This is a genomic window from Rhodanobacter aciditrophus, from assembly GCF_042679525.1.
In the GTDB taxonomy this organism is placed as follows: Bacteria; Pseudomonadota; Gammaproteobacteria; order Pseudomonadales; family Marinomonadaceae; genus Marinomonas; species Marinomonas aciditrophus.
This window is the reverse complement of record NZ_JBHTMN010000014.1, coordinates 338,195-395,865: the sequence shown is the minus strand read 5'-3', so window position 1 is coordinate 395,865 and position 57,671 is coordinate 338,195. Positions and strand designations below refer to the sequence as shown.

The following is a 57,671-nucleotide window of genomic DNA, read 5'->3' as shown; positions in this document are numbered from 1 at the left end:
GAACTCAGCGATTGAGATCGACATCGACTGTATCTCTGACGGCAAGCAAGTCGTGATCGGTGGCATTATGCAGCACATCGAACAAGCGGGTGTTCACTCTGGTGACTCTGCGTGTTCTTTGCCGCCATACTCATTGCCAGCTGATGTGCAAGATGACATCCGTGAAATGATCAAGCGTATGGCCCTAGAGTTAGGTGTTATCGGCTTGATGAACACTCAGCTTGCGGTACAAGACGGTGAAATCTACGTGATCGAGGTAAACCCTCGTGCGTCGCGTACGGTGCCATTCGTTTCTAAGTGCATCGGTCGTTCCTTGGCGCAAGTGGCTGCCTTGGTTATGGCAGGTAAATCCCTAGAAGAACTTGGCTTCACAGAAGAAATCATTCCTGAGTACTTCAGTGTGAAAGAAGCGGTATTCCCGTTCAACAAGTTCCAAGGTGTTGACCCGATTCTTGGGCCTGAAATGAAGTCTACCGGTGAAGTCATGGGTGTCGGTGATACCTTTGCTGAAGCCTTTGGTAAAGCTGTTCTAGGTGGCGGTACTGTATTGCCAACCTCTGGCAGTGCCTTCATCTCTGTCCGTGATCAAGATAAAGCGGGTGCTGTGGATGTTGCGAAACGCCTTGCTGGCCTTGGCTTCAAACTTGTTGCAACCGGTGGTACGGCTAAGTACCTAGCGGACCAAGGCGTTGAGGTTCAGAAAGTGAATAAAGTAAACGAAGGTCGCCCTCATATCGTAGATATGTTAAAAAATGGTGACATCGACTACATCATTAACACAACATCTGGCACTCAAGCCATTGCAGACTCCTCTGTGATCCGTCGCACAGCGCTTCAAGGTAAAGTGTGTTACACCACGACTTTGACTGGTGCGGAAGCAACCAGCCTTGCGATCAGCCGTCTTGGCGAAGAGATCAAGGTAAGAAGACTGCAAGATTTGCATTCGGGGAAATAATGAAAAAAGTACCTATGACAGTGGAAGGGGAAGCGCGTCTACGCGAAGAACTTAACCACCTGAAATCCGTTGTTCGTCCACGAGTGATTGCTGACATCGCAGAAGCTCGTGAGCACGGCGACTTGAAAGAAAACGCAGAATACCACGCTGCTCGTGAAGAGCAGGGGTTTTGTGAAGGTCGTATCTCTGAGATCGAAGGTAAACTATCGGATTCACAAGTCATTGACGTGAAATCCATTGCCCACACGGGTAAAGTGATCTTCGGCACCACGGTGACTTTATACAACGTGGACACAGAAGAAACTGTGACCTACAAAATCGTAGGCGATGACGAATCGGATGTGAAAGCGAAGAAAATCTCTTACGCTTCACCGATCGCCAAAGCAATCATCGGCAAAATGGAAGGGGACGAAGTGCCTATTAAAATTCCAGCCGGTGAAGTGGTTTACGAAATTGAGAAAGTAGAGCACCTGTAAACTCAGGTATCTAATCACTCAAAGGACAAAAACGCCAAGGAGAAAACTTCTTGGCGTTTTTTTTGTCTGTGTTTTAGGTCAAGATTTTGTCAGCTTGGCCGAAAAACTGACTATCCTTAATTTCTAATAGAATGCTTATTATCATCATGAACCGACTGATCCTTTCATTACTGTGCGTAGTCTTTTTGGCCAGCTGTGGCGTGCCAGAGGATCCATTGGAGGGGCAAACAAGTGGATCAACTGATGGAAGCTCGGGGGAAGATTCTGGGAGTGGCTCGGATACGGGAGGCGATTCTGACAGTGATACAGATTCAGAGACAGTGGATACAACCTTGCATCCGGTTGTTTCACTGGTTGCTATTGCTGGCAGTAATGCAGTAAGACTGAACTGGAATACAGTGCTAAACGCTGAGTCTTATGATGTTTATTATTCAACGTCTGAAATTACAGATAGCACGGACTTAGGAACAATTAACAAAGCTACAGTATCGCCAACTACCGATACTACTTACACTGTAACTGGCTTAAGCAATGATGTTTTGTACTATTTTGCAGTAGTTGCAAATAGCGGCTCTGCATCGGCCTTGGCAGGAGCAGATCCGTTAACTACGGATGTTGGGCCTGTTAAAGCTGTCACCCCGAATTCTAATGGGTTGGATCTTACTCAGTTCACAAGTACTCGTGAGTTAAATGACACCGGAGCGACTTACTCTCTCACAACGACTAGCCACGACGACACATGCGCTTCTCCTGGAAGTTTAAATGCAGATTACCAGGACTGTAGTTATGGCCGAGATAACGATGATCAAGCTAATGCTGATACAGATGGTATTGCAGGTTTTAGCTTTACTAAAATTGACTCCACGGGTCGCAAGTTGAAATCTTCTGTTGAGGATTGGGACTGTGTATTAGACAACGTTACTGGGTTGATGTGGGAAACGAAAAAAAATGGTAACGGTACCTTGGGAGAAAGTCTTCATGACGCTGATGATGGCTTTACTTGGTACTTTGATAACAGTCACTCAAACTATCAAACCCTAGTAAATAGTGGTGCAATACCTGAAATTGGTAGTGGAGTATCTTCTGGTTCACCGGAAGGTACTACGCCGAATTCTTGTTACGGCTACACGGTAAGTACGACTTCAACTAACTGTAATGCTCACTACTTTATGAATCGTGTTAATGAAGTGGGTTTATGCGGTTACAATGACTGGCGTTTACCATCCACCAATGAGCTAATGAGTATTGTTTATTATCGCTCGATCGTTCCAACTCTGACTATAGATGCTTTGGAAGAAAGCTTTTTTCCAAAGGATGACTCCGTTGTTCGTTCTAAATTTTGGACTCGGTCTCCCTACAATGACCCTGACTCAGATGATAGGGCTTGGTCGGTTGTGTTTAGAGATACCAGTAGCACAACAAGAGGGAAGGAGACAGGGATGGTTGAGCCACAAACTAAATCAACAGTGTATGGCATAATTTTAGTGAGGGATGCTGGCTGATATGATTCGTCTTAAGGTATTTCTTGGTAGCTCATTCTTGTTGTTTACTAGCATTTCCGTGTTTGCTGAGTGTTCAAGTAAGCGTGCGATCATTGCTGAGACTGCCCCAACCTCCAATTACATAGTGGATACTTCACGTGAGGTGGTAACTGATACCACAACAGGGCTTATGTGGAAAATGTGTCTTGAAGGATTGTCTGGTACTGATTGTACCTCTGGCTCCGTTGCTAGTGTGACATTCACTGGGGCAACTACCCTGGTTGATGATGCAAATACAGCTATGTTTGCGGGTTATGACAATTGGCGATTGCCAAATATTAAAGAGCTCCGTACTACGGTGGAGGAGCAATGTCGTCAACCTGCATTTAATGAAGAGGTATTTCCAAATGTTCCTGGAAGTGGCTATGTTTTCTCCAATACGCCACGTTCTTACCGCGAAACTGGTGAGATTTGGTTGTGGTTAATAACAACGGCTCAAGGGGCCCTGTATCCATACGGAGTGAACTCTAGTGGCTCTGGTGCGACATCTAGTTCACACGTCCGCCTTGTCCGTAATGCTCAGTGAGTAATTTTACGGCTTTATTGGCCGCTGAATCCTTCCAGCGACAAGGCCAGCAGTCTTTATAGCAATGAGAAATCTAAGCTGATTCCCAGCCTCCCGTCGCGGATGTAATCCGCTCCCACAATGTGTGGCTTGGCGCATAAAAACATGACTTCTTGCCAAAAAAGTACAATGTTTGTTGTGGTTTAAGGTGGATAATGGTGTCTATTCCATCTAACAACAAAGATAAAGAGGGCGTTATGGCAGGACAGATTCAAGGTAAATTTGCCGCGGTAACCGGTGCCGCTTCAGGGATAGGTTGGGCGAGCGCTAAGGCGATGCTCGACGAAGGCGCGACGGTTGTATTGGTTGATCGTGACGCTGCAGCCCTAGATAAGGTCTGCCAAGGCTATCCTGACAGGGCTAAACCTCTTGTGATTGATTTGTTGGACACTCAGGCTTGTAAGGCGTTAGTGGGTGAGATTTTAGCTCTCACAGGGGGCACATTAGATATCTTCCATGCCAATGCTGGTTTGTATGTGGGTGGGGATTTGGTAGACGCGGATCCGGATGCCATCGACCGTATGTTGCAGTTAAATGTAAACGTGGTGATGAAAAACGTTCGTGACGTAATCAAGCATATGAGTCCCCGCAAGACCGGAGATATTGTGGTAACCAGCTCTCTAGCAGCCCATTATCCGACCCCTTGGGAGCCTGTGTATGCGTCGTCTAAGTGGGCGATTGACTGCTTTGTGCAAACGACCCGCCGTCAGGTTTTCAAAGATGGCCTGCGTGTGGGTTCTGTGTCCCCTGGGCCTGTGATCACGGCTTTGTTATCGGATTGGCCTGAAGATAAGTTGGCGGAAGCCAAAGTCTCTGGCAGTTTAATTGATCCGGTTGAGATCGGAGAAATCATTATCTTTATGCTGACCCGCCCTCGGGGTATGACCATCCGTGATGTGGTGGTGATGCCAACGAATTTTGATTTGTAAGGGAGCTTTGTAGCGCTGAATATTTTCAGCCCGACAATAGGGTGCGTGCTCCGTGCCACAAGCGGATCTGGCATCTGATTCCCAGCCGCCCGTCGCGGATGTAATCCGATCCCACAAAGGGGCTAATCGGCAATGAGGTGGTTCACCTAATTTCTCTGAAGACATAAAAAACACCAGCCTAGGCTGGTGTTTTTATTGGGCTGAGAGCGCTGTTAGCAATTAGGCTTGAGCGTCTTTGAATGCTGCAATCAGGGCTTGAGTCGAAGCATCTAATGCGCTGTTGTCAGAGTCGCTGACTAGGCGGTTGTAGATGTCTGTACCCAGTACTTTGCCTAGCTCTACGCCCCATTGGTCGAAGGAGTTGATGCCCCAGATGGTGCCTTGGACGAAGGTACGGTGCTCGTACAGTGCGATCAAGGAGCCAGTGGTGAATGGGGTCAATTGCTCGGTCAATAGGGTGTTGCTTGGACGGTTACCTGGAATCACCTTGTGTGGTGCAATGGCAGCCACGTCCGCTTCGCTAGCGCCTGCTTGACGCAATTCTTGCTCTGCTTGTTCTAAGGTTTTGCCGACCATTAAGGCTTGAGATTGGCTCAAGCAGTTAGCGAAAAGTTGTGCATGGTGATCCGCCACTGGGTTGTGGGTTTTCAGCGGTGCAATAAAGTCCACTGGTACAAGGCGTGTGCCTTGATGTAGCAGCTGGTGGTAGGCGTGCTGGCCGTTTGTGCCTGCGCCACCCCAGATGATTGGGCCGGTATCCGTTTCAACGCCAGCGCCGTTCAGCAAATTCGCTTTACCGTTACTTTCCATATCCAGCTGTTGAATGTGAGCTGGCATAGCACGTAGGTAATGATCATAAGGGATTAGGGCGTGGGTTTGAGCATTATGGAAGTTGCTGTACCACACACCTAAGGCGCCCATAATCACGGGTAGGTTCTGCTCAAATGGGGTGTTTTTGAAGTGCTCATCCATGGCGTGTGCGCCATCAAGTAGCTCATAGAAGTTGTCCATGCCTACGGCAACGGCAACGGGTAAGCCAATAGCTGACCACAAGGAATAGCGACCACCCACCCAGTCCCACATTGGGAAGATGTTTTCTTCAGCCATGCCGAAATCTACGGCTTTTTTGACGTTGGAGCTGACGGCGGCAAAGTGCTTTTTGATGTCCGCATCAGGGACGCCTTGTTCAATACACCAAGCTCGGGCCGCGTTAGCGTTGTACAGGGTTTCTAGGGTGCCAAAAGACTTAGACGAAACGATGAAAACAGTGGTTTCCGCGTCCAGTAGCTTAAGCTTTTCGGTGATGTCAGAGCCATCTATGTTGGCAATGAAGTGCACCTTGATGCCGTCTTTTTTGTAGGGTGTCAGGGCTTCTGCCACCACTTTAGGGCCTAGGTAAGAGCCACCGATACCAATGGACACCACGTCGGTGATTTGTTTGTCCGTGTAACCACGCCACTCGCCACTGTGCAGTTGAGCAACAAAGGATTCCATCTGGCTTAGGGTGCTGCGTACTTCGTCGAGCACGTTTACGCCATCGACCATTAGGGTGTCTTGAGCTTTGCTGGCACGCAGAGCAATGTGAAGAACGGAGCGATTTTCAGTGTTATTGATGTGATCGCCGTTGAACATGCCTTGGATGGCATTTGACATGCCTGCTTGCTCTACAAGTTCGAGCAATAGCTTCATGGTGTCATCAGATGCTCGGTTTTTTGAGTAATCTAATGACCAGCCTGCAGCGGTGGCTTTGAAAGACTCGGCACGTGAGGCATCCGCTTGAAATAGGTCAGCGATTTTGGTCTCTGACATGTCTTTCTGATGCTGTGCAAGTGCTTGCCAAGCGGGCAGTTGCGTGGGTGAGCTCATGACAATCTCCCTAGGTTGAGTATAAGAGTTATGGTAGCTCGACGGTAATATTATCGATTAGTCGAGCTTTGCCTAAGTAGGCGGCAACCAGTATGACTAGCTGCTTCTCTTCCTCTGACGGTGTTAGTAAGTTATGTTGCGCGCGAATTTCAAAGTAGTCACGTTTGAACCCTACCGCTTCAAGCTTCTGTTGAGCTTGTTCGCGGATATCTGCGTGGCTAGCGCGACCTTCTAGGAGCTGTTCTTTCGCCCATAAAAGGGTTTGGTAAATCGTGGGTGCGATGCTTCGTTCGTCATCGCTTAGGTAGCCGTTGCGTGAGCTGAGGGCAAGCCCTGACTCAGCACGGGCAATGTCGACACCAATGATCTCAACATTGGAGCTAAGATCGCGGGTCATGTCTTCAATGACTTTTAATTGTTGATAATCTTTGTTACCAAAAATCGCACAGTCAGGCATTACCACATTAAATAGTTTTGTGACCACAGTCGCAACACCCACAAAGTGTCCCGGGCGTGATGCACCGCATAAAATATCTGATAGGCCAGTGACTTCGATTTGGGTTTGGCTACGTTTGCCGTCTGGGTACATTTCTGATGCAGATGGGGCAAATAGGTAGTCACAGGTGTTGTGTTCCAGCAGTGCTTGGTCTTCTTTAAGAGTGCGTGGGTAACGCTCCAAGTCTTCGTTAGCAGAGAACTGCATAGGGTTAACAAAGATGGAGGCTACGACAACGTCGCCTTCTTTGCGTGCCCGACGAATCAATTCCATATGACCATCGTGAAGATTGCCCATGGTGGGGACAAAAGCAATGCGCTTATCTTGTAGGCGTTCAATTTTTAGAGCTGTACGCAGCTCGGCAATGGAGTGGAATGTTTTCATGCGTTAAACGTGTGCTCTGCTGCTGGGAATGTACCGTTTTTCACTTCGCTGACGTAGGCCGCGAAGGCTTCTTCAATGGAACGGCCATCGGTTAAAAAGTTTTTAACGAATTTGGCTGGGCGGCCCATGTTGATGCCCAGCATGTCATGCATCACTAAGACTTGGGCGTCTGTGTCTGCCCCCGCGCCAATACCGATTACAGGCACTGGAACCGCTTCTGTGAGGGATTTGCCCAGTTCGCTAGGGATGCATTCGTAAAGCAGAATGTCCGCTCCCGCTGCCACCAATTCTAACGACTCCGCTAGGATCAGGTCTGCTGCTTCTTTGTCTTTTCCTTGTACTTTATAGCCACCTAGCTTATGGACTGCTTGAGGGGTTAAGCCAAGGTGAGCACACACTGGGATGCCGCGCTCAGATAATAAGCGCACCGTATCCGCTAGCCAGCTTCCGCCTTCGAGTTTCACCATGTTGGCGCCTGCTTGCATGAGCTTGGCAGCGTTCTCTAGGGCTTGTGTTGGGGTGCTGTAGCTCATAAAGGGCATGTCAGTCAGGATAAAGGCATGGCTGTTACCACGCTTGACTGCGGCGGTGTGATAGCACATTTCGTCGATGGTGACTGGGAGTGTGCTGTCTTGACCTTGCACAACCATCCCTAAGGAGTCGCCTACCAAGATGGTTTCGATGCCAGCATTGTTCATGGCATGGGTAAAGGTGGCGTCGTAGCAGGTTAAACAGGTGAACTTCTCGCCGTTCTGCTTCATTTGTTGCAGCTTGGAAAGGGTAATAGGGCGAGTCGGTTTTTGGGCTGTCGTATCTGAGTACATGGCTTACTCTTCTTCGATTAATACCAAGTCACTGGTATCAAGTTGACGTACATGCTCTGCAACGGTTTTGCCGTTATGTAGGAGCAGCGTTGGGGCTAGATCAAGCAGGGGACGGATCACGAACCCGCGTTCTAGCATAAATGGGTGTGGCACAGTGAGTCGCGGTAGGTCGATCGGTGCATCGTTAAATAACAGGATGTCCAAGTCTAGGGTGCGTGGCCCCCAATGACGCTCGCGAATCCGGCGATGGGCTTGTTCAATACTTTGTAGTAGGTCAAGTGTCTCAATGCCATCCAGAGGGGTATAAAAGTAGGCGACAGCATTGACGTAATCAGGTTGGTCCTGGGGGCCTACTGGTTTGCTGCCATACAGGCTAGACACCTTTAAATGATGAATTTCAGCGTGCCCACTCAGGTGCTCTATGGCGCTTTTAAGTTGTGCAAGCGGATTCTCAAGGTTGCTGCCTAAACCAATGTATACCTGATTCATAGATAGCCCTTAGTTGGTCATTATTCTTCTGTGCGTTTAGCGTTGTTTTTACGACGACGTGGACGGCGCTTTTTCGGTTTTGGGCCATCGGTCGATTGACTGCGTGGATCGGCTTTATGGATCAAGTCGCGCTGCTGATTCTCAGGAGCTTGTTGGAAGTCTGTCCACCATTGGCCTAGTCCATCTAGCTCAGTGCCACTTTGTTCGCGGATTAATAAAAAGTCGAAAGCAGCCCTAAAACGTGGATGTTGCAATAGGGTAAAGGCACGTTTGCCGTAACGCTTAGGTAAACGGAATTGTAAATCCCAGATCTCGCGCATAGGTGTAGAAAAGCGGCGTGGGATGGCTGTGGAGGCCACTTGGTTGTCTAGCACCATAGAGGCGGCCTGGTGGAGCGCTGGCATCAGCGGTAGGCCTTGCTTTTCGAACTCTTCGTGGCGCAATGCCACGCTTGGCCAAAGTAAAATAGCGTATAAAAAGTAAGGCGCAGTGCTCTTGCCATCTTGAATGCGCGCATCAGTGTTGATTAAACCTTGAGTAATAAAGGCTTCAGGTTGAATGTCTTTACGTTGCCAGCCACTTTGCAATAGGGCATCCGTGTCTGGGAAAAGGTATTTAAACAGACCGTACTCACGCAGCAATTTGAAGGTGGTGACGCCGTTGCCGCTGCCAAGTAACTTGAGAACTTCTTCGAATAAACGTGCTGGAGGAATATGGTCCAGTAGGTGAGCCATGTCTTTAATCGGTGCCGCGGTGGTTTCTTCGATGGTGAAGTCTAGCTTTGCTGCAAAGCGAATGGCGCGCAACATGCGTACCGGGTCTTCTTGGTAACGCTGGCGAGGATCTCCAATGATGCGGATCTGGCGTTTTTCAATGTCTGCCAAGCCACCGCAATAGTCATGGATCGAGAAGTCTTTGATGTTGTAATACAGAGCGTTGAAGGTGAAATCTCGGCGCTCAGCATCTTCATCGATGGAGCCGTAAACGTTATCACGCAGTATGATGCCGTGGGTAGAGCGAGCGGTGTCTTTGCCTTTTAGGGATTTGCGACCGTCTTGTTCTACGGGCTTTTCTTGGCTAGCCGTGTTGGCGCGGAAGGTGGACACTTCGATGATCTCTCGACCAAAAGTAACGTGTACAAGCTTAAAGCGACGGCCAATCAAGCGAGAGTTTGAAAATAAGTCGTGAACTTCTTCTGGTGTGGCATTGGTGACCACATCAAAGTCTTTTGGGGTTAGCCCAATTAGGTTGTCGCGGATACAGCCACCCACTAGAAAGGCGTCGAAGCCAGCATCACTGAGTCGATAGAGGACTTTGAGTGCGCTAGGGCTTACGCTTTTTCTCGAGAACGAGTGATTGTCTCGTGCTATCTCAAGTGGGTATTGTGGAGACTCTTCTGAGCCAAATAGAGACGTCGCTTTACGAACCAAAGACTTAAAACCTGCAAGCATTCTGTGACTAAATTTTAGTAGTTAATGAGTTACGCTATTCTACACGGGCTGAGTAGAAGTTACACGATAAAGAGTTAAGATGGTGTAAAGATGTTACTGAGATAGGGGGATAAGGGTACTACGAGGAGCGAAATAAAATAATCGCTTTGGATACATGAAGATACTAGTTCCGAAAACAAAGTTGGTGCTGCTTCTGCAGTTCTACTCAAGTTTTATTTTTATTATTGCAATGTCTTCATCGCCTTACGGCTGGCATATCTAAAAAAATCAATTATCCAAAGCGATTTTTCCATCCACAGCCTCAAATTTTTATTTTTATTTGAAGAGGCTGCGGTGTTCCTTGGTGTTATTTTTATTTTCAGGAACGTCTTACAATGATTAACTTATTTTTATTATGGTCAATCTTGTTATCGTTGTGCCATATATAAGGCATTTGTTGTGCCATATTTTTCAAAATGCTGAAAAGTAAGGATTTTTCATAAAAGCTGTGCACTTTTTTTACAATTTGCATCTCTTTTGGTGTGCATTTTGGTATCACTTGTTACTTTTATTCTGTTACTTTTCTGGGCACGCCAAGTTTCTGCCTTCTTTCCCATAAACTTTTACGGGATATGCCCAGAGACTGTGCGAGCTGGGTTTCGGTCATCTTATGTTGGTGCGTCTTGACGAAATGTTTGAAGTAATCGTCTAGGGTGGTGCCTTCAATATTGAATTCTGGAACGCTATTTGAGCTCTTGGTAGGCGCTGTGATTGTGCCGGTTTGTGTCTCAGGCAAGCTTTCTTTGGTTTTAAGTTTGAGGTTGTGTGCTTCAAGCTTGCCGTCTGGACTGAGGATTACCGCCCGTTCAATCGCATTCTCCAGTTCCCGCACATTACCCGGCCAAGGGTGACTTAGGATCGCCTTCTCAAAGGTCTTGGTGTATTGGGGGAGAGGCTTGTCGTGCTTGGTGCAGGCCTTTTCTAGCAGTATCTTAGCAATGGCGGATATGTCATCTCCGCGCGCTCTTAGGGGCGGCACGGATAGCTCCATGACATAGAGTCGGTAGTATAAGTCTTCCCGGAACATGCCGTTTTTGACCATCTGCAGCAGGTTTCTGTGGGTAGCGGTGACCAGTCGAATATTGACCTTGGTGGATGTTACTGCGCCCACACGGCGAATCTCCCCTTCCTGTAATACCCTTAGTAGCCGCGCTTGGGCTTCTAGGGGCAGCTCACCGATCTCATCGAGAAAGAGTGTGCCATGGTCTGCGGCGACAATGAGACCGTCCCGTGCTGACACTGCGCCAGTAAAGGCACCTTTTTCATGACCAAACAACTCTGATTCGATTAGGTTTTCGGGGATAGCGGCACAGTTTACGCTAATTAAAGCTTCTGCTTTACGTTTGGATAGGCCATGTATGGACTTAGCAACCAGCTCCTTACCGGTACCGGATTCACCGTGAATGAGGACGGTTGCATCGGTTCTGGCGACTTTCTTTAGCTCGTCAAACAGTATGTGCATGGCCGGACTATCGCCGATAATGCCGCTTTCTGGCGAACCTAAAGCCGGATGGTTATCCAGTTTTTCGGGTTGTGAAAAGAGGCTGATATTAGCGGTTGTGGACTCGATTTCTGGGGCGCTGGTAACGTCTGATGAGCGAGTTTGTTGTTTCTCCAGTACCTCAATAACTTGCGCCAGTACAGTGTCTGGATCCGTGGGCAAGGGGATAAAGTAATTGGCCCCTTTCGCCATGTATTCGATGGCGGCATTTAAGCTTGGCCGTTGATCAAAGATGATGTAAGGCAGGTCATGGATCTTACTTAAGGCTTCATCGTTTGCTTGCTCTGCATCGATTAATAGAATCTCGAAGTCGGTCAGCTCGTAGTGCTTGTTTGCTTGCTCTAGGCTCAGGCTAACGTTGACGTGAAAGCCATTTCGACTTAACCATCGATCTACTTCTTTTAAGGGCGAATTGTCAGCGCAGATCAGCATGACATGGTACATGATGTCACCTCTTGTAACTGGGTGTAACGATTATACACAGATCAGGCGTGCAGTGTGCAAGGGACTTTATTGGATGAAGTGTTGGTCTTCTGGGGCGAGAGGGAGGTTGCCTGCCTTAGGTAAGGTGCGTGACCAATGTGTGACGGCCCACTTTAATAAAGTCTCGATGGTTACTAATGCAGAAGGAATGTTTGGATAACCGAGATAGCTTAGAGCGGCTTTTAAGGTGGCGAGGTCGCCGTTGGCAATCGCTTTCGCGTGATTTTGTTTGCTTATCTTGTCACCTACGCTGTTCACAATAAGAGGCAGGTGGCAAAGGGACGGTGCTTGCCAGCCGAACTGATCATAGAGCCACAGTTGCTGACCAGTGGTGTCCAGTAAGTCAGCCCCTCGCACAATATCTGTGATGTTTTGCAGATGGTCATCTACCACCACGGCCAGTTGGTAGGAAAAATAGTCGTCCTTGCGCTTTAACACTGGATGATTACGGTCCAAAGCTAAGTCAAAGGTTTGCGTGCCTTGAATGGGGTCTAGGTATTGGTATTGCCCTTGATCACATTGGGCGCGCCAAGAGTGAGGTTTATCAGTGCTACTGTCGCAGCGTTTAGAGTGAAGGCCGCCAAACGCCTTTAGATCTGCGCGGGTACAGTTACAGGGGTAGACCTGTTGTTGTGCTCGTAATTGATCAAGGTAGTGTTCGTAAAGGTCAGTGCGGTCAGATTGAATGAGGATTTCCTCATCGGAAATGAGGTGATAGCTTTCGAGAGTGTGGATTATCGAGGCGTGATTTTCTGGGGCGCAGCGGGTGCCGTCCACATCTTCTAGGCGAACAAGCCAAGTGCCAGCATTCGCTCTGGCATCCAAGTAGCTGGCTAGAGCACTTAATAATGAGCCAAAATGTAACGGGCCAGTTGGCGAAGGTGCAAACCGGCCCCGATACGATTGAGCCATAATATTAGTTGCGAACTTGCTTTTCTTTGATTTCCGCAAGTGTCTTACAATCGATACACATAGTCGCTGTTGGACGAGCCTCTAGACGACGGATGCCGATTTCGATGCCACATTCGTCACAGTAGCCGTAGTCGTCATCGTTAATGCGTTCGATGGTTTGATTAATCTTTTTAACCAGTTTACGTTCACGGTCACGTGCACGCAGCTCTAAGCTAAATTCTTCTTCTTGGCTCGCACGATCATTAGGATCTGCGTAGTTTACAGCTTCTTCTTGAAGGTGATGAACCGTGCGGTCAACCTCTTCCATTAAGTTCTGTTTCCAGTTGAGAAGGATGCTTTTGAAATGCGCCAACTGTTGTTCGTTCATGTACTCTTCCCCTTCCGCCGCAACGTAAGGAGTAAAGTCTTTCATTAATGATTCAGGATTCTGATTTGGCATAGCGTTGCCTCACTTCCCAGGTGTTCCTTGTGGTAACCTGTTTACATTAAGTTAACGTGGTTTAAATTTTCGGGCGGAAAGTTATCAGATAATGTACGCCAGAACCACTTTTTTTTAACTAAAAGTGCATTCTTTCTCAACCAGATCTCAGGACTTCACGATATATCATGCAGAAATTAGCAAACCGAGTGGCCGATATTGCACCCTTCCAAGTTATGGCGGTGATGGAGCGAGCAAAGCGTTATCAAGGGCTAGGGGAAGATGTGATTCACCTAGAAGTCGGGGAGCCGGATTTCGTTGCCCCAGAGGCGGTTAACCGAGCGGGTGAAGCCGCCATTGCCGCAGGGAAGACGGGCTACACCTCTGCCGCAGGTTTGCCTGAACTGCGTCAAGCTATTAGTCGTTTTTATCAACAACGTTATGGCGTAGAGGTGGCTGCGGAGCGCATTCTGGTCACTCCGGGGGCATCCGGTGCGTTGTTGTTATTGAGTTCTTTAATGGTGAACTCTGGGCAAGAGGTATTAATGCCAGACCCATGTTACCCCTGTAACCGCAACTTTTTAGCTCAAGTTGGGGCGAAGGCGCGCATGGTGCCTTGCCGCACAGAAGATAACTTCGAGATTCCACTGGCTAATTTGAATGACCATTGGGACGATAATACGGCTGGTATGTGGCTGGCATCCCCTGCAAATCCCACTGGCTCCGTATTAAGCCAGGCTTATGTGGCACAAGCTTGGGAGGCGGTAAGTCAGCGCGGTGGGCATTTATTAGTAGACGAGATTTACCAAGGGCTGGTGTTTGACGGGGAAGACTTCACCGCTCTGAGTGCCAGCGATGATATCTTTGTGATTAACAGCTTCTCAAAATACTTTGCTATGACCGGCTGGCGTCTAGGTTGGATTGTCGTTCCGGAATGGGCCATCGAAGGGGCCACTAAACTGGCGCAGAACTTGTTTATCTCAGCACCGGCTGTGTCTCAATATGCTGCGATTCGAGCGTTTGAAGACGATGTCTTGGCGGAATGTGAAGGGCGTCGAGCCACCTTGGCTAAGCGCAGAGAGACTCTGATTGCTGGGCTGAATAAGTTAGGTTTGCCTATTGCCTCTGAGCCCCAAGGGGCGTTCTATGTCTATGTGGATGTGTCTGGGGTGACAGACAATGCCATGGCTTGGTGTTTAGGCTTATTAGATGAATATTATGTGGCGTTGACGCCGGGAGCGGATTTCGGTGCCCGAGATGCCCATAAGTATGTGCGTTTTGCTTACACCTGTGACTGTGAGCGATTAGAAGTGGCTCTGGATCGTATTGCGCAATTCATCGCTCGCCCTTAGTCGTTTCTAAGGCTGAATCTTCAAACTATAGCCGCTTCTATTTATAGAAGCGGCTAACTTCTTTCAAAACATCCAAAGTGATGTTGGCGGGCATGGTTTTATCCGTTGGATTGAGATTTGTGTCGGTGACTTCAAACTGCCCCGTTGGAAAAGTCGTAATGATGCGATCTTTCATAACGACGCCGTAATTAAAGTAACTATGAATCAAAAGCCACTCCCGCTCGGTGCTATCAAATAGGGAGAGACCGCTGCTGTAATCATGCATAGGTGTTTGTACGCCTAAAGCTTCGGTGAGCAAAGTTGGGACTAGGTCATAGTGACTGGTGCGATAGTCTATCTGCTGTTGCTGTTTGCCCGGCCACAGAATCAGTAGCGGCACATGGGTTTGGTTCTGGGTGAAGTTGCCTCCGTGTCCCCAGTAGTTTTTACCTGTTTCATTGAATTCTTCCCCATGGTCAGAGGTGAAAATCACAATGGTATTGTCTAGCTTGCCCGTGCGCTCTAGGGTTTGGTAAATGGTTTTTATTTGATCGTCCACAAATCGTAACGCGGTGCGGTAACGGTTTTTGTAGGGCAGTGGATCAAAATCTGGTCCAAGGGCAACATGATCCACTCGCTCCCAATAAGGCTGGAAAATAGGCTCAAAATCTGGCGGCACTACATAGCCATGGGCCGCGTCGAAAAAGACAAAGCTGACAAAAGGTTCTTTGTTGTCCTGCTCAAGGAAATTCACGAGATTGCTGACCATCTTCTCATCCCGTAAATAAGCTGTTTCCCCTTCCGTTTGGGTTTTCAGATTAGGAATGCTGCTGAACACATTGCGGTGAAAACTTGGATTAATAAGAGGGCTTGAGCCAAAAATACCTGGGGTATAACCCGCTTCAAATAAGGTGTCGAAAAATACAGGTGGGCGTTGAGCCGCCGTGAAGGCATCCCAGTAGGTCGGAGGCAGAGCATAGAAGAGGCTAAAAATACCGCCCTTGGTGACGTTGCCGCCGCTTTGATGGTCCGTGAAGTACAAGGCATCAGGCTGGTTTATCAAAGAGTAGGTAAACGGCGTTGTGACAGGGTCAAAGTTGTCCCCACGCCAAGCATCCACTGTTACAAACAAAATATTAGGTTTGCTGTCGCTTGTTAAGGGAAGTCCTTGAGTGGGGTAGTTTAGTTCACTGCCTGCCACATTATGAAGACTAGGGCGTTCCGTCACCGTGTGCGGATCGATCCAGCCTTGTTCGGCCATAAAGCGCACCGCAGTTGCTGGCTGATAAAGAGGGATGTGACGCGTCATGGCACGGATTTCTGAATTACCGTGGGCGTCATACCAGATGTGCATCAGGTTTGCGCCCAACAAACTGCCAATAACCGTTAGACAAAACAGCCAGCGACTGCCTTTTAACCGTTTTGCTAAGGTTATGCGAACGCTTGCCCATAGGGCGATGGCACTGGCGAGAGCCATCAAGGCAATCATAAAGGCGCTAAAGGCGATGGTGTACCAAGACACTTCCACTACCTGGCTGGCCCCTTCACCAAACACCAGACTCCAAACAAAGCCTCCTAAATGAAAACGGTAAAGTTCGTAGACGCGGGTGTCTGTATAAAGCAGCACTAAGGTGGCGCTGCCAACGAGCCACAATAATAGGTAATTTAAGTGTCGTTGCTTGATCAAAAAGCTCAAAAGGGCACTGAGCAAGGCTCCTAGCAAACAGAGAAAGCCTATTTGGCCCACAAAGGCGAGGGTTAAATAGCCTTTGCCAAGCCAGCTGGATGTATGGATGAAATCAAGGTATTGGCTGCTAATGAGGTAGGCAATCAAGCTATAGAACAAACCAAACAGCAAGCTGATTTTTGCCCATTGCCATCGAGTAATTGGTCTTGTTTTCATCGTTACGGGGTATCCACGAATGGTCGTTATCAAATATCTGGTGAGGCGTGATTATACTGCACTTTCAAGGCAAAAGTTTAGAACGGTTTTGCGTGGGGAGGTTGTTTAAAGGCGGGGGTATTCAAGAGGTGTTCTCAAAATCACGGCTAAGAGATTTAAGTTTACGATAAATTTCCTGAATAGGGTCAAGTTTTCCCCTCCTGATTTGCTCTAGAATGTAGGCTTCTTATTAATAGGGAAGTCGTTACTAACGAGCTTTCCCTTGTTTTCTATGACAGACTTTGTTTTTGTAACATGTTTGTCATAATTTATTTATAGCTTACGACTCGTAAATTAAGGAGCTGGTATATGACCTTTCCGATCACACGTATGCGCCGCATGCGAAAAGACGATTTCTCTCGCCGTTTAATGCGTGAGCATCGCTTGAGCGCTGACGATCTTATTTACCCAATGTTTGTGATCGAGGGGACGAATACCCGTGAGCCTGTGCCGTCCATGCCAGGTGTTGAACGTGTTTCCATCGATTTGCTATTAAAAGAAGCCCAAGAGCTGATGGATTTGGGGATTCCTATGGTGGCTTTGTTTCCAGTGGTGGGAACAGAGAAAAAATCCTTACTGGCAGAAGAAGCCTACAATCCAGATGGTTTGGCACAGCGCGCCGTACGAGCGTTACGTGAACACTTCCCTGAATTAGGTGTCATGACAGATGTGGCCCTGGATCCATTCACGACCCACGGGCAAGACGGCATCATTGATGAAGACGGCTACGTTCTAAATGATGTGACCGTTGAAGTGCTGGTGAAGCAAGCCTTATCCCACGCCGCTGCTGGCGCTCAGGTGATTGCACCATCCGACATGATGGATGGCCGCATTGGCGCGATCCGTGATGAGTTGGAAATGGAAGGCCATATTAACACTCGTATCATGGCTTACTCGGCAAAATATGCTTCGGCTTACTATGGACCCTTCCGTGATGCCGTGGGCTCAGCGGGCAACCTAGGTAAGGGCAATAAATTTAATTACCAGATGGACCCAGCGAATACGGATGAGGCCATTCGTGAGGTTCTTTTGGATCTGGATGAAGGTGCTGACATGGTCATGGTGAAACCAGGCATGCCGTACCTAGATGTGGTGCGCCGCGTTAAAAGCGAACTGGGCGTACCGACCTATGCTTACCAAGTCAGTGGTGAATACGCGATGCAAATGGCCGCGTTTCAAAACGGCTGGTTAGACAAGGATTCCGTCATGATGGAGTCCCTATTGGCTTTTAAACGCGCCGGTGCCGATGGGATTTTGACGTATTTTGCAAAAGACGCAGCCCGACTGTTAAAAGGTTAGGCTAGGTTTGGTTCGGATTGGTGTTTAGATACTGAAAATACACCAAAGAGCCCGTGACCTATTGGCTGCGTTCGTGTAATTTTTTAAGCAGGCTTTGTTTGGCAAAGCCTGCATTTATCAACACAATGGCGCCGAATGGAGCTGGCTAACATTATGTCCGACAAGCCTTTACAAGATACCCAATCCACACGTGCTTCGAGTGAGTCTGAAGTCAGCGCTGCCGAGGTTAAAAAACAGATCGCAGAAGCGGCAGAAGAACTGGTATTAGAGCCCATTCCTGAGCAGCCTATTGATCCAAGTCGTTTGGCCATAGAAGAGCGTTTGCCAGAAGACATCGACATCAATGATCCTGAGCTGTATTTCAACCGGGAGCTTAGCCATCTTCAGTTTAACGCCCGGGTGTTAGAACAAGCCATGGATGAAAACCATCCTGTGCTTAACCGACTAATGTTCTTATGTATTTTTAGTTCAAACATGGATGAGTTCTTTGAGATCCGTGTGGCGGGGCTAAAAAGCCAAATCGAATACAGCCGTGAGAAAAACGGCCCAGATGGCATGCACCCGAAGAAGGTGCTCAGTCTGATCAGCGAGCACGCCCATAAGCTGGTTCGCCGTCAGTACCGCATATTAAACGACATTATTTTCCCTAAGCTTGCTGAAGAAAATATCCGCTTTATTCGCCGCTCCCTATGGAGTGAGAAGCAAGCCGCTTGGGTGAAACGTTACTTCCGCGATAATGTCTTACCGATTATCAGCCCTATCGGGTTGGACCCGGCGCACCCGTTCCCACGCTTGGCCAACAAAACCTTTAACTTCGTTGTTGAATTGGAAGGCAGAGACGCCTTTGGCCGTGAAAATGGCCTTGCCATCGTGCCAGCCCCCAGCTCCTTGCCGCGTTTGGTAAAACTACCAGACGACGTGTGTGAAGGGGGGGACAACATGGTGTTCTTATCTTCGATCATTCACGCCCATGCGGATCAGTTATTCCCAGGGATGACGGTTAAAGGCTGTTTCCAGTTTCGTTTGACCCGTAACGCAGATTTGGAAGTGGACTCCGACGATATCGGTTTGGATTTGGCGGGTGCCTTACGTACCGAGCTGCAAAGTCGACATTACGGTAGCTCAGTGCGTTTGGAAATCGCCGACAACTGTCCGGTTCATATCGTGGACTCCCTGCTGGCTCAGTTTGATCTTTCGAATGAAGACTTGTACCGCATCGATGGCCCTGTGAACCTAAGCCGATTGCTTGCTGTACTGGAGCTGGTGGATCGTCCAAGTCTTATGTACGCGCCTTTCTCACCGGGCTTACCTAATAAACTGGCGAAATCTGGGGGGATTTTCGAATCCATCCGCCAGCGTGATTACCTGTTGATGCACCCATTCGAAAGCTTTTCGCCGGTCATTGATATGCTCAGCGAAGCAGCGAAAGACCCCAATGTGGTGGCAATTCGTCAAACCCTTTACCGTACGGGAGCGCGCTCACCTATTGCCAATGCTCTAGTAGAAGCCGCTCGAAATGGTAAAGAGGTCACCGTGGTCATCGAGCTTCGTGCCCGCTTTGATGAGGCGGAAAACTTGGCCTTGGCAAGTCGCTTGCAAGATGCGGGTGCGATTGTGGTCTATGGTGTGGTTCGCCACAAAACCCACGCTAAGATGATCTTGATTGTGCGTCGTGAAGCCGCTGAATTGACCCGTTACGTCCACTTAGGCACGGGTAACTACCACGCAGGTAACGCGCGTCTGTACACGGATTACAGCTTCTTAACCTGTGACAAAGAGATTGGTGACGACGTACATCGGGTATTCCAGCAGCTCACTGGCATGAGTAAAGAGCTAAAAGTGAAGAAGCTGCTTCACGCGCCTTTTACCTTGCGTGATCGCCTGTTAGAAATGATCGCCAAAGAAGCGGAAAACGCTGCCAAAGGGGAGCCTGCCCGCATCATCATCAAGGTGAACTCCTTGACGGAACAACGTTTGGTACAAGCCCTATACAAAGCGTCCCAAGCAGGGGTGAAGATCGATCTGATTGTCCGTGGTATTTGTACTCTACGTCCAGGGATCAAAGGGGTATCGTCTAATATTCGAGTGCGCAGTGTGATCGGTCGTTTCTTGGAGCACACCCGAGTCTACTATTTCTACAATAACCGTACGCCACTGGTGTACTTATCCAGTGCGGATGGTATGGATCGTAACTTGAATAACCGAGTGGAAGTGGCCTTCCCAATTCAAGACTTTAAGTTGGCCCGTCGGGTGAAAAAAGAGTTGGAGTATTACCTTAACGACAATACCCAAAGCTGGATTTTACAAAGCGATGGCTCCTATCAATTGGCCAAGCCTCGTAAAGGGGAGTACCGCAGTGCCCAACGTGCCTTGTTGAATGACTTGGCGGATAACGCACGCTAGCGAAAAGCCATAGAACTTGGGTTAGTAAACCAGAAACCGCATGAGGTGCTCATGCGGTTTTTTTGTGTCTGATTTAGTTGGACGGGAGCATTATACCCACGGTGAGGCTAGGCCAAGTCAGGCTGTTCATTAGAGTCGTGAGGTTGTCTAGAGTGAAGCCTTTTTCAAGGTGCTCAGCTTGCTCTAAATAACGGGTGTCGCCAAATTTTTCCAAACTCAGTTTTAGGCGATACAAACGTGTATCAATCAGCTCATCCCGGCGGCCTTGTGCTGTCATGAAGAAGCCGCGCTGCTCTGTGACCCATTGTTGATCTAGCTCTTGATACCAGGTGGTTAATAAGTCTCGGGCTGTCTGGTTCAGCTCTTCAATGCGCTCTGGTGCACTGGTGAATTTGACCGAAGCGACCACCCCTTGCTGACTCATATCGTAACGCAGGTCAGAGTGAATGCTGTAAACCCCTTGTTTTTCCCCCCTGAGTACTTGCTTGAATTTGGCGTTCATTTTATCGGCTAGGTGCGGAATCATCACCGTGTAGTTCGGATTCCATTGTAGGGGAGTAAACGCCTCTAAACGGTAGGTGGCTCTGGGCTCACGGGCAATATTCAAGGTGAACTCGTTATGCTCCATAAGCGGTTTAAGAGTAGGCCCTGCAATATTACTTAGGTGCTGATCTTTCTGGATGACGCCTAAGTATTTATTGAACACAGGCAGTAAGCGCTCTACGTTTTTCGCTGCCACAAAATAGGTAGCAGGGCGTTTATTAAGGGCTTTCGCTTGCTGTGATAAAGTCTGGCGCTTAGCCCCTAGAATCCCATCGAGTTCATTTTTTAGAGTGAAACTTTGACCATATTTGTATTCGGCGAAAGTTTCTCGGAACTGCTCCGATACTCGGACCACCTGGCTGTTATCCATACGCCTTAAGGTGTCCATGTAACCTGTGTAAACGTCTTCGGAAATACCTGAGATGGCTTGCAGTTGTTGATAAGTGGCCAGTTGGGCGGCCAGCTTCTGCTGGTCTATGGTCACGGCAAAGGTTCGCTGGTGCTCGCTTTGGTCCCAGCTTCCTGATACACCAAAGTCTTTTTTCCATTGATCATATTCGTCTGGCGTCCAACCTTTGGGAGGCTGGTTTGACATCATTTGTATGAGTACTTGGGTGTAGGCTCGATCAAATAGGGTATTGTTGAAGCCAATATCCTGCACGGCTTCAAAACGAATCCGATTGCCTGCGCTCGGTGTTTCCACTAGCCAGAGTTGCTCGCCGTTGGCTAATTGCCATTGGCTGACACCAGTGCTTTCTCTCGATAGTGGCTCCGCTGGTTGGTGATTGATCTGGGCGTGTAGGGTCCTGCTCGGGATAGCGGCAAATGCTACCGGTGCGGTCAGTTGTTTGTCCTGCACTTGCTTGAGGGTGTTTATCACCAGCTTGGTGTTTAAGGTCTCTGGATGCTGGTTATCTCCGGCCTTTTGCAAATACGCTACCCGGTCTGGCATAGACAACCAGTCTCGAACCATTTGATTAACGTCTTCCAGATCAATGGTCTCTAACAGTGCGATGGCTAGTTCATTATGCAATTTTGGGTCGGGTAATGGCGTGTTGTTAGTGGCGGCAGTATTGAGCTTAGCCAGCCAGAATACCCCCCGAGATTTTGCGGCTTCAATATTACGGATGGCCGTCTGTCGGGCATCCAAAAGCGCCTTGTCAAAGTCGTCTTGATAAAAACCATAACGACGGACTCGTTCTACTTCTGTGAGCATATTTTCAAGTTGCTTTGCCATATTGCCGGGATTGTATAGGGTGCCAAAAGCAACTAGATCTACGTTAGGAGAGGCTTCGCCTTTGACGGCGTTAAGGCTAATAAAATCTGGATTGGCGTCTGATTGGCGTCGAATCTGCTGGCTCAAGAGTTTTTTACCAAGGTAGGCAATAAGCTGATCCCGTCGAGAAACGAGGTTGTCTCTTGGTATTTTAGGGAATCGGAACAAATAGGCGATTCGATTCAGGCGGCTTTCTGGATCGGTTAGGGTATCAATATGTAGGACGTCTTTTAGCTCTGGGTCCTTAGGCTTGCGCAGGGGTAAGGCTTTGAACGGCACGTCGGAAAAGGTAGTTTCGATTAGGCTCTGAGCCTGTGCTCGATCCATGGCACCTACCATGACTAGGGTCATGTTATTCGGTGCATACCAGTCCCTGTGAAAGTCTTTGATACGGCTAACGGGAGTGTGGGTAATGCTGTCTTGGGTACCGATGACTGGGCGTTCAGGATAAGCAGAACCCACTCGGATAATGGCTTTTTTCTGGTCATTGATGTTTTTTCGGGCACTCAAGCCACCACGCCATTCTTCAAGAATAATCGGCTGCTCAGTACGCCAATCTGTTGCGCTAATCAGTGGCGCAAACATCATCTCTTTTAGGATCGATAAGGTGCTTTGTGCCGTATCCACTTTGCTATCAGGCAGGGTGAACATGTATCGGGTGGCATCGGCATTGGTCATGGCGTTGAAGCTTCGCCCTTGAGTGAGGCCGAGGGCCTCAAGGGCAGCCCGGGCACCATTGGGATAGCGTTGGGTGCTACGAAACGACATGTGCTCCACCATATGAGCGACACCAAGTTGATCTGTGTTCTCGTCGGTGGCGCCCGCTTCAACAATCAGCTGAATCTGTAAACTGGTGGCCTCTGATGTTTCGGTGTCTTGGCGGGAGTCAAAAAACACATAACTCATGCCATTCCCTAAGGTGCCATGAAGGATACGGGGATCCCAGTCAAAGGCTCCTTGACGCACTAATTTTTCGGCTTCTTGCCAAGGGGCTGGGTGTTTGTTTGCCAGCATGTTGGCGGTGGCGTGTAGTCCCCATAAGGCAAGCGTCAGTGTGACGAATCCCTTGAATAGGTGCTTCGATATCAAAAGGTGGAGCATATCGTTCTCTATCTAGATCATGAAAGTCGGGGCGAAGGTCAACGGGGTATGCGTTAGAAACGCATACCCACTTCTAGTGACACGGAACGTCCAACGGTGTAGCTGGTGTTACTGTCGTTAGTGGATACATCAATGACCTTGTCAAAGACGTTGTTGATGCCCACTTGTAGGTAACCGTCTAAGTCCCTGACAATGTTTGGTGTCCAGGTGAAGTTGGTATCAAGGGTGGCGTAGCGATCAAATTTAACGTCTTCATAGACATCGAAGCTGACATCCCCGATATCAATGTTTTCGCCGCTGTCTGTGGCCACCTTGCCTCCTGCGTGGAGGTTGATGCTGTTGCCCCAGATTAGATTCCAAGAAGGTATTTCCGTGGTGGTGCTGAAACGGAAGTTGAATGGGATACTGTAGTCCCAAGACGGCAAGTCATCTGAATAGACTAGCTCTCCCTTGTAGTACACGGTGTCTTCGTTGAAGGTCTCATCGTAGGCGTTATCCGATTGAGAATTCGACTTAGACTCTTGTACTGAAATAGAGGTTTTCAGATGGGTGACCGTACGACCTATTTGGAACCCTTTTAACGTCTCTAGTTCTAACGAAACGCTTTTATATTCGCTGACACCTGTGTTGGTGTAGTAATACTGGTTGTCGTCATTACGTGCCCGTTGTACACCGTCTTTGGAATCTCTGGAAACGCCTTTTAAAGTGGCTTTCATGGGGCCAATTTTTTGTGCGAGAGCAAGGCTTAACTCATCAGAGTAAGGGGTTTTTAGGTCAAAGTCTGACACGGATCGATCCGCGTAAGTGCTAGTACGGGTGAGTTCACCTGAGCTGTTGTAGGTGTACGCTGTACGCCAGCTGCGCAAGGTGTCATTGATGGCGTAGCGTAAGAAGCTGCGACCGTAATAGCGGTTGGCACCAGCGGTCACTACGGTACTTTCATCGCCAAAGGTATCCCAAACCACGCTCGAACGCGGGGCGATGTTAACGTTTTCCAGCAGCGTTTCGTAATCGGCACGCAGGCCTAGGTTAAAGGTCCAGTTACCAGTGGAGATGCTGTCTTCTAAGAACGCCCCATAGGTTTGGTAAGTCTTGTTAAACCGGTTTGCCGACAGAACGGAGCGACTACGCAGGTATTCATCGTTTTCGTCATGGACCCCGTCGTTGTTACTGTCATCACAGCCCGCAGAAGCTGAGCCGCTAAGACAACTGTAAGTCTCACCGATAATGTCCCCTTCTACTTCATAAAAGGCGTCGATCTGAGAGACTTGTAGACCGGTTGTTAAGGTATGGAAAGTATCGCCCCATTGGATAGGGTTTTGCTTCCATTGAGTGGAAAAGTTAGTGGTGTCTTGTTGCTGGTGAACATCCCCATAACCGCCAGAAAACTGATCGTCTCCGGTGTAGTTTTCCGTTGGGTGATAAGCGTAGAGCGCAGACTCTGAGTCCAATTGATCAAACGCACGATCGAAGCTCAATTGTGTGGTTAAGCTGCCGGAAGTGCCATAGTAAACACTCTCCCCAGTTAAACCGTACGCTTGGTGGGTCTTGGTAAAAGGCGCGTCATAGGAGGTGGATGTGATCCCGTTGTGGTTACGATCCGAGTACCGAGCAGACAGTCCTAAATCAAGGCGATCAGATGCTGAGTAGTCCAAGCGTCCCATCACATTGTTGATTTGGTCTGTGTAGTCTATCGGTGTTTTAGTGCCGCGTCCCCCATTGTCATTATAAACTTGTTCAAAGTCAGACTGGGAGCGGGATACCATGATACCGCCACTCAGGTTTTCGCTGATGGAGCCCACACTGGTTAGGGAGACACGTTGTTTGATGTAATCCGGAGTGTAGCTGCCGTCATAGCCGTCCCCATCTTCATAATCCTCTTTCGTCTCTTCATCCACATGCATGCTGTTGAGGTCGCTACCAGAAATCGAATACTTGATAGCCGTGTAATCTTCTCCTTGATAGCGTAGTAGTTGAGTGTCCACTACACCTCCGGTGAAACCACCGTATTGTGCCGGAACGTTTACATCGTAAACCGTTACCTTGCTGATGGCATCTGGATCAACGTAGTAGCTTTGGGAGGAGCTACCGCCGAGCATAGAAAGATTAGTAGGTGTAATGGGGTTGGAGAAAGAGTCTTCGTTGTCTCCAGGGTTGAGATCATTGTTAGTGCCGACCCCATCAATTAAGTAAGCGTTTTGGTAGGAGGCTTGCCCGTGGATGGAGATTTCTTCAGGACGCAAGCTGGCCGCATTCGCTGACAGGTTACTGGAGCGACTGTATTGCACGCTACTATTACCTCGAAGCAATGAGGTCATAGAGCCCGTGGCGCCTGCCATGGTGTTGATTTCGTCTTGGTTGATACTGGTTTGGCCGACGGTGTTTTCCTCAGTCGCTTCTACCAATAGTGGTGACAGTATGAGCCCCTCTTGGGTCTGGCTATCCATAATGACTAGGTCACCCGTTTCGGTTTCGCGAAACGTCAGGTTAGAGCCTTGCAATAGAAACCCTAGGGCTTCGATGCCGCTCACTTCCCCTTGATAACCGGCCGTCGTTTTACCAGCCAGCAATCCGCTCGGGCTGCTTAGGTAAATTCCCGTTTGGCTAGCAAACTGCGTTAGGGCTGAAGCCAAGGATCCGGCTTCTATGTCGTATTGGTGGCGCTCAGTCACTTGGGATGCAAGCAGTACCGTGCAAGATAGGGTGAGTGAGCTTGCCAGAATCCATTGGCGGTGAAGTTTGAGTCCTTTCGCAATTTTGTTAATAGCGAAATTCATGTTATCTCCAGTAATAATCGTTCTTATTACTGTTACCGATTGAGTGATGGAAAAAGGGACAAAAAATTTTTAAAAAAAAATTAAGCTGACTGAATAAGAGTCAAATAGGGGAGTGGCTGAGTGACTTTGATCGGGCCTATTTGAGCTAAAAGCTGAGTAGAGCTATCTAGGTCGTCTAAGGGGAAAGAGCCCATCACCCGTAACGACTTAAGCGTCTCATCCACATGGATATGGCCGATAGTGTAACGGTTTAACTCACCGACTAGGGTGGCGAGAGGTAGATCGAGGGCTTCTAGGCGTCCTTTTGTCCAGCTAATGGCGTGGGGCGCGACAGGCGTCATGGTTGCCTTTGTATGATCTTTGATAATCAGTGATTGCCGTGCAGGAATGTGAATGCGCTGTTGATTCACTAGAGCTATAGCCTGTCCTTCAAATACGGAAATTTGGTAATGGCCTGAGCTAAAACGTCGGGCGGCATAGCGAGCTTGTTTGGAAATGATGTTAGCGTCATCAATTCGCATACGCTGTATTACGGCTTGGTTGCCCATGGAATTCAGCGCCAACTCGCCGTCCAGTAGTTCATAAATCAATTGGTTAGGTCGGTCATTTAAGTTAATGGCGCTGACAGTGTTCAGCCAGAGGTCACCAGCAAAGGTTTTGATTTGACGTCTTTGACCTATGTTGGTGTGGGCATCGGCGGAAAGATTGGCGACCCAATTGCCCACTTGGGTTTGGTTAGTCACCCAGCCTGCCCCCATAGAGAGGCTGCCAAAGGCTGCTAGACGACGTATAAATTCACGGCGTTTGATTTGTCTCTCTGGCGTGTTAGCTAGCACACCTTTTGCTGTTTGAGAGTTCTCTACCGTTTGAAAACGCGCTTGAACCTGCTGGATCTTAAGCCACGCCTGTTGGTGTTGCTGGTGTTGATTAAGCCAGCTTTGCCATTGATAGAGGGTGCCCGAGCTCGGGTTATCTCCTAACTCTACAGCCCATTCTGCTGCTTGTCGTAAGGCATGATCTGGAGATATTTGGTAGCTTGAGTCGGTCATGTTAATCGTCAATAAGTTGCGCGCAATGCACCAGAGCTTGGGCGATATAGCGTTTAATTGTGCGTTCCGAAAGCTGCAATTGGTCAGCGATTTCGGCATAGGTAAAGCCTTGTACCTGGGACGCGATAAAAGCACGGGTCACATCATCGGGGAGCTTTGCAAGCCACTCATCCAGGATGATTAAAGTATCAATGATGGCGCGCTGAGCCACTTCATCAATATGGCGATATTCTTCCGCTAATTTTAGATTCTCTAACCAAGCTTGTTCGATCTGTTTACGACGCCAGTGATCAATACACAGGCCTTTCGCAATGGTCGTGACAAAGGCTTTTGCTTCCTGCAAGTTAGGAAATTTCTTGGGTTTGGTGATGAGTTTTACAAAGGTGTCCTGAGCTAAATCCGCCGCCTGAGCATGACAGCCAAGACGCTTTTGAAGCCAATTAGAGAGCCACGGATGGTGCGCGCGGTAAATATCTTCTAATTTGGGGGAGCCGGACATACAAACCTCATTACTGATGTGGGTTTAATTTATCAGTAATGAGAATTGTTTTCAAATAAGATTTTTCTTTAAAATTGCTTATTTGCTAGGGCGTGGGGCGTAGGCAAACACGTCTGAATGGCAGTTTTTCTCGTTAATGCCTCTGGCTTCCAATTGATCTAAGGTGCCATAGACCATACCAACGGAGCCACTGATGAACGCATGGCTATTCGTTAGCTCTAGGTGATCTTCTAAAATAGCTTCGTACAACCAGCCTGTACGGCCTAGCCAGTTGTTATCGCCTTCGTTTAATACCACGTGAATATGGAAGTTGTCTGGGGCGCTGTGACTGTCGATCCAATCCATGATGAAGGTGTCTGCTGAGGTGCGCAATCCCCAATAGAAGTGTACTTCTCCTTGGTATTGCTTGTGCAGTAAGTCATCGTAGATGCTCTTCATCTGAGCAAAGCCAGTACCGCCCGCGATCAGAAGTAGTGGGGCATCGAACGGCTGATTTGCCGATTCAATATGAGCGTCTCCTCCAGGTATACTGAGTTCAACAGTGTCGCTCTTTTGTAAATGCTCAACCACTTTGAAGGCTAATGAGGATTCATCAGACACTAGGATGTAAAGCGTCAGGTACGGTAATTCGTGGGGCGCACTGCCAATCGAGTAAGGCACTTTCTCGCCAGTGGGTAAGGCGATCATTAAATATTGCCCTGCAATAAAGCTCGTGTCTTCCAGTTGTAACTTCGCTGCGAATACTGTGCTGTTGAGTGATTCAACCTGAACCACTTTTGCGCTGACGTCTTTCACCTAGACTACTCCATCATTCTCTCGTGTGTCGCTCTGGGGCGATCATATGTTGCGGTATTATATCGGCGTCTCGTTGGAAAAAAAAAGCCACTCTCACGAAAACGTGTAAAGTGGCTTTTTTGAAAGACGAATGAATCGCCTTTATTTGTTCTTGCCTTTCATCGACTCGAAGAACTCGTCGTTAGTCTTGGTGACTTTAAGACGGTCGATGAGGAATTCTGTGGCCGCAATGTCTTCCATTGGGTTCAGAAGCTTACGCAGGATCCACATACGCTGCAGTTCGTCTTCTGTCGTCAACAGATCTTCGCGGCGCGTACCGGAGCGACGAATGTTGATTGCAGGGAAGGTGCGTTTTTCAGCGATCTTACGGTCAAGGTGTAACTCGGAGTTACCAGTACCCTTAAATTCTTCGAAGATGACTTCGTCCATCTTAGAGCCAGTGTCAACCAAGGCTGTGGCGATGATCGTCAAACTACCGCCTTCTTCTACGTTACGGGCAGCACCGAAGAAGCGCTTAGGACGTTCTAGGGCATTGGCGTCCACACCACCGGTCAATACTTTACCGGAGGAAGGGATCACTGTGTTGTAAGCACGGGCCAGACGCGTGATGGAATCCAATAGGATCACGACATCTTTTTTGTGTTCAACCAAACGTTTTGCTTTCTCGATGACCATTTCTGCCACTTGAACGTGACGAGCTGGGGGTTCGTCGAAGGTCGAGGCAACCACTTCACCGCGAACGGTACGGGACATCTCTGTTACTTCCTCAGGACGTTCATCGATCAGCAATACGATCATGTGACATTCTGGGTTGTTGCGGGTGATCGCATTTGCGATGTTCTGCAACATAAATGTTTTACCGGCTTTCGGTGGTGATACCACCAAAGCACGTTGACCTTTACCCATCGGCGCCACTAGGTCGATGATTCGAGAGGTAATGTCTTCCGTAGAGCCGTTACCTGTTTCCATTACTAGGCGGTCATCCGCAAATAATGGCGTCAGGTTTTCAAATAGAATCTTGTTACGGACACTGTCAGGCTTGTCGAAGTTGATTTCGTTTACTTTTAACAGTGCGAAGTAGCGTTCGCCATCTTTTGGCGGACGGATCTTCCCGGCAATGGTATCACCTGTTCGTAAGTTAAAACGGCGAATTTGGCTCGGGGAAACGTAGATATCGTCAGGGCCTGCTAAGTATGAGCTGTCTGGAGAGCGTAAGAAGCCAAAGCCGTCTTGCAGAATTTCAAGGATGCCATCGCCGTAGATATCTTCTCCACTTTTAGCGTGGCGCTTAAGAATAGCGAAGATAACATCTTGTTTACGGGAGCGGGCAAGGTTGTCTAACCCCATTTCCGCTGCGATATCTAATAGTTCTGGTACTGATTTCTTTTTTAATTCGGTAAGGTTCATAAACGAGTTTAGTTTTTGGCTCATATGAGGACAAATGACGGGATCATGGTGATGTTGTTACACCGCGTTAAATGATCAGTGTCGGGAAAATTGCATAAAATAAGCTGCCTATCGACACCGAATTCCGGCTAAGGAAAATAACCATGGCTGGGATTCATATTGCTTTCGATGCAAGTCGAAACAGCGTGTAACACCTGATTGGAGTCACCAGAACGCTCTAAATATTTAATTAGCGTATCCAGCAGACTGAGTAACTATAGTTGGACAATTTGCCAAGGTCTATAGTTTTACAACCGATTTATGCGGTTTTTTGCTAATTTTTTGATCGTTTTTGGTAAATGTCATGGTTTGCTCCCTGTATTTCCAGTCCCTTAGAGGGAGAATTTGCCCATGACACACTCGTCTAAACCAGTTAATCTTCGCCAATACATTGAATTCTCGAAAAGGCGTTAATGGATGCAATCACTTTTAGTGCAACAATCGCATGACTTTCCCTTCGAAAAAATCGCTGCCATAGACCTTGGATCAAACAGCTTCCATATGGTGGTTGCGCAAGTCGCCCATGGCCAACTTAGGATCACTGGCCAGTATGGAGAAAAGGTTCAGCTTGCCGCTGGTCTACAAGATGACGGCACCTTAGATGAAGAATCCCAAAAAAGAGGGTTGGACTGTATTGCTCAGTTTGCCCAGGTGATTGATGACTTCCCCCATGGCTCCGTACGTATCGTAGGCACCAATGCCCTGCGCGCCGCCAAGAATCGCTATGACTTTATTTCTAAAGCCATGGACATTATTAGCCACCCGGTTGAGATCATTGCGGGGCGAGAGGAAGCTCGTCTGATTTATGTGGGGGTTGCCCGGACCATGGATCATGGGGATCAGAAGCGTATTGTGGTTGATATAGGTGGTGGTTCCACGGAATTTATCATTGGTCAGCAGCTGGAGCCTATCCTCACGGAAAGTTTGCACATGGGCTGTGTGAGCTATCGAAAACGTTTCTTTGCTGATGGCACTATTACTAAATCCAACTTTCAAAAAGCCGTCACTGCGGCTCGCCTAGAGTTGCTCAGTATTCAAGATGATTATTTAGACGAAAACTGGGACGTGGCCATTGGCTCCTCTGGCACCATTAAAGCGGTGTATAACATTGCAGTTGAGAACGGCTGGAGTAAAAAAGGCATTACGCCTAAGGTGCTAAAGCAGCTACAAAAGTTCTTATTTGACGCGGGACATGCGGATAAGGTCGACATTCTTGGTCTGAAGCCGGAACGCAAATCCACCATCGCCGCTGGCTTGGCGATTTTGACTGCAGTGTTTGAGTGTTTTGGCATCAAGCAAATGGACTTTTCTGTCGGCGCTCTGCGAGAAGGTGTCTTGTTTGACATTATGGGACGTTATGCGGACACGGATATTCGTGAACGTACGGTGAACTACATGTTGAACCAGTACCATATAGACATGGATCAGGCGAAGCTGGTGACCCACACTTCTTTGTCCATGCTGGCTCAGGTGAAAGAAGACTGGCTACTAGATTCCTTGTCTAATGAAGATATCTTGCGCTGGGCGAGCTTGCTACATGAATGCGGCTTGGGCATTTCCCACAGCCGCTATCATAAACATGGGGCTTACATCATCAGTGAATCTGACATGCCGGGGTTCTCCCAACAGGAGCAGCAAGCTTTAGCAAGTCTTGTCCTAAGGCATCGTCGTAAGTTTACCCAGTCTTTGGAGTTCCGTTTTACTAAGAGTGATCAGCAGGATCTTGACCGTTTGGCGATCTTGTTACGCTTATCCATTATGCTGCATATTGATCGCAAAGAAGGGGACATGCCAATGTTCACCTTAAAAGCAGCGGATAAGTCATTGCATGCGGAATTCTTGCCAGGCTGGTTGGATAGCCGTCCTTTGACCCTCGCAAACCTACAGCGGGAAGCCGATTACCTGAGTGCGTCAGGTTACGTCTTCACCTTCAAATAGTCAGCCGTCAGTCATACTTGGCGTGAGCGATGAGGTCGCGCCAAGTGATGATGCCAATTACATAATGCTCATCATCAACCACGGGAACGCAGGAAATCCCTGTTTTTAACATCCAATTGATGGCTTCTTTAATATCTGTATCGGCTTTAACGGTAATGGGTTGGCGTGTCATGGCCTGATGGGCGGCGCGGTTGAGCGTATCAAGGTCACGGGCTTGTTCGTTCACTTTACCAATGAAAGGACTGACAAGACGTAGCAGGTCGCGGTCTGAAATCACCCCAATAAGTTGGCCTTTGTCGACCACAGGCAAATGATGAAACTGATGCTGCTGCATCAGAAGTTTTACATCTGGTAAACGAGTATCCATCTCCACGGTGATAACGTCCTTTGTCATGATGTCGATCGCTTTCATAACAGACCTCGTGAATGTGCTGTGTGCTTATCCTCTAACCACTCTATTAATATCGGCTATTTCTTGGATTTATAAAGCTTTTCTCTGTATTTAATTGTATAGGCTAGCGTCGACCTTGAAATATCTGGGTTTCCCTATGAAAACAAGGCGTTAATCATCGACATTTTTACGTAAAAAAATGCGTGAGAGCGTCACTTTTGAAGGTAAACTAATACCATCGTCTCAAGACATTCATGGTTATAAACCGTATAATCGAGTCTACACCTGCTCAGAAGGCCTGCATGGTTGATCGTTTTTGCCAGAGTGATTACTCATCCACTTTGGAAGGCGTTCTGAGGAGAGTGGTGACGAAGTGCAAATATCTCCACCCAGATAGCATAGGAAAGGTTCGAATGAGTCATTGAACCATGTCTTATCCGTACCTTGCCTTATGGCCAAGAGCCTTCTTTTTACGCCACTCTCACACTACAAACTGGCTATGACACGGCGAAATCATATGACCTCAAACATTGTAGACGTACTATTAGTCGGCGGCGGTGCAATGAGCACCACCTTAGGCATGTTACTAAAAGAGCTTGATCCATCTCTCTCCATTTCTATGGTGGAGCGCTTGGAAAAAGTTGCTCAAGAAAGTACTGACGGTTGGAACAACGCAGGGACTGGACATGCAGCCTACTGCGAATTGAACTATACCTCTCAAAATGCAGACGGCTCTACCAACATCGATAAAGCAGTGAACATCAATGCTGCCTTTGAAGTGAGCCTACAATTCTGGTCTTACCTAGTTGAAAAAGGCTTATTGCCAGAACCTCAGCAATTTATTAACCGCGTACCACATCAAAGTTTTGTATGGGGCGCGCGTAATGTCGAGATGCTGAAATCTCGCCATGCGGCCATGAGTGCCCATCCAGCCTTTAGAGAAATGCAGTTCACTGAAGACCGCGAAAAGATGACTGAGTGGATGCCACTCATCATGAAAAACCGCTCCGGTGACGAACCATTAGCGGCGACTCGTATTGAGCACGGTTCAGATGTGAACTTCGGTGCCATTGCCCGTAGCATGGCGGCACACCTAACGACCCAAGAAGGTTTTAACGTTGAGTTGAGTGCTGACGTAGTGGATCTACAGAAGCAAACAGACGGTACTTGGAAGGTCACCATTAACCAAAATGGTTCCCACCGTGATATTCATGCGAAATTTGTCTTCTTAGGTGCGGGTGGCGGTGCATTGCCTCTATTGCAGAAGTCCGGCATCAAAGAAGGCAAAGGCTACGGCGGCTTCCCTGTCAGTGGACAGTGGCTTGTTTGTGAAAAACCAGAATTGGTCGAGCAGCATTTTGCTAAAGTGTATGGTGCTGCCCCAATTGGCGCGCCACCAATGTCTGTGCCTCACCTAGATACCCGTATCATTGACGGTAAAAAAGCCATTCTATTCGGCCCGTTTGCTGGCTTCACAACGAAGTTCTTGAAACAAGGTTCTGTGTTTGACCTGATGAAGAGTGTTCGAGCTGACAACCTTGGCAACATGCTGAGTGTGGGTAAGAACAACATGGATCTAACCAAGTACTTGATCAGCGAAGTACGTCAGTCTCACAAAGATCGTTGTGATTCATTGCGTAACTTCTTTCCTGATGCACAAGATAAAGACTGGAGCTTGGCATACGCAGGTCAACGGGTTCAGATCATTAAGAAAGATCCGAACGGTGGCGGTAAGCTTGAGTTTGGTACCGAAGCAATCGCCGCAGAAGACGGCTCTATTGCTGCTTTGCTAGGGGCTTCTCCAGGTGCTTCAACGACGGTTAATACCATGATCAATATTCTTGAGCGTTGTTTTGCTGACCGTGTAGCGTCTGATGAATGGCAAACCAAGCTGAAAGAGATGGTGCCTTCTTACGGCCAGTCACTTGTTGAAAATACTGACTTGTTGCTGGAAGTTCGCGCTCGTACTCTTGAGACATTGAAACTTAAGCCGTAACAACTAATAAAGACATCCAAAGCCGACCTCTCGCTGTATCAGGGAGAGGTCGGCTTTCTTATATATAGGATTTTTATGACGACTTACTCAGAACGCGCAGATGATTTGTGCGATAAGCTGCGGGATCTAGAGCATCAAGCAGACGATGGTGATCAGCTGTTTTACTGCGCTTATCTGTTGGGGCTGTTAGGGCTTCACAGTGCTGCAGAGGAAGAGGGCGATGTGGCGTTTGACCAGTACTTTGAAGAGATTCTAAAAGACACTCTGAATGCTGAGAATGTATCAGAGCAGGATCAAGGGAATATCCTTGGCTTGTGGCATCGGGTAATTGCTTAGTGTGAAAGGCGACACCCTAAGTCTGTTTTCTGCTTCATGGCTTATTTGAAAGGCTACATCCTAAGTCCATTTTCCGCTTCACGGACACGTCCTAGAGTGCGCTTCAAATGGACCTTAGGACTTCGCTTAGGCCTAAATGCTTACGTTCCACCTCATCAGAAAATCGAATCTAGCGTCTATTTTCCGCTCCACGGACACGTCCTAGAGTGCGCTCCAAATAGACGCTAGATTCTTTTTGGCTAACTCCAAAATTAATTTTTCCCCTCCTTAAGCTGACCCGAAAGGCTACATCCTAAGTCCATTTTCCGCTCCACGGACACGTCCTAGAGTGCGCTCCAAATGGACTTTAGGATTCCGCTCAGTCCTAGATACTTCTTACATGCCCATGAAGAGTGGGATTAGGATGGGGCCTAGTACGCTCATGATGAAGCCGCTAGCGACGCAGATAGGGACGATGTCTGGTCCGTGTACCTTGCCTAAAAGGGGCAGGGTAAAGTCCATGGCGGTGGCACCTGCATAGCCAACGGACAGATGGCTGCTGATGCGTGCCAGCATGGGGATGAAGATGAGGGCGATGATTTCTCGTCCGAGATCCAGTAAGAAGGCGGTTGTACCTAGGATGGGATCGCCTAAACCGGTAATCAAGATGCCGGATAAACTGTACCAACCAAAGCCTGATACAACGGCTAAGCTATGGTTCCAATCCAGTCCTAAGAAGGTGCCTGCGATCAGTCCTGATACCAAGGTTGCTAGGACGGCGACAGTGCCAATGATGACCCCCTGGGAGTTTAGTAGCAGTTTACGAAGGCGGTAGTTGCCTTGGCGAAGTTGGCAGCCGATTAAGTACAGCAGTAAATACAGTAGCCATTCTACTGGTTTGTCGACATTGGGAATCCATTCTTTGAGCAACCAACCTAAGACGATGCCTACGAATACCACTGCAAGGGTTTGGATGGCATCCACTAGGGCTTGACGCGTAGAACGGCTGTTATCCACATGTTCTACCTTGCTGGCGCTGGCGTGGAAAACACGACCGCTTATCCACAAGCAAAGTAATGGCAGGAGGGTGGTAGCAATGATTAATACCACTGTTTGATAGCCGGCAATGCCGATTTTGGCCATTAGGTTATCGAGGGCGCCGATGCTGTACCCGATCAGTAATAAAATAAGGTAAGTCAGTTGACTCAGGGCCTTGTTTACGAGCTTAGGTGTGAGCAGGTTAACATTGATAAAGTAACCTATGAGCAACGCAGCGAGTAGCGGGCCTAATGTGCTTAAGACGGTCATAATCCATTGATCCTAGTTGGTTTTCTGATCATAGGGTGGGGGCGGATATTAGCACGTATTGCCCTTTTGAAAAGCACATCCTTGGTGCATTTTTCTCATGTGACCGTGCAAAGTTGACCAGTTGGTGATAAATTCGCCCCTCGCTCCTATCTATGCACTGTAACGATTAAATCATCATGTTTCAAAAGCTTACTCAGCGTCATCCTGCTTTAGGTGAAATCCTTCATCTATTGTTCCCTATGATCTTAACCATGTCGTTAGAACTTTCCATCAGTGTTGTGGATACAATGATGCTGGGACACTATGATGCGCTGCATTTGGCTGCTGTGGGTTTGGCCTCTAGTCTATGGGGGCCTGTGGCGTGTTTTATGATTGGTGTGACCTTTGGGTTGACGCCCTTGGTGACCCGACATTTACATGGCCGCCAGCGCCGCTTGGTGAATATTTATATGTCTCAAGCGTTGGGGTTGTCGATCATTTTAGGGGTGGTTGGTGCGCTTATGAGTTTGACTGTGCTGCCATATGCAGCACGTTTGATGGCGACTGAACCAGAAACCCAGCGCGTCGCTTCTTTGTATTTGTATTTATTTTCTCCAGCCTTTATGGCGCTGGCTTTGATGACGTCCTATAAGAATGTTTTTGAGGCGGCAGGTAAGCCAAGAATCCCTCTTTTAGTAGCGTTTTTAAGTCTGGTGTTAAACGTTATCTTCAATTATGTCCTGATTTATGGTCGTTTTGGTTTTCCTGAAATGGGCGCCGCTGGAGCAGCGATTGCTTCGGTTGTAGCGGTGTATTTGTCGTTGTTTGTGTTCATTTTATACGACCTGAAATTTAACAAAGACACTTTGTTTTCTCGCATCAAGTGGCGTTACACACGTCACTTTGGGATTTTGTTCGCGGTGGGGATGCCAGCGGGTTTTGCCTTTTCGTTTGAGATTGGTCTGTTTTCTTCTTTGACTTGGTTGATTTCGTCTTTTGGGGATTTAGCCCTAGGAGCCGGGCAGATTGTGATGTCTTACTGTACGATTTTGTTTACGCCTTTGATGGCCATGAGTGCGGTGACGGCGATTATTGTGGCCAAAGCCATGGCAACCTCTGGCATTGATGAGGTGCAGCGTCGCGTTAAGATTATTCTGTCTCTTGGGGCGGTGTATGTAGGTGTATGTTTCTTAGTCACTCAGGGCTTGCGACATGAGATTCCTTTGCTGTTTTCGAGCAACCCAGAGGTGGTCGCTATGGCGGCTGGGATTCTGTTGATTTCTGCTACGTATCAGATTCCAGATATGGTGCAGACGGTCTTTACTGGTGCTTTGCGGGGCTTTAGGGATACCCGCACAAGTATGATTGCCATGGGGTTGTCTTTGTTTGGTTTGAGTATTCCCCTTGGTTATTGGTTGGCCCATTTGAGTCCGTGGGCGTCTGAATTGAATATTCGCGGTTTCTATTTGGGGCTTGGGGTTGGTTTGTCTGTGTTGGCGGTGGTTTTGTATTGGCGCTATCAGAGGAAGTTGGTGATTTTCCGAGGGCGTCGTTTACCTCATCCTGAGGAAGTTGCTTAGTTTTATTTCCCGTTGATTTTAAGGGCTACATCCTAAGTCCATTTTCCGCTCCACGGACAAGTCCTAGAGTGCGCTTCAAATGGACATTAGGATTCCGCTTAGGCTGGTCTGAAATGCTTCATCCTAAATTTATTTTTCGTATTTTAGAAAGTCGAATCTATGCCTATTTTCCGCTCCACGGACACGTCCTAGAGTGCGCTACAAATAGACAATAGATTCTCTACTGTTGGGTTCCTAGTCTTCGCTCTGTAAGCTGACCCGAGATGCTTCATCCTAAGTCCATTTTCCGCTCCACGGACAAGTCCTAGAGTGCGCTCCAAATGGACATTAGGATTCTGCTTAGGCTGGTCTGAAATTTCTTACCCTAAGTCCATTTTGTGGGAGTTTTCATAGAATTGTCGGCATTGTTCGATGAGGCTGTCTATGTCCATGTGTTGGTCGCAGCTTTTGGCGAGGCGTGCGACTTCTTTTTCTCTAAAGGCTTCGTAGTCGAAGGTTTGTGCGTCGGTGGCGCCAGCCCATTTTAGTATGGCTGCAAGGGCGTCTGCGTCGTCAAATAGGCCATGTAGGTAGGTGCCGATGATTTGGCCATCGGCAGATAGGTAGCCCTCTTGGGTTCCGTCTTCTAGTAGAGCGAATGGGACCGGGGCGGTGTCGAAGTTGGAGATGCCGCTGTGGATTTCGTAGCCTTTGATGTTGGCGTTGCCAAGTTGGGGCAGTTGACCATGGCGGACTTTGAGTTGTTTGCCATCTTTCAGTTCGGTGCGCATGGGGATGTAGCCAAGTCCTGGGCTGGAGCTGGGTTCGCTGTTTTCCAGTGCGAGGGGGTCATCAAGGTATTGGCCTAGCATTTGGAAGCCACCGCAGATGCCAAGTACTTTGCCGCCATAGCGTAGGTGGCGTGCGAGGTAATTTTCCCATCCTTGTTGTTTTAAAAAGTCTAGGTCGCTTTGTACGCTTTTGCTTCCCGGTAAGATGACGAGGTCGGCCGGTGGGATGGGGCTGTTTTTGCCAATTAGGGTCACTTGGACGTTAGGATGATGGCGCAGTGCGTCCCAGTCGGTGTGGTTGCTAGTACGAGGTAGGATAGGGATGACCACGTGTAGCTGTTGTGACTCAGAGGCTTTTAATGGGCTTTGGGCGACGGCGTCTTCGGCTTCAAGGTGAAAGCCAGTAAGGTAAGGTAATACGCCGAGTACAGGCTTACCGGTGCGTTCTTCTAGCCAATCTAAGCCAGATTGTAATAAGGCAATGTCCCCACGAAAGCGGTTGATCACAAAGCCTATTACTCGGTCTTGTTCACTTTCTGAGAGTAGTTCTAGGGTGCCAACCAGGTGGGCAAAGACGCCCCCTTTATCGATGTCGGCGATGATGATGACAGGGCAGTCGATGCTCTCTGCAAAGCCCATGTTGGCGATATCTCGGGCACGTAGGTTGATTTCGGCGGGGCTCCCCGCCCCTTCGATGACAACGCTGTCGTATTTGTCCGCAAGGCGCTGATAGGATTCCAGTGCGGCGGTTTTGGCGATGGTTTTGTATTCGTGGTAGCCCACGGCATTCATGTTGCCAACGGAATGCCCTTGGATGATGACTTGGGCGCCAATATCGGTGTTAGGCTTGAGTAAGATAGGGTTCATGTCCACATCCAGTTCCACCCCTGCGGCATAGGCCTGTACGGCTTGGGCACGGCCGATTTCTTTGCCGTCCGGCGTGACGGCGCTGTTGAGGGCCATGTTTTGCGGTTTGAATGGGGCGACTTGGAGGCCGCGTTCTTTGAACAGGCGACAAAGTGCTGTGACTAGGGTGCTTTTACCCGCATCAGAAGTGGTTCCCTGCACCATAAGATTAAAAAAACGCATGTGGATTGCCCGATAGTTTTATTACAATGGAAGGCAATTCTAGCGTAATTACGCATTTTGTTAATTGAATCATGTCGTGGACAACCTGATGGATTTTCTTTTCGGTCATATTTCGACCACTGCGCTGTCTTTGCTGGTAGCGCTCTTGCTCGACCGCTTGTTTGGTGAGCCTAATGTTCTGCATCCCTTGGTTGGTTTTGGTAAGTGGGTTGACTGGTGTCGCTCTGCGTTGCAGTTACCAGCTCAAGTGAAGCCCTGTCAGCAGCGTTTAAACGGTGTGCTGGCTTGGGGGTTGGCTGTGCTGCCATTTGTGCTGGTGTTGTGGTGGCTGTTAGCCGTCTTACCTGATTGGCTTGAGTTTATTTTAGGAACGATTGTGCTGTATTTCACCGTTGGTTGGCAGAGTTTGCGCCAGCATGGGGTGGCCATTGCTGAGCCTCTGCGTCATGGTTGGTTGGATGACGCCCGCGAAGCGGTAGGACGTATAGTGAGTCGTGACACTTCTTCTCTATCAGAGGGAGAGATTTCAAAAGCAGGCATTGAGTCCGTGCTGGAAAATGGCAGTGATGCGATTTTTGCACCGATTTTTTGGTTTGTGTTGCTCGGTCCTGTGGGAGCGCTGGGCTACCGTTTGTCGAACACTTTAGATGCCATGTGGGGATACAAAACTCCGTCATTGCTGCATTTTGGATGGTGTGCGGCGCGTATTGATGATGTGTTGAATTATCTTCCAGCGCGTTTGGTGGTGCTGACATATGCGGTGTGTGGCAAGCGGGAGCCTGCCATGCGGTGTGCCCGTCAGCAAGGTTGTCGCTGGAAGAGTCCAAACGCAGGGCCAGTCATGGCAGCGGGCGCAGGCGCTTTGACGGTGAAGCTTGGGGGTAAAGCTCAGTATTTTGGCGAAACCCAAGAGCGTCCTTGTTTGGGAGAAGGAAGGGAGCCAACGGTTGAGGATTTGGATAAGTCGATCTGGTTGGTGGATAAGGGCGTTTATTTATGGGCGATAGTACTATGCTTTTTGATTTAGAACCGCCTTCACATGGAGGGGATTTGGAAGCATGGCAGCGCAAAATGTCCCAAGCTGAACATTGGTTGGATTTATCTTCTGCCTGTAATCGAGAGCCTTGGCCTATTCCTGAAATAGATCCAAAACTCTGGTACGAGCTGCCGGATCAGGCGCGTTTGTATCAAGCTGCAGAAGACTTTTTTGGTCAAAGTCCTGTGGCCATTGGCGCGGGTACCCAGCAAATCATTGAAGTGTTACCGCCCCTATTGCAGTCGCAGGGGGCGGGGCAAAAGGTGATGGTTCCACAAACTGGCTATCAGGAGCACGGTTACTGTTGGCAAAAATGGGGCTATTCCCTGCATTATTATGGTTCGCTTGAAGAGCTTTTAGACCAAAAGTGGGATGTGGCTGTGGTGATTCACCCTAATAATCCCACTGCTGAGGAAATGAACCCGTCCACCCGAGTTGAGTTGATGGCAAGGCTAACGTCTGATGCACAACGCTATCTAGTTGTGGACGAGGCGTTTTTAGATGCTGCCCCGGAGCGCAGTTGGTTAGAGGGCGATTTACCTGAACGCTGTTTTGTATTGCGCTCGGCGGGTAAGTTCTTTGGTTTAGCTGGTGCCCGGGTGGGGTTCGCGTTTGCCCATGAGATGTGGCGAGCGCCGTTACGTAGCTTGATAGGCCCTTGGCCGGTGGCAACGCCTGCGTTAGAGGTTCTGGTGCAAGCTTTGGGAGACAGCGAATGGCAAGCCGAGGCGAAGGCGTCTTTGACAGAACGCAATGGGTATTTCCAAGACCAAGTAGTTCCTAAGTTAAATACCTTGTTTGACTCCCAAGAGGTGACCCATACACTGCTTTTTTATACTTGGCGCACGTCACCTGAACAGGCCAAAAAAGCTTTTAATGCCCTGCACTCTGTGGGAATTCATGTACGATTAGGAGATGGTTGGATAAGGGTATCTTTACCCGCGGGTCATGAAATGCAACGTTTAAATCATGCGTTGGTCAAATTATTGCAGGGACATCAGCTAAAGGAGTTAGCATGATTCATTTAGTACTAGGAGGCGTACGCAGTGGCAAAAGTGCTTATGCAGAAACTTGGATTGCCGCGCAAAGCGAACAGGTAGTGTATCTGGCCACGTCTCAGATATGGGATGAGGGCATGGCGGAACGGGTCACTAAACATCAGGCTCAGCGACCAGATCACTGGTGTTTGATCGAAGAGCCCATTCAGCTGGCGAATCAATTAGACACCCTTAACGCTAGGGATATAGTCCCAGCTGTGATTCTTGAATGCTGTTCTCTTTGGATAACGAATTTGCTGTGCCAAGAAGAGCCTCAAGACATAGCAGAGCATACAAAAGCTTTGCTGGCCGCTGTATCGGCATATCAGGGGCCAATCGTATTGGTTTCAGCAGAAGTAGGCTTAGGGATTATGCCGACAAATCAGCTTGCAAGACGCTATGGGGATGAAATTGGCCTGCTGAACCAAAAGATCGCGGCTGTGGCAGATAAGGTCACTTTAGTGGCGGCAGGTTTGCCTCTGAGTCTAAAGGGGTAAGTTTTGTCACCTAATTGAGCGATATTTGCCCAAGAATAGGCGATTTTTATGGAAAAACTTTAACCGATTGGTCTAAAATGCGCGGCTTACTAATCTGACTGGTATGTCCTATCTTAATATCGGGCGACGGATTTCTAGAGAGAAAAGCTTAGGAGCGAAGAATGAACCCCTATTCAAAAGATTTTCCTGTATCTTGGCATGAACTACATCGTGATGCGCGTGCTTTGTCTTGGCGCTTGCTAGAGCAAGGTCCTTGGAAAGGCATTATCGCCATTACTCGTGGTGGCTTGGTTCCTGCGGCGATCCTTTGTCGCGAAATGGACATTCGTCTAATAGATACTATCTGTGTCGTAAGCTACGATTCCAGTGAAGAAGGTGGCACGGCGAACCAGCAAGGGGATTTGCGTATTCTGAAAGGTGTTGAAGGGGATGGCGAAGGCTACATCTTAATAGATGATCTGGTGGATACTGGCAAAACGGCCCGTGAGATCCGCAAGATGCTGCCAAAAGCCCACTTCGCAACGGTTTACGCTAAACCAGCAGGTAAGCCACTGGTTGACACATTTATTACTGAAGTTAGTCAAGATACATGGATTCGCTTCCCATGGGACATGGAGTACACTTTCTCTACACCGCTAGCGGATCGTCACAAAGCTTAGTACTCAGAAAAACCTTTGAGTTTGCCGGATAGGGTTGTTTTAATGATCGGTCTAGCGCTCTAAGTTGCAATTTTCTACATAAAAAAACGTCGCGCGATCTGAGTTTTGAGCTAGCTTTTAGTTACTAGATGCATGCCCTCAGTCACTATGGAATGAGGGTTTCTACTCAAAGGACAATAGGAATATTTATGCGCCTATCTCTGATTCGTTCCTTGCTGGTTGTGGTGGCTTTGTTAGGAATGTCCGTAGCCTCTGCAGCCGGAACCGTTGCGCGAGCCCAATTTGCGTCAGACGTTATCGACCGTGAACCCATTGATAATATTGGTGATGTGATCAAGGTGGAATACGGTGAAATTCAGCGTGTCTACTTCTTCACCGATTTACGTGATATGGCCGGTAGCCAGGTAATACATCGCTGGAAGTTAGATGGCGATGTGCAAGCTGAGATTCCATTTGATATCCGTGGTGAGCGCTGGCGTGTTTGGTCGAGCAAACGCTTGATGCCTGGATTTGATGGTGTTTGGTCAGTGGACATCGTAAAAGACGGGGAAGTGGTGGACAGCTACTCGTTTGATTATGTGGATGAATGGTAAGATTGCCATCTGATTGAATCACAGGTAACAGACCATGCCCCATATCCGTGTCCGCGGTTTGCCGTTGGAAGACTTAGAGTCCGTTTCTGATTTGCTAGTGGAAAACCTAGCTGAATTAACAGAAACGCCGAACTCCCATTTCACACTTGAATATCAAGCCTCCACTTTTTTTGCGGTGGGCGGCGCATCTCCTGCTTATCCATTCATTGAGATTCTTTGGTTTGATCGAGGCCCTGAGGTGAAAGCAAAGGTGGCTCAAGCTGTTGATGACTTGTTTCGTCCCCTCGTGAATGCAGGGCAAGATATCACCACGATATTCCGTGATCTGAAAGGCTCAGATTACTTCGAGAACGGTGAGCACTTTTAAAGGTAAGGGTATTCTAAAACTATTAAAAAGCCTTTTGATCTAATCAGATCAAAAGGCTTTTTTTGTGTTGCTTGTTAAGCTTTTTGGAAGTCGTAGACACTGCCTAACTGAAGGATTTGAGTGAGCTCATCCAATGCCTGTCGGCTTTCTTGAAGTAATTTAGGATCAGCCAGATCCGCTTCCACTAAATGATCTCGGTAGTGCTTATCGACCCAATTGTTCAGGGTGTTGAATAAGCGATCATTCATGAGTGTCGCAGGGTTCACCGCCGCCAGTTCTGTCTGATTTAACGCCACTCGAAGGCGAAGGCAGGCAGGGCCACCACCATTGCTCATGCTCTGTTTAAGGTCAAAAACCTGAATGTTTTTAATTGGCGTGCCTTGGTTTACTAGGTCTTCTAGATACGCCCAAACTCTCGGGTTGTTTTCCACTTCCCCTGGCACAACAAGAGTCATATCACCGTTAGGGTGGGACACAAGTTGGCTGTTGAACAAATAAGACTGCACACAATCGGCCACGCTGACAGCGACCTCAGGGACCTCTACAAAGTAAAAAGGCGTATCCACATCCCCCCATGCTCGAAGAATGTCCGCTTTCATTTGCTCACGTTTTAGAAACGCTTGCTCATGGTAGAAGTGCACGTTGCGGTTGCCCACTGCGATCACGTCGTTGTGGAACACCCCTGCGTCGATCACATCAGGATTTTGCTGTGCATAGACGACCTTGTTACCGTTTAGACCATGGTTACGTGCGACCGCCTGAGACGCTTCTAAAGTGTGGCGGGCAGGGAATTTTTGCGGCCGTGGCACAGCTGTATTGAAAGCTGACATGCCATACACGAAAAATTCCACTCCCTGCTGACCATAGTCGTGACAAAAGCGAGTATGGTTGGCAGCCCCTTCGTCACCAAAGTGTTCCACACTCGGTAATGCAGGATGGTGAGCAAAGTGGTCAGTATCAGGGAAAGTGGCTTTTAGGATCTCTCCCGTTACTTGATGCTCAATAGAGCGATGGAACTTGTTAACCAAGTTCGCTGGCGTGAAATGCACTCGACCATCGCGACTGTCTGCACTGGGTGAAACGGTTGCCGCATTGGCCGTCCACATGCAGGATGCAGAGCTGACCGCCGCCAGTAGCTTTGGCGCTTGAGCCGCTGCTTGAGCCAAGATTTCAGACTCAGAACCGGTGAAGCCCAAAGAGCGCAAAGTCGGAATATGTGGACGTTCGTGGGGAGCGAGAACGCCTTGTACAAAGCCCATATCCGCTAGTGCCTTCATTTTCACAAGGCCCTGCTTTGCCGCCGCTTTAGGGTTTGACGGCTTAGCAGAGTTGTTCTGGGAGGCGACGTTGCCGAAGGATAGGCCGCTGTAATTGTGAGTCGGGCCGACAAGTCCGTCGAAATTCGCTTCGATTGCTTGGCTCATGGTGACCTCTTGCTGAATCATATAATTAAAGGGTGATGCCGTTTGGTAGAGTGTCAGGCACTTGCAGTGATTCCACTTCGATGCTGGCCACTGGGTAGGCACAATAGTCTGCAGCATAGTAGGCGCTGGCACGGTGATTTCCGCTGGCTCCTGTGCCACCAAATGGCGCCGCACTAGACGCGCCAGTGGTTTGTCGGTTCCAATTGATAATGCCTGCACGGCTGTGCTGCAAGAACCACTCATATTCGGCACGATCGTCCGACAAAATACCTGCGGACAGACCAAATTTAGTATTGTTTGCTTGTGCCATGGCGTCATCCATAGAGTCATAACGGATGACCGTCAGTAATGGACCAAAGTATTCTTTGTCTGGTAGAGAAGACAGCATGGCTGTTGCATCCACAATCCCTGGGGTAACAAAGCCTGTATTGGCGTCCCCACGGGTCATTTCCACCACAGGCTTAGCCCCAAGCTCAACAAGCTTTTGGTAGTTTTGGTAGAGGGCATCTGCTGCGCCAGCAGAAACAATGGGTCCCATAAAGGGCGCTGGCGTAGCGTCAAACCGATCAACCTTTATGGCCTTAGTCGCTGTGACGAGTGCCGCAAGAATGGCGTCTCCATGGGCGCCTTTTGGCAACAGGAGTCGACGTGCACAGGTGCAGCGCTGACCTGCTGACAAGAACGCAGATTGGATGATTTCATAGACAGCAGCACGGACATCTTGAGTCTTCTCAGACACCAGTAAGGGGTTGTTGCCCCCCATTTCTAACGCCAAAATTTTACCCGGATGGCCTGCAAACTGATCATGTAATACATGGCCTACTTCAGGGCTGCCGGTGAAGAACAATCCATCAATTCCCGGATGATTGGCTAGGGCTACACCAGTATTGCGCTCTCCTTGAACAAGGTTAAGCACGCCAGCTGGGATGCCTGCCTGCTGCCAAAGCTGAATAATCAGATCCGATACGGCTGGAGCTTGTTCACTGGGTTTAAAGACAATGGTATTGCCAGCAATCAAGGCTGGAACAATATGTCCGTTAGGTAGATGCCCCGGAAAGTTGTACGGCCCAAAGACAGCCACTACCCCATGGGGACGGTGGCGCAAGACTGCCTTTGCCCCCGGCATGTCGGAGCTTTTGGTACCTGTGCGCTCGTCATAGGCTTGTTTAGAGATGCCTACTTTACCGATCATAGCGGCTACTTCGGTACGTGTTTCCCAAATGGGTTTGCCTGTTTCACGGCTGATGAGTAGGGCGATCTCTTCCGTATGTTGTTTTACCAACTCGGCAAATCGATCAATGATCTCGGTACGCTCAGTTATGGGGCGGTTGGCCCATGCAGGGAAGGCGGCACGGGCGGCTTTGATTGCGTCGTCTACTTGAGCTTCTGTAGCGCTGTTGGCTTGCCAAACTTGAAAGGCGTCAGAAGGGTCAATCGAGGTGACAAGGGCACCTTGGCCAGCGACCCACTGGTTATTAATAAAATGCTGTTGTTTCATGGGATCTCCTCGGTAAATTAGCGACTGGTGAACGGTGACAGTTCCACCACACGTAAGGGCTCTTTGTGCTTAACCAGTAGCGCGTCGGCTTCTTCTTGGCTCAGTACAAGGCCGCTGCCCGGTGGTGTCGCTCGTTGGATGAGAATGCAACGGAATTCGTCCAGCTTCGCATTAGAAACCAGATATTGTGCGCCTTCGTTCGCCCCTTTTGGTGTGCCAATAGTGGCTAGAACAAGACGGCTATCGCGCACGGCCCGTAGATCTTGGATGCGTGCTTCGAGGGTTGGGCCACCGTCAAAGATGTCCACGTAGTTTTCAAAACGGAAGCCTTCTTGCTCCAGTAAGCGACGGGCAGGCTCGGTGTTTTTATGGACTTTGCCTAGTACGTCCCGTGCATCTTGAGGGAGTAAGTTCACATAAACCGGATTGTTGGGCATCAGTTCAGCGATAAATTGCTTGTTACCATGGGCGGTTAGTTCATCGGCTCGCTCAAAATCAATGGAGAAGAACTGACGGCCAAGGCTTTCCCATAGGGGCGAGACGCCTTCTTCATCACACACGCCACGCATTTCAGCGAAGATCTTTTCGGTAAAGCGCTCTGGAAATTGGGCTAGGAACATAAAGCGGCTTTTTGACAGCAACTGGCCGTTACGTGAGTGGCGGTAGTCTTCTTTTAAAAACAAAGTACAGACTTCGCTAAAGCCAGTGTAATCATTGTTAAGTACCAATGTGGGGTGCATGTTGTGAACCCCAAGTTCCCGGGAGGAGTGGGTAATGGTGCCTAGGTGGTAGCTGTAAAAAGGCTCGTCGAGACCCACTGTTGAGAGCAGGCCACAGGTGCCTACTATTTGGTTGGTTTCGGTGTCTTCCAGGACAAATAGATAGCTCTCTTCGTCTGGTTGCTCAATGTCTTCTTTATCGAAAGCATCAAGAGAGGCTTGGATCTTTCGCGTTAGAATCTTCTCGTCGGCCACTAGGGACGTAAAGCCAACCCCTGTCAGTTCGGCTAAATGGTATAGCTCTGCTAGGTCATCCTTTTTGATCGGACGTATTACCATCATAGCGGTGTTCCTCTTTTGCAGCTTGGGTCGTAACTAGGTGACCCGGTTGTTCTATTAATTAAAGTTCAGCCCATTGAATACGGCTACCTGAATATAAGCCTAAGCTGTGTTGGGTATCTGGATGAATAACTAAGCCAGCCACTTGGGACTCGGCGTTGGCACTGATGACTCGGAAGTCTTCTAGGTGACCTGCAGCAATTAAGTAAGGGGTTTTGCTCGATAGTTTGGTGTCAATCAGAGCTTTCCCCATACGCTGACTACTGACGGTCTTTAGATCTTGTACACGGGCCTCGATGGTTGGCCCAGCGTCAAAGATGTCAACATAATCTCGGAATATGAAACCTTCATTAAGCAGAATGTCGGCGACTTTCTCTGAGTCTTCATGGATCACCCCAATGGCATCTTGTGCTTCCTCTGGCAAGGTTGGCACATAGATAGGGTAGCGAGGCATTAGCTCCGCAATAAAATGCTTATTACTGACCCCGGATAAGTAATCCGCCTTTTTAAAGTCCATGCTGAAAAAGTGGCGTCCTAGGGCATCCCAAAACGGAGAATAGCCTTTGCGATCACTTTCTCCTCGTAGTTCCACAAACAGTTTCTTTGTGAAACGGTCAGGATGGCGAGCAATGAATAGCAGACGAGCTCTGGATAAAAGCGCCATGGCTTGAGTGTTTTGATGGGCTTGATCAATGACCAGTGAGAACAGACGGCTCATACCGCTGTAGTCGTGACATAAAAACAACGCAGGCACACGATTATGGATCTGAAGTTGCGGCGAAGCGTGTACCACTTCGTCAATACGGTAGCTGTAAAACGGTGAATCTACCCCCACCATGGCGTCGATTCCGCAGGAACCCACAACTTGGTCAGTTGTTGTGTCGACCAAAACAAATAAATAAGATTCGTTGCCCGGCTGCACCACATCGGTTTGCAAAGAGCGGATGGAGGTGGCGATTTTGTCGTTAAGACGCTCTCGATTCGCAGGAAAGTTGGTGATACCGATTCCGGCGTTTTGAGCCAAGCGTTCTAGTGCTGGTAAGTCTGAAAAGTCAGCGGGTCTAACTAAATACACTGGACGCTCCTAAAAGATAAGCAGACAATGGATTGATTATCGCGGAAGGCGAACGGAACGGGTAGGTGGCTATTTTCGTAATTGCGACCTATCGTTCAATAACTTGGACATATTGAGTCGAATTTAGAAAAATCATGAAGAAAAGTACCATTAAGGCAGGGGTGTACCAACATTACAAAGGTGCAGAATACTGGGTTGAGCGAGTAGCGCGACACAGTGAAACGGAAGAAGAGATGGTGGTTTACCAGGCGCTTTATGGCGAGTTTGGGTGGTGGGTGCGTCCTAAAGCGATGTTTTTAGAAAGTGTCATCATCGACGGCGAAAGTATCCCACGGTTTGAATGGATTCGAGCCACGATAGACGAATGATCCTATAAAAAACGCGCCTAAGGCGCGTTTTTTATATTCAGTCGTAGTACATCCAAGGGGATTCACGCATAAAGCGAAGCACTTGCTCTCTAAACCATTGGTGAGCAGGGTCTTTGTCGTAACGTTCATGCCAGCAAATTTGAATGGGATGGCGACCTTTGTAGGGGTCAGCTTCCACAGCGTCAATTGGTAAAGGTGCGACTCGTATGGAGGAGAATCCCTCTTTGCAATCGGCAATGTTGCTAAACATTTCGCCTAATTGTGCGGAACCGATTAATGCCATGCCGCGTTTTACCGCTTCAATGGTCACAGTAATGCTGTCGGTTTCGATCTTAGGTTCAATCTCGTAGCCTAAGCGCTCCAGTTTTTCGATGGTGACACAGGTGGTCGCACTGCGGAAATTACGAATGTTGAACACTACGGTGTTGTGTTGCATTAAATCTCGTAAGGTAATTTCTTCTTTGAAATAGAGTGGGTGGGATTCGCTTAGAATCACGCACGCATCCATGGCACCGACTAATTTACTGCGAATATTATTCGGTGTACTGGACACATTAATGATGCCGAGATCCACACCATTCATAAGGTCTTCAAAGCCTTCCTGGGTCCAGTTACTGGTCATCAAGCGTATGTTCGGGGCTTGATAATGGAGCATGGCCAACAAAGGTTCGGTAAACGTCAGTAGTATTTCTTCGTCCGCTTTAATGTTAAAACGGCGTTTTAGGGTAGCCTGGTCGAATTGGGTTGGCTGAAGTAAGTTTGTCATGGAGTTCAAGATCGGTGAGATCAACTCATTCAGCTCATAGGCTCGTGTAGTTGGACTTAATCCATAGGCTTGGCGAGTAAACAGCGGATCGTTAAACAGATCCCGTAAACGCTGTAGGGATTTACTCAGGGCTGGCTGAGTCACGCCTAAACGCTCTGCGGCGCGGGATACACTGCACTCTTCTAAAATGACTTGAAACGAAACTAACAGTTTTACGTCGAGTTTTAATAAATCTTCAATTCGCATAACAACATCCGTAGCCCTCAAGCACGAATGCGCTTGAGGGCAGGTGTGCGACCTTACATATTAAAGTCGCGGGCTTTTCGGTACTTCACTCGGTGCAACATGACGTAGAACACCGGCACAGCAATAAGTGTCAATATGGTGGCAAAGCCAAGGCCAAAGGCAATGACAACTGCCATCCCTTCAAAGAAGGCGTCGTATAGCAATGGCACCATACCTAAGATGGTGGTGATGGCAGCCATACATACGGGGCGAACACGACTCACCGCTGATTTAAACACGGCTTCGTAGGTTTCCGTACCTTGGGCGATTTCGTAGTTAATTTGGTCCGCGAGAACGATACCATTTTTCACGATCATGCCCGATAGGCTGAGGAAGCCCAGCAGTGCCATAAAGCTAAAGGCGGCGTTCATTGCCAACAGGCCGACGGACACACCGATCAGCGCCAAAGGCACACAGAACCAGATAACCAGTGGCACGCGTACCGAGTTGAACAACAAAATCGTTATGATGAACATGAACAAGTAACCCATTGGCAGAGACGTAAAGATGTTCGCCTGTGCATCGGTACTGCTTTCATATTCGCCACCCCATTCGAGTGTGTAGCCCGGTGGAAGTTCAATCTGCTCGATGGGTCCACGAATGCGACCGAATACAGACATGGCCGTTTCATCTCCAAGGATGAGTGGGTCGGCTTTCACTGTAATCGTACGCTTACGGTCACGACGCTCGATGATGGGATCTTCCCAAACGGTTTCAAATCCATCTACGATGTTTGATACGGATACGTATGCACCGCTTGCAGGGCTGTAGATCTGTAGATCACGTACCTGGTCAATGGCCACACGTTCACTTTCAGGCACCGTCTGAATGATCGGCAGTAAGTCAGTACCATCTCGGTAGGTGCCGATTTCTGCACCGGTGAAATTGGTCAACAAGACTTCGTCTAGGTCCGACTTGTTGATACCTAAACGACGGGCTTGGGCATCATTCAAGATGGGACGCAACACCTTAACTGGCTGACGCCATCGCTTCTTTGTTTTCCTTAAAGAACAGGTCACAGAAGAATGGTGTCAGAGTGATGGCTGTTACCCAGCTTAAAAGCAGGGAAATCAACAAGACATAGAACAAGGAGCCAACGAACTCACCCACAGAGTCCGGAGACAAACCAATCGGTGCAAAGGCTGTAACCGCAATAACGGTTGCGCCGAGTAAGGGCCACTTAGTTTGTTTAACCACGGCGGAAGCTGCTTCAAACTTGGTTTGCCCCCGGTGTAGGCCAATCAAGATCCCTTCAGTGACCACAATGGCGTTATCCACCAACATCCCCAGAGCAATGATCAACCCCCCTAATGAAATCCGCTGAAGGTTGATGTTGAAGTACTCCATGACAATGAAAGTACCTAGGATTGTAAGCAATAAGATTAAGCCGATCAGAATGCCGGAGCGAACTCCCATGAATACAAGCAAGACAAGGATTACGATCCCCACGGCCGCGGCAAGGTTCGCTAGGAAGCTGGAGACGGATTTCTCTACTTCTTTAGACTGGAAGTAAACCGTATCTAAGCTGATGCCTACAGGTTGCTGGTATTCAAGCTCATGAAGGCGGGCTTCAATGCGCTTGCCCACTTCAACCACGTTGACGTTGTTGCTGAACGAGACGCCCAATAGGAGTGAACTGGCGCCGTTGAAATTCACCAACTGATCTTGTGGATCTTGGTATTCACGTTTGACCGTGGCGACGTCTTTTAGACGAATCAAGTTGTCTTCACCAGGGGAGCCGACAATCAAGTTTTCCAATTCGGAAATGTCTTGGAATTCGCCCGTTGGGCTAATGCGGATGTACTCAGAGCCTACCTGTACCTTACCTGCGTCAGACACCACGTTTTGGTTTGCTAACAGGGTTTGTAGCTGGGAAGGTGATACGCCCATATTGGCCAACTTAGAGCGTGACATTTCGATGGTCACTTGTTCGCTCTGTTCTGCTGCGACAGCCACTTTCGCTACGCCATCAACCAGCACTAGCTCACGTTTAACATAGTCCACGTAGTTTTCTAGGTCTTTGTAAGGGTAGCCCTCACCATGGACCGCAAGCATGATGCCGTACACATCGCCAAAATCGTCCACCACAATCGGCGTGCCAACCCCCGTAGGGAAGCTACCACGCATGTCGTTGACCTTCTTGCGTACTTCGTCCCAAATCTGTTTGAGCTGTTCCGCACGGTAAGTGTCTTTAATGGTGATTTGGACCTTGGAGTAGCCCGCTTTAGAGGTAGACACTACCTTGTCGAGATAGGGCAGGTTTTGCAACTCAAGCTCGATAGGATAGGTGACTTCCTCCTCTACCTGCTCTGGACTTGCGCCCGGATAATAGGTGATGACCAGAGCTTCCTTGATGGTGAACTCTGGGTCTTCCAACTGTCCCAAGTTGGTGAATGCAATCGCCCCACCCAATAACAGGATGAGGGTTACAAGCCAACTGGATACTTTACGTTCAATAAAATAACCGGCGATATTCAACTTAAATTCCTCGCTCGCGAGTCCATGGGCGTACTTGCATGTCGTTGGCTAGGCTGTTTACGCCAGCGGAGACAATCTGCTCGCCAGCGCTGAGGCCGGATGTGATCTCAATATGGCTTTGGGTCATATCACCCAAGGTGACATCACGTGGTGAGACAGTTTCAGACACAGGGTTATAAATCCAAACGACGCTTTGTTTTTGGCCTTCGTTAGACTGCTTACGCATCACCGCTTCGATTGGCACTGTGATGTGTGTCGGACGACCACTGATCGCACTGATGTCTAGGCTAACCGTTGCCGTCATACCTGGTAGCAGGTTGATGCTGGCTTTTTCAGAGTTCAGCAATGATAAGGTGGCGTCGTAAGATTTAGTGGTTTCGTTAGGGGTGGTACGGTGCTCTTTATATACCCCTTCAAAAGTTTGGTTTGGGGCTGAATCGATGGAAACTTTAGGGTGGTACTCCAAGGCAACTTTACGTACGTTCGCCACCAAGCGCTCAGGGATTTGGAAAACCACGTCCATTTGCTCGATATTTTGAATGTGAAGAATGGTTTGTGTTGCAGCCACGTATTCAAAATTATCGATGTCTAGAGACGCAATAATGCCATCATAAGGAGCTTTCAAAACACTGTAGCCTAGCTGGTTTTGAGCGGTTTGCAGAGCGTTTTGCGCTTGATCTAGATTAGCTTTTGCTTCGTCGTATTGGGCTTGTGATGTAGCCCTTTGAGACAACATGGTCTTAGTACGATCAAACTGAACTTTGGCCAGATCGTAGTTGGCTTGAGACAATTCGACCTGTAGTTTGTAATCCGTCGGGTCCAGAGATGCCAATACTTGGCCACGTTTTACACGCTCACCTTCTTTGACATTAAGTTTTGTCACCTGACCGCCAACACGGAAGGCTAAATTGGACTCGGCACTGGCTTTAAGCTCAGCGGGGAAGTCTCGAAAGCTGACCGCATCTGTGGAATCAACAGTAAACAGTTTTACTGGTCGAATGATTGGGGCAGCAGCTTCTGTGGTGGTTTCTTCTTCAGAAGAACAGGCACTAAGAAGAAACGCAGCAGTAAACGCAAGGGTTATGGGCTTAAGTGCCCAAAATCTACGAGCCATGGAATACTCCGTAAACAGTCAGTAAAAGAAAGTGAATAACTGGATTTTATATCTATCGGTCAGAGATATAAATTAAGTGTACGCTATGGTAGATATTCCGCTAGGGATATATCTTGCGGGATTTAATTTGTATTGTGATTCATAGTTCTAAACGGACTTTTTACTTGTTTGTGAAGACATAATGTGGACTAAGCTTTACTAGCTCTTATGTAAGAACACAGGGTAACATCGGTACAGGCTTTATAAGGAGTAAGGACTTGTTTTTCTCTTGGTACTCATTGCGAGCAGTCTTTGTGTGGATGGTGTGTGCGGCTTTGTTAGCGGGTTGCTCTGGGTCACCCGTACAAACGTATCACACCGACAAAGGGCAAGGAGAGTTGTCGTTCTATGTGGATGAAAACGCTGCTTACCTGTCGGGGGTGTTAGACAGTCAGCTCCCCGAGCAGCTGAAAGCCATGTTAAGCGAGCATCCAAATGTCACTGAGTTGGTGTTGGTGGATGTGCCTGGAACGTTAGATCAAGCTGCCACCATTGAAGCCGCTAGGATGATTCGACGTCTGGGTTTAAATACCCATATTGCTCGTACGGGCTATGTACTATCCGGTGGCGTCGACCTATTCTTAGGAGGGGTTGAGCGTTCTATTGGCGCCGGTGCTGGTGTGGCAGTGCATTCTTGGCGCGATGCCAGAGAATGGGGCAGTGATGTGAACATTGCGGATCCAGTCCATGCCAGTTACATTAATTTTTATCTTTCTATGGGGATTCCTGAGCGCTTTTATTGGTTTACCTTAGATGCGGCACCATCAGAGCGGGTGTACTTTTTGTCACCGGAAGAGATCTACGATTATCAGTTGGTCACGGACTGAGGTCACCATTCATGGGGGAAACAATGGAGCAAATTGAGCTGTTTCACATTGAAAGCCCCTGTCGAGGCGTTTGCCAAAGCAGTGCAAAAGGGTTTTGCAAAGGGTGTTTACGCAGTCGAGAAGAGCGTTTTCACTGGCACACCATGGGAGAGGTGGAGCGCCGTCAGGTGATCCAACTGTGCAAAACTCGCTGGCAGCGTTTATTAAAGGCCCGTCAGGAGCGCCTCGACATGTCCACGGAAAAAGACTTGCCCTATGGCATGGAGGGAGAAGAAGTCCAGGACTTATTCTCCACGCCGATCTCTGAGTATTCCTGATAGATTAAATACCAAAAATAGCTTCCAGTGCTTCAGATAAGCGCTCCACACCGACCACTTCCATTCCCGGAATAGGCTTTTTAGGACAGTTCGCCTTGGGGACCACCGCACGTTTAAAGCCATGTTTGGCTGCTTCGCTGATGCGCTCTTGACCCGATGGCACAGGGCGGATTTCGCCGGATAAGCCGACTTCCCCAAGTACCACTAAATCATGGGGTAAGATCTGATCTCTGAAGCTAGAGACAACTGCGGCAATGGCGGCTAGATCCGCGGAGGTTTCCAAGACTTTGACACCGCCGACCACGTTTAGATACACATCTTGATCTGCGGTCAGTAACCCACCGTGTTTGTGTAATACAGCCAACAACATGGCCAATCGATTGTGGTCAAAGCCCACCGTAACGCGACGAGGGTTCCCCAGCGCTGAGTCGTCCACTAAGGCTTGTAGCTCTACCAATAGGGGGCGTGTACCTTCCCATACCACCATGACTAAGCTGCCCGCAGCAGGGTGATTGGAGCGGTTCAAAAAGATGGAGCTGGGGTTTTTAACTTCTTTAAGGCCGTTTTCGAGCATGGCGAATACGCCTAACTCATTGATGGCGCCAAAGCGGTTTTTCATGCCCCGTAAGGTGCGAAAGCGGGAATCTTCAGAGCCTTCTAATAAAACGGAACAATCCACCATGTGCTCTAGTACCTTAGGGCCTGCCAGTGTGCCATCTTTGGTCACATGGCCTACCAGCAGCACAGTGGTTTGAGTCTGTTTGGCAAATCGTGTCAAGACGGCAGCACTTTCTCGTACTTGGGAAACACTACCGGGGGCGGATTCAATGCCATCCAAGTGCATCACCTGAATGGAGTCGATCACCATGACTTTGGGTTTAATTTGATCTGCCACTGCCATGATGGATTCAACATTGGTCTCAGACAGCATTTTTAAGTTTTTGGTAGGGAGTCCTAACCGCTGGGCTCGCATCGCGACCTGTTGCAAGGATTCTTCCCCAGTCACATACATGGCGCTTTGCTGCTGGGCGAGCCAGCACATGGTTTGCAATAGCAGGGTACTTTTACCCGCTCCAGGGTGACCACCAATGAGCACCACGCCTCCAGGCACTAAGCCGCCCCCCAGCACTCGGTCAAATTCACTGGCGCCAGAGCTAAAGCGGGGAACATCCCCCAAGTCGACTTCCGATAAGTCTTGAATGCCGGTTGTTGCGCCCGCGTATCCCTGACGACGGGTGTCTTGGCTGGCAGCGACCCGAGCAGAAGTTTTACTGCTACTGACTTTAAATTCTTGCAGGGTGTTCCATGCGCCACAGGCTTGGCACTGGCCTTGCCACTTAGCATAGTCGGCGCCACATTCATTACAGACAAAGGCGGTTTTGGCTTTGGCCATGGGTCTTCCTTCCTTAAAAATACAAACGGCCGCTGGTGGTGCCAGCGGCCGTTGAGTTGTCTCACCAGATGATCAGTATGGTATCACAGGCTTTGGCTTATTGGGTTTTCCAATCAATGCTGTAAAGGTCCAAACGACGGTCTTTTAGATTGTTTACAGACCCCTCGCTGCGAACCAGTTTGAGCTTGTCCAAGTCCAAATCAGAGAACATTAGCATCTCTGTGTTGGGTGTGGTTTCCGCCATGACAGCATCATGTGGGAAGGAGAAATCTGACGGGGAGAATACCGCAGCTTGTGAGTACTGAACGTCCAGATTTTCCACTTGCGGCAAGTTACCACAGCTACCACAGATGACCACATAGCATTCGTTTTCAATGGCGCGAGCTTGAGCACAGCTGCGCACGCGCAGGTAGCCGTTCTTCGTATCTGTCCAGAAAGGCACGAACAGAATATCCATATCTTGGGATGCAAGATGGCGGGCAAGCTCTGGGAATTCCACATCGTAACAAATTAGGATACCGATGCGGCCTGCGTCCGTGTCCCACACACGTACTTCGTAACCGCCTTCGATGACCCAGTCACGGCGTTCATGTGGCGTAATGTGGATCTTGCGTTGTTCTTCGATGGTGCCATCGCGACGACATAGGTAGCTGACGTTGTACATGATGTCGTCTTCAACCACTGGCATGGAGCCGGTAATGACGTTGATGTTGTAACTCACTGCCAGCTGTGACATTTCGCTCACAAAGCGCTCCGTGAAGGAGGCTAAAAAGCGGATGGCTTCGGTCTGGTTGGTTTGATCCGGCGCTAAGCCCATCAATGGCGCATTGAAGAATTCGGGAAATAGGGCGAAGTCACTCTTATAGCTGGACAATGCATCAATGAAGTATTCCACTTGTTTCAGTAACTCTTCTACGCTGCCCACTTCACGCATTTGCCATTGTACGGCACCGATACGCACTTGCGTTTTGCGGTACTCAAGTACAGTGGTCTCTGGTTCGTAGAAGATGTTTTTCCACTCGAGCAGCGTTGCGTAACCACGGGACTTTTCGTCTTCCGGTAAGTATTTAGTTAGCAAACGAGTGACTTGGAAGTCATTCGATAATTGGAACGTAAGGATCGGATCGTAGATACGACGTTTGTCCACCGCTTCTAAGTATTCTGCTGGACTCATTTCATCCGCATGCTGGTAGTAATTTGGAATGCGGCCACCAGCCAAAATGGCGATCAGGTTTTCTTGACGACATAACTCTTTGCGAGCTTCGTACAAGCGTCGACCAAGACGGTAACCTCGGTACTCTGGGTCGATCAGTACGTCCAAACCATAAAGGGCGTCGCCATTTTCATCATGGTAAATACGCTCACGCTGGTCCACTAGATCGTCGTAGGTATGGGGGTTGCTAAAGCGCTGGTAGTTCACTTTAACAGACAGGGCGATACCCACGATTTGGTCGTGGTCAACCAGACAGATTTGGCCGTCTGGTAGATCCTTGATGAGTTTGCGAATCGTGTTTTTTGGCCATGAACCGCCAATGTCATGATAGACGCGATCCATGAGGGCTTTGACTTGTGGGTAGTCATCAAGTGTTAAGTTACGGATCTTAAGGTGTAGATCTTCCAACATGGGAGCTCCAAAATAGATTGCAGTGATGTGGGTACTATATCGCACTTCTTGGCGGGTTTT

Annotated in this window: 48 protein-coding genes and 1 pseudogene (1 of these 49 cut by a window edge); 21 read left to right on the top strand and 28 right to left on the bottom strand. The window is 48.6% G+C overall.

Translation table 11 applies throughout. The annotated features are described in order from the left end of the window. The 5 genes from carB to ACFQ45_RS14070 all read left to right on the top strand — a co-directional run. On the top strand, window positions 1-955 hold the end of the coding sequence (gene carB, locus ACFQ45_RS14090) for a carbamoyl-phosphate synthase large subunit (protein ID WP_377368774.1). Its footprint begins 2,264 nt before the window's first position; 955 of the gene's 3,219 nt are visible here — the last part of the coding sequence; its start codon lies beyond the left edge, outside the window; its stop codon occupies window positions 953-955. Further along, a complete protein-coding gene (greA, locus tag ACFQ45_RS14085) occupies window positions 955-1,431 on the top strand; it encodes a transcription elongation factor GreA (protein ID WP_377368772.1) in 477 nt (158 codons plus the stop codon). Before carB ends, greA begins: the two co-directional genes overlap by 1 nt. Window positions 1,432-1,577: 146 nt before the next feature. After that, window positions 1,578-2,933, top strand: coding sequence for an Lcl C-terminal domain-containing protein (locus tag ACFQ45_RS14080; protein ID WP_377368770.1), 1,356 nt, complete (start codon window positions 1,578-1,580; stop codon window positions 2,931-2,933). Window position 2,934: 1 nt separating this feature from the next. After that, window positions 2,935-3,498: an Lcl C-terminal domain-containing protein gene (locus ACFQ45_RS14075; protein ID WP_377368768.1), complete on the top strand. Its 564-nt coding sequence runs from the start codon at window positions 2,935-2,937 to the stop codon at window positions 3,496-3,498. 236 nt (window positions 3,499-3,734) lie between these two features. Continuing rightward, window positions 3,735-4,466: an SDR family oxidoreductase gene (locus tag ACFQ45_RS14070; protein ID WP_377368767.1), complete on the top strand. Its 732-nt coding sequence runs from the start codon at window positions 3,735-3,737 to the stop codon at window positions 4,464-4,466. A 219-nt stretch (window positions 4,467-4,685) separates the two neighbouring features. Here the strand turns inward: ACFQ45_RS14070 and pgi are convergent, their stop codons facing one another. The 8 genes from pgi to dksA form a co-directional block, all read right to left on the bottom strand. Next, a complete protein-coding gene (gene pgi / locus ACFQ45_RS14065) occupies window positions 4,686-6,332 on the bottom strand; it encodes a glucose-6-phosphate isomerase (RefSeq protein WP_377368765.1) in 1,647 nt (548 codons plus the stop codon). Window positions 6,333-6,360: 28 nt separating this feature from the next. Then, complete coding sequence (panC, locus tag ACFQ45_RS14060; protein ID WP_377368764.1) at window positions 6,361-7,212, bottom strand: pantoate--beta-alanine ligase; 852 nt, start codon at window positions 7,210-7,212, stop codon at window positions 6,361-6,363. Next, a complete protein-coding gene (panB, locus tag ACFQ45_RS14055; RefSeq protein ID WP_377368762.1) occupies window positions 7,209-8,036 on the bottom strand; it encodes a 3-methyl-2-oxobutanoate hydroxymethyltransferase in 828 nt (275 codons plus the stop codon). Before panB ends, panC begins: the two co-directional genes overlap by 4 nt. Window positions 8,037-8,039: 3 nt before the next feature. Beyond that, window positions 8,040-8,525, bottom strand: a complete 486-nt coding sequence (gene folK, locus ACFQ45_RS14050; protein WP_377368760.1) for a 2-amino-4-hydroxy-6-hydroxymethyldihydropteridine diphosphokinase — start codon at window positions 8,523-8,525, stop codon at window positions 8,040-8,042. A gap of 20 nt (window positions 8,526-8,545) precedes the next feature. Next, complete coding sequence (pcnB, locus tag ACFQ45_RS14045) at window positions 8,546-9,976, bottom strand: polynucleotide adenylyltransferase PcnB (RefSeq protein ID WP_377368758.1); 1,431 nt, start codon at window positions 9,974-9,976, stop codon at window positions 8,546-8,548. A gap of 547 nt (window positions 9,977-10,523) precedes the next feature. Further along, window positions 10,524-11,960, bottom strand: a complete 1,437-nt coding sequence (locus ACFQ45_RS14040; RefSeq protein ID WP_377368756.1) for a sigma-54 dependent transcriptional regulator — start codon at window positions 11,958-11,960, stop codon at window positions 10,524-10,526. A 66-nt stretch (window positions 11,961-12,026) separates the two neighbouring features. After that, window positions 12,027-12,911 carry a tRNA glutamyl-Q(34) synthetase GluQRS gene (gluQRS, locus tag ACFQ45_RS14035; protein WP_377368754.1) on the bottom strand — a complete coding sequence of 295 codons (885 nt, stop codon included), beginning with the start codon at window positions 12,909-12,911 and terminating at the stop codon, window positions 12,027-12,029. A gap of 4 nt (window positions 12,912-12,915) precedes the next feature. Then, complete coding sequence (gene dksA / locus ACFQ45_RS14030) at window positions 12,916-13,350, bottom strand: RNA polymerase-binding protein DksA (protein WP_377368752.1); 435 nt, start codon at window positions 13,348-13,350, stop codon at window positions 12,916-12,918. Window positions 13,351-13,517: 167 nt separating this feature from the next. Here dksA and ACFQ45_RS14025 point away from each other — a divergent pair, with 167 nt between their 5' ends. Continuing rightward, window positions 13,518-14,681, top strand: coding sequence for an aminotransferase class I/II-fold pyridoxal phosphate-dependent enzyme (locus ACFQ45_RS14025; RefSeq protein ID WP_377368750.1), 1,164 nt, complete (start codon window positions 13,518-13,520; stop codon window positions 14,679-14,681). Window positions 14,682-14,718: 37 nt separating this feature from the next. Here ACFQ45_RS14025 and ACFQ45_RS14020 read toward each other — a convergent pair whose 3' ends face one another. Further along, entirely contained in the window at window positions 14,719-16,563 is a 1,845-nt protein-coding gene (locus ACFQ45_RS14020; protein ID WP_377368748.1) for a DUF3413 domain-containing protein, read from the bottom strand. 348 nt (window positions 16,564-16,911) lie between these two features. On the opposite strand from ACFQ45_RS14020, the gene hemB reads away from it, so the two are divergent. Continuing rightward, the gene (gene hemB / locus ACFQ45_RS14015; protein WP_377368746.1) at window positions 16,912-17,901 is read left to right on the top strand and encodes a porphobilinogen synthase; all 990 of its coding nucleotides are present in this window, start codon (window positions 16,912-16,914) and stop codon (window positions 17,899-17,901) included. A gap of 153 nt (window positions 17,902-18,054) precedes the next feature. Beyond that, window positions 18,055-20,304, top strand: a complete 2,250-nt coding sequence (gene ppk1, locus ACFQ45_RS14010) for a polyphosphate kinase 1 (RefSeq protein WP_377368744.1) — start codon at window positions 18,055-18,057, stop codon at window positions 20,302-20,304. 73 nt (window positions 20,305-20,377) lie between these two features. Here the strand turns inward: ppk1 and ACFQ45_RS14005 are convergent, their stop codons facing one another. From ACFQ45_RS14005 to rho, 6 genes and pseudogenes are all read right to left on the bottom strand, one after another. Beyond that, window positions 20,378-23,224 carry a M16 family metallopeptidase gene (locus tag ACFQ45_RS14005; RefSeq protein WP_377368742.1) on the bottom strand — a complete coding sequence of 949 codons (2,847 nt, stop codon included), beginning with the start codon at window positions 23,222-23,224 and terminating at the stop codon, window positions 20,378-20,380. A gap of 53 nt (window positions 23,225-23,277) precedes the next feature. Next, window positions 23,278-26,001: a TonB-dependent receptor plug domain-containing protein gene (locus ACFQ45_RS14000; RefSeq protein WP_377368741.1), complete on the bottom strand. Its 2,724-nt coding sequence runs from the start codon at window positions 25,999-26,001 to the stop codon at window positions 23,278-23,280. An 80-nt stretch (window positions 26,002-26,081) separates the two neighbouring features. Beyond that, the gene (locus ACFQ45_RS13995; RefSeq protein ID WP_377368739.1) at window positions 26,082-27,050 is read right to left on the bottom strand and encodes a DUF4880 domain-containing protein; all 969 of its coding nucleotides are present in this window, start codon (window positions 27,048-27,050) and stop codon (window positions 26,082-26,084) included. 1 nt (window position 27,051) lies between these two features. Continuing rightward, entirely contained in the window at window positions 27,052-27,549 is a 498-nt protein-coding gene (locus ACFQ45_RS13990; protein WP_377368738.1) for a sigma-70 family RNA polymerase sigma factor, read from the bottom strand. A 78-nt stretch (window positions 27,550-27,627) separates the two neighbouring features. Continuing rightward, window positions 27,628-28,344 (bottom strand): NAD(P)H-flavin reductase, encoded by a 717-nt coding sequence (locus ACFQ45_RS13985; RefSeq protein WP_377368736.1) that lies wholly within the window; start codon window positions 28,342-28,344, stop codon window positions 27,628-27,630. Between the two features lie 141 nt (window positions 28,345-28,485). Beyond that, a pseudogene (rho, locus tag ACFQ45_RS13980) lies at window positions 28,486-29,748 on the bottom strand (transcription termination factor Rho); the annotation flags it as partial. 459 nt (window positions 29,749-30,207) lie between these two features. On the opposite strand from rho, the gene ppx reads away from it, so the two are divergent. Then, window positions 30,208-31,728 carry an exopolyphosphatase gene (ppx, locus tag ACFQ45_RS13975; RefSeq protein ID WP_377368734.1) on the top strand — a complete coding sequence of 507 codons (1,521 nt, stop codon included), beginning with the start codon at window positions 30,208-30,210 and terminating at the stop codon, window positions 31,726-31,728. A 7-nt stretch (window positions 31,729-31,735) separates the two neighbouring features. Here ppx and ACFQ45_RS13970 read toward each other — a convergent pair whose 3' ends face one another. Next, window positions 31,736-32,140, bottom strand: coding sequence for a CBS domain-containing protein (locus ACFQ45_RS13970; RefSeq protein ID WP_377368732.1), 405 nt, complete (start codon window positions 32,138-32,140; stop codon window positions 31,736-31,738). A 430-nt stretch (window positions 32,141-32,570) separates the two neighbouring features. Between ACFQ45_RS13970 and mqo the strand changes: the two genes are divergently transcribed. Together mqo and ACFQ45_RS13960 are read left to right on the top strand one after the other, a co-directional pair. After that, the gene (gene mqo / locus ACFQ45_RS13965; protein WP_377368730.1) at window positions 32,571-34,115 is read left to right on the top strand and encodes a malate dehydrogenase (quinone); all 1,545 of its coding nucleotides are present in this window, start codon (window positions 32,571-32,573) and stop codon (window positions 34,113-34,115) included. A 75-nt stretch (window positions 34,116-34,190) separates the two neighbouring features. Then, complete coding sequence (locus tag ACFQ45_RS13960) at window positions 34,191-34,451, top strand: hypothetical protein (protein ID WP_377368728.1); 261 nt, start codon at window positions 34,191-34,193, stop codon at window positions 34,449-34,451. Window positions 34,452-34,826: 375 nt separating this feature from the next. On the opposite strand, the gene ACFQ45_RS13955 is transcribed toward ACFQ45_RS13960, so the two are convergent. After that, window positions 34,827-35,738 carry a lysine exporter LysO family protein gene (locus ACFQ45_RS13955; protein ID WP_377368726.1) on the bottom strand — a complete coding sequence of 304 codons (912 nt, stop codon included), beginning with the start codon at window positions 35,736-35,738 and terminating at the stop codon, window positions 34,827-34,829. 176 nt (window positions 35,739-35,914) lie between these two features. On the opposite strand from ACFQ45_RS13955, the gene ACFQ45_RS13950 reads away from it, so the two are divergent. Continuing rightward, window positions 35,915-37,297 (top strand): MATE family efflux transporter, encoded by a 1,383-nt coding sequence (locus tag ACFQ45_RS13950; protein WP_377368724.1) that lies wholly within the window; start codon window positions 35,915-35,917, stop codon window positions 37,295-37,297. A 359-nt stretch (window positions 37,298-37,656) separates the two neighbouring features. On the opposite strand, the gene ACFQ45_RS13945 is transcribed toward ACFQ45_RS13950, so the two are convergent. Then, window positions 37,657-39,156, bottom strand: a complete 1,500-nt coding sequence (locus ACFQ45_RS13945; protein WP_377368722.1) for a cobyric acid synthase — start codon at window positions 39,154-39,156, stop codon at window positions 37,657-37,659. An 88-nt stretch (window positions 39,157-39,244) separates the two neighbouring features. Between ACFQ45_RS13945 and cbiB the strand changes: the two genes are divergently transcribed. The 6 genes from cbiB (at window position 39,245) to ACFQ45_RS13915 (ending at window position 43,345) form a co-directional block, all read left to right on the top strand. Beyond that, window positions 39,245-40,183 carry an adenosylcobinamide-phosphate synthase CbiB gene (gene cbiB / locus ACFQ45_RS13940; protein WP_377368720.1) on the top strand — a complete coding sequence of 313 codons (939 nt, stop codon included), beginning with the start codon at window positions 39,245-39,247 and terminating at the stop codon, window positions 40,181-40,183. 23 nt (window positions 40,184-40,206) lie between these two features. After that, window positions 40,207-41,211 carry an aminotransferase class I/II-fold pyridoxal phosphate-dependent enzyme gene (locus ACFQ45_RS13935; protein ID WP_377368718.1) on the top strand — a complete coding sequence of 335 codons (1,005 nt, stop codon included), beginning with the start codon at window positions 40,207-40,209 and terminating at the stop codon, window positions 41,209-41,211. Continuing rightward, window positions 41,208-41,726: a bifunctional adenosylcobinamide kinase/adenosylcobinamide-phosphate guanylyltransferase gene (gene cobU / locus ACFQ45_RS13930; RefSeq protein ID WP_377368716.1), complete on the top strand. Its 519-nt coding sequence runs from the start codon at window positions 41,208-41,210 to the stop codon at window positions 41,724-41,726. The genes ACFQ45_RS13935 and cobU overlap by 4 nt, the downstream gene beginning before the upstream one ends. A gap of 161 nt (window positions 41,727-41,887) precedes the next feature. Then, window positions 41,888-42,385, top strand: coding sequence for a xanthine phosphoribosyltransferase (gene gpt / locus ACFQ45_RS13925; protein ID WP_377368714.1), 498 nt, complete (start codon window positions 41,888-41,890; stop codon window positions 42,383-42,385). Window positions 42,386-42,573: 188 nt separating this feature from the next. Next, the gene (locus tag ACFQ45_RS13920) at window positions 42,574-42,978 is read left to right on the top strand and encodes a DUF2914 domain-containing protein (protein ID WP_377368712.1); all 405 of its coding nucleotides are present in this window, start codon (window positions 42,574-42,576) and stop codon (window positions 42,976-42,978) included. A gap of 34 nt (window positions 42,979-43,012) precedes the next feature. Further along, complete coding sequence (locus ACFQ45_RS13915; protein WP_377368710.1) at window positions 43,013-43,345, top strand: DUF1904 family protein; 333 nt, start codon at window positions 43,013-43,015, stop codon at window positions 43,343-43,345. A gap of 74 nt (window positions 43,346-43,419) precedes the next feature. Here the strand turns inward: ACFQ45_RS13915 and astB are convergent, their stop codons facing one another. The 4 genes from astB to ACFQ45_RS13895 are packed head-to-tail and all read right to left on the bottom strand — an operon-like array spanning window position 43,420 to window position 48,400. Beyond that, window positions 43,420-44,769 carry an N-succinylarginine dihydrolase gene (gene astB / locus ACFQ45_RS13910; RefSeq protein WP_377368708.1) on the bottom strand — a complete coding sequence of 450 codons (1,350 nt, stop codon included), beginning with the start codon at window positions 44,767-44,769 and terminating at the stop codon, window positions 43,420-43,422. 25 nt (window positions 44,770-44,794) lie between these two features. Beyond that, a complete protein-coding gene (astD, locus tag ACFQ45_RS13905) occupies window positions 44,795-46,267 on the bottom strand; it encodes a succinylglutamate-semialdehyde dehydrogenase (protein ID WP_377368706.1) in 1,473 nt (490 codons plus the stop codon). A 17-nt stretch (window positions 46,268-46,284) separates the two neighbouring features. Then, window positions 46,285-47,328 carry an arginine N-succinyltransferase gene (gene astA / locus ACFQ45_RS13900; protein WP_377368704.1) on the bottom strand — a complete coding sequence of 348 codons (1,044 nt, stop codon included), beginning with the start codon at window positions 47,326-47,328 and terminating at the stop codon, window positions 46,285-46,287. Between the two features lie 58 nt (window positions 47,329-47,386). Beyond that, window positions 47,387-48,400, bottom strand: a complete 1,014-nt coding sequence (locus ACFQ45_RS13895) for an arginine N-succinyltransferase (protein WP_377368702.1) — start codon at window positions 48,398-48,400, stop codon at window positions 47,387-47,389. 134 nt (window positions 48,401-48,534) lie between these two features. On the opposite strand from ACFQ45_RS13895, the gene ACFQ45_RS13890 reads away from it, so the two are divergent. Continuing rightward, window positions 48,535-48,768: a DUF1653 domain-containing protein gene (locus ACFQ45_RS13890; protein ID WP_377368700.1), complete on the top strand. Its 234-nt coding sequence runs from the start codon at window positions 48,535-48,537 to the stop codon at window positions 48,766-48,768. A 37-nt stretch (window positions 48,769-48,805) separates the two neighbouring features. Here ACFQ45_RS13890 and ACFQ45_RS13885 read toward each other — a convergent pair whose 3' ends face one another. The 4 genes from ACFQ45_RS13885 to ACFQ45_RS13870 are packed head-to-tail and all read right to left on the bottom strand — an operon-like array spanning window position 48,806 to window position 53,411. Beyond that, a complete protein-coding gene (locus tag ACFQ45_RS13885) occupies window positions 48,806-49,780 on the bottom strand; it encodes a LysR family transcriptional regulator (protein WP_377368698.1) in 975 nt (324 codons plus the stop codon). Between the two features lie 53 nt (window positions 49,781-49,833). Further along, window positions 49,834-50,772, bottom strand: coding sequence for an efflux RND transporter permease subunit (locus tag ACFQ45_RS13880; protein ID WP_377368696.1), 939 nt, complete (start codon window positions 50,770-50,772; stop codon window positions 49,834-49,836). A 16-nt stretch (window positions 50,773-50,788) separates the two neighbouring features. Beyond that, on the bottom strand, window positions 50,789-52,297 hold the full coding sequence (locus ACFQ45_RS13875; RefSeq protein ID WP_377368694.1) for an efflux RND transporter permease subunit: 1,509 nt from the start codon (window positions 52,295-52,297) through the stop codon (window positions 50,789-50,791). Window position 52,298: 1 nt separating this feature from the next. Then, entirely contained in the window at window positions 52,299-53,411 is a 1,113-nt protein-coding gene (locus tag ACFQ45_RS13870; protein ID WP_377368692.1) for an efflux RND transporter periplasmic adaptor subunit, read from the bottom strand. A gap of 257 nt (window positions 53,412-53,668) precedes the next feature. Here ACFQ45_RS13870 and ACFQ45_RS13865 point away from each other — a divergent pair, with 257 nt between their 5' ends. Beyond that, window positions 53,669-54,277 carry a COG3904 family protein gene (locus ACFQ45_RS13865; RefSeq protein WP_377368690.1) on the top strand — a complete coding sequence of 203 codons (609 nt, stop codon included), beginning with the start codon at window positions 53,669-53,671 and terminating at the stop codon, window positions 54,275-54,277. Window positions 54,278-54,288: 11 nt separating this feature from the next. Continuing rightward, a complete protein-coding gene (locus ACFQ45_RS13860; RefSeq protein WP_377368688.1) occupies window positions 54,289-54,594 on the top strand; it encodes a DUF1289 domain-containing protein in 306 nt (101 codons plus the stop codon). Window positions 54,595-54,598: 4 nt separating this feature from the next. Here ACFQ45_RS13860 and radA read toward each other — a convergent pair whose 3' ends face one another. Together radA and ACFQ45_RS13850 are read right to left on the bottom strand one after the other, a co-directional pair. Further along, entirely contained in the window at window positions 54,599-55,987 is a 1,389-nt protein-coding gene (gene radA, locus ACFQ45_RS13855; protein WP_377368687.1) for a DNA repair protein RadA, read from the bottom strand. A gap of 97 nt (window positions 55,988-56,084) precedes the next feature. Further along, window positions 56,085-57,611 carry a GNAT family N-acetyltransferase gene (locus tag ACFQ45_RS13850; RefSeq protein WP_377368685.1) on the bottom strand — a complete coding sequence of 509 codons (1,527 nt, stop codon included), beginning with the start codon at window positions 57,609-57,611 and terminating at the stop codon, window positions 56,085-56,087. Between the last annotated feature and the right edge of the window lie 60 nt (window positions 57,612-57,671).

Excerpts from the sequence above, each read along its gene's own strand:
- greA (WP_377368772.1), top strand. The coding sequence starts at position 955 with ATGAAAAAAGTACCTATGACAGTGGAAGGGGAAGCGCGTCTACGCGAA.
- ACFQ45_RS14080 (WP_377368770.1), top strand. The coding sequence starts at position 1,578 with ATGAACCGACTGATCCTTTCATTACTGTGCGTAGTCTTTTTGGCCAGC.
- ACFQ45_RS14075 (WP_377368768.1), top strand. The coding sequence starts at position 2,935 with ATGATTCGTCTTAAGGTATTTCTTGGTAGCTCATTCTTGTTGTTTACT.
- ACFQ45_RS14070 (WP_377368767.1), top strand. The coding sequence starts at position 3,735 with ATGGCAGGACAGATTCAAGGTAAATTTGCCGCGGTAACCGGTGCCGCT.
- pgi (WP_377368765.1), bottom strand. The coding sequence starts at position 6,332 with ATGAGCTCACCCACGCAACTGCCCGCTTGGCAAGCACTTGCACAGCAT.
- panC (WP_377368764.1), bottom strand. The coding sequence starts at position 7,212 with ATGAAAACATTCCACTCCATTGCCGAGCTGCGTACAGCTCTAAAAATT.
- panB (WP_377368762.1), bottom strand. The coding sequence starts at position 8,036 with ATGTACTCAGATACGACAGCCCAAAAACCGACTCGCCCTATTACCCTT.
- folK (WP_377368760.1), bottom strand. The coding sequence starts at position 8,525 with ATGAATCAGGTATACATTGGTTTAGGCAGCAACCTTGAGAATCCGCTT.
- pcnB (WP_377368758.1), bottom strand. The coding sequence starts at position 9,976 with ATGCTTGCAGGTTTTAAGTCTTTGGTTCGTAAAGCGACGTCTCTATTT.
- ACFQ45_RS14040 (WP_377368756.1), bottom strand. The coding sequence starts at position 11,960 with ATGTACCATGTCATGCTGATCTGCGCTGACAATTCGCCCTTAAAAGAA.
- gluQRS (WP_377368754.1), bottom strand. The coding sequence starts at position 12,911 with ATGGCTCAATCGTATCGGGGCCGGTTTGCACCTTCGCCAACTGGCCCG.
- dksA (WP_377368752.1), bottom strand. The coding sequence starts at position 13,350 with ATGCCAAATCAGAATCCTGAATCATTAATGAAAGACTTTACTCCTTAC.
- ACFQ45_RS14025 (WP_377368750.1), top strand. The coding sequence starts at position 13,518 with ATGCAGAAATTAGCAAACCGAGTGGCCGATATTGCACCCTTCCAAGTT.
- ACFQ45_RS14020 (WP_377368748.1), bottom strand. The coding sequence starts at position 16,563 with ATGAAAACAAGACCAATTACTCGATGGCAATGGGCAAAAATCAGCTTG.
- hemB (WP_377368746.1), top strand. The coding sequence starts at position 16,912 with ATGACCTTTCCGATCACACGTATGCGCCGCATGCGAAAAGACGATTTC.
- ppk1 (WP_377368744.1), top strand. The coding sequence starts at position 18,055 with ATGTCCGACAAGCCTTTACAAGATACCCAATCCACACGTGCTTCGAGT.
- ACFQ45_RS14005 (WP_377368742.1), bottom strand. The coding sequence starts at position 23,224 with ATGCTCCACCTTTTGATATCGAAGCACCTATTCAAGGGATTCGTCACA.
- ACFQ45_RS14000 (WP_377368741.1), bottom strand. The coding sequence starts at position 26,001 with ATGAATTTCGCTATTAACAAAATTGCGAAAGGACTCAAACTTCACCGC.
- ACFQ45_RS13995 (WP_377368739.1), bottom strand. The coding sequence starts at position 27,050 with ATGACCGACTCAAGCTACCAAATATCTCCAGATCATGCCTTACGACAA.
- ACFQ45_RS13990 (WP_377368738.1), bottom strand. The coding sequence starts at position 27,549 with ATGTCCGGCTCCCCCAAATTAGAAGATATTTACCGCGCGCACCATCCG.
- ppx (WP_377368734.1), top strand. The coding sequence starts at position 30,208 with ATGCAATCACTTTTAGTGCAACAATCGCATGACTTTCCCTTCGAAAAA.
- ACFQ45_RS13970 (WP_377368732.1), bottom strand. The coding sequence starts at position 32,140 with ATGAAAGCGATCGACATCATGACAAAGGACGTTATCACCGTGGAGATG.
- mqo (WP_377368730.1), top strand. The coding sequence starts at position 32,571 with ATGGCCAAGAGCCTTCTTTTTACGCCACTCTCACACTACAAACTGGCT.
- ACFQ45_RS13960 (WP_377368728.1), top strand. The coding sequence starts at position 34,191 with ATGACGACTTACTCAGAACGCGCAGATGATTTGTGCGATAAGCTGCGG.
- ACFQ45_RS13955 (WP_377368726.1), bottom strand. The coding sequence starts at position 35,738 with ATGACCGTCTTAAGCACATTAGGCCCGCTACTCGCTGCGTTGCTCATA.
- ACFQ45_RS13950 (WP_377368724.1), top strand. The coding sequence starts at position 35,915 with ATGTTTCAAAAGCTTACTCAGCGTCATCCTGCTTTAGGTGAAATCCTT.
- ACFQ45_RS13945 (WP_377368722.1), bottom strand. The coding sequence starts at position 39,156 with ATGCGTTTTTTTAATCTTATGGTGCAGGGAACCACTTCTGATGCGGGT.
- cbiB (WP_377368720.1), top strand. The coding sequence starts at position 39,245 with ATGGATTTTCTTTTCGGTCATATTTCGACCACTGCGCTGTCTTTGCTG.
- cobU (WP_377368716.1), top strand. The coding sequence starts at position 41,208 with ATGATTCATTTAGTACTAGGAGGCGTACGCAGTGGCAAAAGTGCTTAT.
- gpt (WP_377368714.1), top strand. The coding sequence starts at position 41,888 with ATGAACCCCTATTCAAAAGATTTTCCTGTATCTTGGCATGAACTACAT.
- ACFQ45_RS13920 (WP_377368712.1), top strand. The coding sequence starts at position 42,574 with ATGCGCCTATCTCTGATTCGTTCCTTGCTGGTTGTGGTGGCTTTGTTA.
- ACFQ45_RS13915 (WP_377368710.1), top strand. The coding sequence starts at position 43,013 with ATGCCCCATATCCGTGTCCGCGGTTTGCCGTTGGAAGACTTAGAGTCC.
- astB (WP_377368708.1), bottom strand. The coding sequence starts at position 44,769 with ATGAGCCAAGCAATCGAAGCGAATTTCGACGGACTTGTCGGCCCGACT.
- astD (WP_377368706.1), bottom strand. The coding sequence starts at position 46,267 with ATGAAACAACAGCATTTTATTAATAACCAGTGGGTCGCTGGCCAAGGT.
- astA (WP_377368704.1), bottom strand. The coding sequence starts at position 47,328 with ATGATGGTAATACGTCCGATCAAAAAGGATGACCTAGCAGAGCTATAC.
- ACFQ45_RS13890 (WP_377368700.1), top strand. The coding sequence starts at position 48,535 with ATGAAGAAAAGTACCATTAAGGCAGGGGTGTACCAACATTACAAAGGT.
- ACFQ45_RS13885 (WP_377368698.1), bottom strand. The coding sequence starts at position 49,780 with ATGCGAATTGAAGATTTATTAAAACTCGACGTAAAACTGTTAGTTTCG.
- ACFQ45_RS13870 (WP_377368692.1), bottom strand. The coding sequence starts at position 53,411 with ATGGCTCGTAGATTTTGGGCACTTAAGCCCATAACCCTTGCGTTTACT.
- ACFQ45_RS13860 (WP_377368688.1), top strand. The coding sequence starts at position 54,289 with ATGGGGGAAACAATGGAGCAAATTGAGCTGTTTCACATTGAAAGCCCC.
- radA (WP_377368687.1), bottom strand. The coding sequence starts at position 55,987 with ATGGCCAAAGCCAAAACCGCCTTTGTCTGTAATGAATGTGGCGCCGAC.
- ACFQ45_RS13850 (WP_377368685.1), bottom strand. The coding sequence starts at position 57,611 with ATGTTGGAAGATCTACACCTTAAGATCCGTAACTTAACACTTGATGAC.